This is a genomic window from Synechococcus sp. RS9907 (assembly GCF_014279615.1).
Classification (GTDB): domain Bacteria; phylum Cyanobacteriota; class Cyanobacteriia; order PCC-6307; family Cyanobiaceae; genus Parasynechococcus.
This window is the reverse complement of the sequence record NZ_CP047944.1, coordinates 277784-334251: the sequence shown is the minus strand read 5'-3', so window position 1 is coordinate 334251 and position 56468 is coordinate 277784. Positions and strand designations below refer to the sequence as shown.

Annotated in this window: 54 protein-coding genes and 2 tRNA genes (2 of these 56 running past the window's edge); 42 read left to right on the top strand and 14 right to left on the bottom strand. The window is 61.6% G+C overall.

All coding sequences use genetic code 11. The features are described 5' to 3' along the window. The 15 genes from rplR to prfA form a co-directional block, all read left to right on the top strand. On the top strand, positions 1 to 303 hold the 3' portion of the coding sequence (rplR, locus tag SynRS9907_RS01720; RefSeq protein WP_114987264.1) for a 50S ribosomal protein L18. The gene continues 66 nt to the left of window position 1, outside the view; the window shows 303 of its 369 coding nt (coding positions 67-369); its start codon lies beyond the left edge, outside the window; the stop codon is at positions 301 to 303. A gap of 14 nt (positions 304 to 317) precedes the next feature. Beyond that, positions 318 to 962 (top strand): 30S ribosomal protein S5, encoded by a 645-nt coding sequence (gene rpsE, locus SynRS9907_RS01715; RefSeq protein ID WP_011363379.1) that lies wholly within the window; start codon positions 318 to 320, stop codon positions 960 to 962. 6 nt (positions 963 to 968) lie between these two features. Next, a complete protein-coding gene (gene rplO, locus SynRS9907_RS01710; protein ID WP_115010467.1) occupies positions 969 to 1424 on the top strand; it encodes a 50S ribosomal protein L15 in 456 nt (151 codons plus the stop codon). A gap of 104 nt (positions 1425 to 1528) precedes the next feature. Continuing rightward, positions 1529 to 2848, top strand: a complete 1320-nt coding sequence (gene secY, locus SynRS9907_RS01705) for a preprotein translocase subunit SecY (protein WP_188021624.1) — start codon at positions 1529 to 1531, stop codon at positions 2846 to 2848. Between the two features lie 52 nt (positions 2849 to 2900). Next, positions 2901 to 3452: an adenylate kinase gene (locus SynRS9907_RS01700; protein WP_188021623.1), complete on the top strand. Its 552-nt coding sequence runs from the start codon at positions 2901 to 2903 to the stop codon at positions 3450 to 3452. 46 nt (positions 3453 to 3498) lie between these two features. Then, on the top strand, positions 3499 to 3612 hold the full coding sequence (gene rpmJ / locus SynRS9907_RS01695) for a 50S ribosomal protein L36 (RefSeq protein WP_006850859.1): 114 nt from the start codon (positions 3499 to 3501) through the stop codon (positions 3610 to 3612). A 71-nt stretch (positions 3613 to 3683) separates the two neighbouring features. Continuing rightward, positions 3684 to 4049: a 30S ribosomal protein S13 gene (rpsM, locus tag SynRS9907_RS01690; protein ID WP_006850466.1), complete on the top strand. Its 366-nt coding sequence runs from the start codon at positions 3684 to 3686 to the stop codon at positions 4047 to 4049. A gap of 35 nt (positions 4050 to 4084) precedes the next feature. Beyond that, complete coding sequence (rpsK, locus tag SynRS9907_RS01685) at positions 4085 to 4477, top strand: 30S ribosomal protein S11 (protein ID WP_006850182.1); 393 nt, start codon at positions 4085 to 4087, stop codon at positions 4475 to 4477. Positions 4478 to 4524: 47 nt separating this feature from the next. Next, positions 4525 to 5463, top strand: coding sequence for a DNA-directed RNA polymerase subunit alpha (locus SynRS9907_RS01680; RefSeq protein ID WP_188022310.1), 939 nt, complete (start codon positions 4525 to 4527; stop codon positions 5461 to 5463). 49 nt (positions 5464 to 5512) lie between these two features. Next, positions 5513 to 5863, top strand: a complete 351-nt coding sequence (gene rplQ / locus SynRS9907_RS01675; RefSeq protein ID WP_006851925.1) for a 50S ribosomal protein L17 — start codon at positions 5513 to 5515, stop codon at positions 5861 to 5863. A 25-nt stretch (positions 5864 to 5888) separates the two neighbouring features. Next, positions 5889 to 6770, top strand: a complete 882-nt coding sequence (gene truA, locus SynRS9907_RS01670) for a tRNA pseudouridine(38-40) synthase TruA (RefSeq protein ID WP_188021622.1) — start codon at positions 5889 to 5891, stop codon at positions 6768 to 6770. A gap of 155 nt (positions 6771 to 6925) precedes the next feature. Next, complete coding sequence (gene rplM, locus SynRS9907_RS01665) at positions 6926 to 7378, top strand: 50S ribosomal protein L13 (RefSeq protein WP_114987243.1); 453 nt, start codon at positions 6926 to 6928, stop codon at positions 7376 to 7378. Then, positions 7375 to 7776 carry a 30S ribosomal protein S9 gene (rpsI, locus tag SynRS9907_RS01660; protein WP_006849745.1) on the top strand — a complete coding sequence of 134 codons (402 nt, stop codon included), beginning with the start codon at positions 7375 to 7377 and terminating at the stop codon, positions 7774 to 7776. Before rplM ends, rpsI begins: the two co-directional genes overlap by 4 nt. 11 nt (positions 7777 to 7787) lie before the next feature. Continuing rightward, positions 7788 to 8039, top strand: a complete 252-nt coding sequence (rpmE, locus tag SynRS9907_RS01655; protein WP_006851595.1) for a 50S ribosomal protein L31 — start codon at positions 7788 to 7790, stop codon at positions 8037 to 8039. A gap of 15 nt (positions 8040 to 8054) precedes the next feature. Further along, positions 8055 to 9152 carry a peptide chain release factor 1 gene (prfA, locus tag SynRS9907_RS01650; protein ID WP_114987239.1) on the top strand — a complete coding sequence of 366 codons (1098 nt, stop codon included), beginning with the start codon at positions 8055 to 8057 and terminating at the stop codon, positions 9150 to 9152. A 3-nt stretch (positions 9153 to 9155) separates the two neighbouring features. On the opposite strand, the gene SynRS9907_RS01645 is transcribed toward prfA, so the two are convergent. Beyond that, on the bottom strand, positions 9156 to 9656 hold the full coding sequence (locus SynRS9907_RS01645) for an HNH endonuclease (protein ID WP_188021621.1): 501 nt from the start codon (positions 9654 to 9656) through the stop codon (positions 9156 to 9158). Positions 9657 to 9725: 69 nt separating this feature from the next. Between SynRS9907_RS01645 and alr the strand changes: the two genes are divergently transcribed. Continuing rightward, positions 9726 to 10856, top strand: coding sequence for an alanine racemase (gene alr / locus SynRS9907_RS01640; RefSeq protein WP_188021620.1), 1131 nt, complete (start codon positions 9726 to 9728; stop codon positions 10854 to 10856). A gap of 37 nt (positions 10857 to 10893) precedes the next feature. Then, positions 10894 to 10982: transfer RNA gene (locus SynRS9907_RS01635), tRNA-Ser, on the top strand. Between the two features lie 16 nt (positions 10983 to 10998). On the opposite strand, the gene SynRS9907_RS01630 is transcribed toward SynRS9907_RS01635, so the two are convergent. Next, positions 10999 to 11913: a serine hydrolase gene (locus SynRS9907_RS01630; protein ID WP_188021619.1), complete on the bottom strand. Its 915-nt coding sequence runs from the start codon at positions 11911 to 11913 to the stop codon at positions 10999 to 11001. Positions 11914 to 11930: 17 nt separating this feature from the next. Here SynRS9907_RS01630 and SynRS9907_RS01625 point away from each other — a divergent pair, with 17 nt between their 5' ends. Both SynRS9907_RS01625 and SynRS9907_RS01620 read left to right on the top strand, forming a co-directional pair. After that, a complete protein-coding gene (locus SynRS9907_RS01625; RefSeq protein WP_188021618.1) occupies positions 11931 to 12659 on the top strand; it encodes a C40 family peptidase in 729 nt (242 codons plus the stop codon). 60 nt (positions 12660 to 12719) lie between these two features. After that, positions 12720 to 13682 (top strand): glycosyltransferase family 2 protein, encoded by a 963-nt coding sequence (locus SynRS9907_RS01620; RefSeq protein ID WP_188021617.1) that lies wholly within the window; start codon positions 12720 to 12722, stop codon positions 13680 to 13682. On the opposite strand, the gene SynRS9907_RS01615 is transcribed toward SynRS9907_RS01620, so the two are convergent. Then, a complete protein-coding gene (locus SynRS9907_RS01615; protein WP_115080413.1) occupies positions 13640 to 14107 on the bottom strand; it encodes a HEAT repeat domain-containing protein in 468 nt (155 codons plus the stop codon). The two genes, SynRS9907_RS01620 and SynRS9907_RS01615, sit on opposite strands and share 43 nt — an antisense overlap. Positions 14108 to 14197: 90 nt before the next feature. Between SynRS9907_RS01615 and SynRS9907_RS01610 the strand changes: the two genes are divergently transcribed. The 4 genes from SynRS9907_RS01610 (at position 14198) to SynRS9907_RS01595 (ending at position 19072) form a co-directional block, all read left to right on the top strand. After that, positions 14198 to 14314 (top strand): photosystem I reaction center subunit VIII, encoded by a 117-nt coding sequence (locus tag SynRS9907_RS01610; RefSeq protein WP_006851672.1) that lies wholly within the window; start codon positions 14198 to 14200, stop codon positions 14312 to 14314. Between the two features lie 43 nt (positions 14315 to 14357). Then, complete coding sequence (locus SynRS9907_RS01605; protein WP_011363361.1) at positions 14358 to 14849, top strand: photosystem I reaction center protein subunit XI; 492 nt, start codon at positions 14358 to 14360, stop codon at positions 14847 to 14849. A gap of 108 nt (positions 14850 to 14957) precedes the next feature. Further along, entirely contained in the window at positions 14958 to 18074 is a 3117-nt protein-coding gene (locus tag SynRS9907_RS01600; protein ID WP_188021616.1) for an efflux RND transporter permease subunit, read from the top strand. A 41-nt stretch (positions 18075 to 18115) separates the two neighbouring features. Next, positions 18116 to 19072: a cupin gene (locus SynRS9907_RS01595; RefSeq protein WP_188021615.1), complete on the top strand. Its 957-nt coding sequence runs from the start codon at positions 18116 to 18118 to the stop codon at positions 19070 to 19072. Positions 19073 to 19083: 11 nt separating this feature from the next. On the opposite strand, the gene SynRS9907_RS01590 is transcribed toward SynRS9907_RS01595, so the two are convergent. The 3 genes from SynRS9907_RS01590 to psaA all read right to left on the bottom strand — a co-directional run bounded on the left by SynRS9907_RS01590 (position 19084) and on the right by psaA (position 24520). Next, on the bottom strand, positions 19084 to 19803 hold the full coding sequence (locus SynRS9907_RS01590; RefSeq protein WP_255445952.1) for a DUF3598 family protein: 720 nt from the start codon (positions 19801 to 19803) through the stop codon (positions 19084 to 19086). A 177-nt stretch (positions 19804 to 19980) separates the two neighbouring features. Then, positions 19981 to 22194, bottom strand: a complete 2214-nt coding sequence (gene psaB, locus SynRS9907_RS01585; protein WP_114987216.1) for a photosystem I core protein PsaB — start codon at positions 22192 to 22194, stop codon at positions 19981 to 19983. Positions 22195 to 22216: 22 nt separating this feature from the next. Continuing rightward, positions 22217 to 24520 carry a photosystem I core protein PsaA gene (gene psaA, locus SynRS9907_RS01580; protein ID WP_115010450.1) on the bottom strand — a complete coding sequence of 768 codons (2304 nt, stop codon included), beginning with the start codon at positions 24518 to 24520 and terminating at the stop codon, positions 22217 to 22219. Positions 24521 to 24924: 404 nt separating this feature from the next. On the opposite strand from psaA, the gene SynRS9907_RS01575 reads away from it, so the two are divergent. Both SynRS9907_RS01575 and cobJ read left to right on the top strand, forming a co-directional pair. After that, complete coding sequence (locus SynRS9907_RS01575; protein WP_188021613.1) at positions 24925 to 26268, top strand: hypothetical protein; 1344 nt, start codon at positions 24925 to 24927, stop codon at positions 26266 to 26268. Between the two features lie 69 nt (positions 26269 to 26337). Continuing rightward, entirely contained in the window at positions 26338 to 28077 is a 1740-nt protein-coding gene (gene cobJ / locus SynRS9907_RS01570) for a precorrin-3B C(17)-methyltransferase (RefSeq protein WP_188021612.1), read from the top strand. A gap of 67 nt (positions 28078 to 28144) precedes the next feature. On the opposite strand, the gene SynRS9907_RS01565 is transcribed toward cobJ, so the two are convergent. Continuing rightward, positions 28145 to 28218 (bottom strand) — tRNA-Pro (locus tag SynRS9907_RS01565). Between the two features lie 86 nt (positions 28219 to 28304). On the opposite strand from SynRS9907_RS01565, the gene lipA reads away from it, so the two are divergent. Continuing rightward, positions 28305 to 29174, top strand: a complete 870-nt coding sequence (gene lipA / locus SynRS9907_RS01560) for a lipoyl synthase (RefSeq protein WP_188021611.1) — start codon at positions 28305 to 28307, stop codon at positions 29172 to 29174. On the opposite strand, the gene SynRS9907_RS01555 is transcribed toward lipA, so the two are convergent. Continuing rightward, a complete protein-coding gene (locus SynRS9907_RS01555; protein WP_188021610.1) occupies positions 29152 to 29460 on the bottom strand; it encodes a YciI family protein in 309 nt (102 codons plus the stop codon). The genes lipA and SynRS9907_RS01555 overlap by 23 nt on opposite strands. Before the next feature lie 15 nt (positions 29461 to 29475). Then, positions 29476 to 34077, bottom strand: coding sequence for a glutamate synthase large subunit (gene gltB, locus SynRS9907_RS01550; protein WP_188021609.1), 4602 nt, complete (start codon positions 34075 to 34077; stop codon positions 29476 to 29478). Positions 34078 to 34179: 102 nt separating this feature from the next. Between gltB and SynRS9907_RS01545 the strand changes: the two genes are divergently transcribed. The 9 genes from SynRS9907_RS01545 to SynRS9907_RS01505 all read left to right on the top strand — a co-directional run bounded on the left by SynRS9907_RS01545 (position 34180) and on the right by SynRS9907_RS01505 (position 42661). Beyond that, entirely contained in the window at positions 34180 to 35865 is a 1686-nt protein-coding gene (locus SynRS9907_RS01545) for a phosphodiester glycosidase family protein (protein WP_188021608.1), read from the top strand. A 34-nt stretch (positions 35866 to 35899) separates the two neighbouring features. After that, on the top strand, positions 35900 to 36226 hold the full coding sequence (locus tag SynRS9907_RS01540; RefSeq protein WP_188021607.1) for an AIR synthase: 327 nt from the start codon (positions 35900 to 35902) through the stop codon (positions 36224 to 36226). 72 nt (positions 36227 to 36298) lie between these two features. After that, positions 36299 to 36673, top strand: coding sequence for a 30S ribosomal protein S12 (rpsL, locus tag SynRS9907_RS01535; protein WP_006850614.1), 375 nt, complete (start codon positions 36299 to 36301; stop codon positions 36671 to 36673). A gap of 42 nt (positions 36674 to 36715) precedes the next feature. Continuing rightward, positions 36716 to 37186: a 30S ribosomal protein S7 gene (gene rpsG / locus SynRS9907_RS01530; protein WP_006849937.1), complete on the top strand. Its 471-nt coding sequence runs from the start codon at positions 36716 to 36718 to the stop codon at positions 37184 to 37186. A gap of 89 nt (positions 37187 to 37275) precedes the next feature. After that, positions 37276 to 39351: an elongation factor G gene (gene fusA, locus SynRS9907_RS01525; RefSeq protein ID WP_188021606.1), complete on the top strand. Its 2076-nt coding sequence runs from the start codon at positions 37276 to 37278 to the stop codon at positions 39349 to 39351. Positions 39352 to 39395: 44 nt separating this feature from the next. Beyond that, on the top strand, positions 39396 to 40595 hold the full coding sequence (tuf, locus tag SynRS9907_RS01520; RefSeq protein ID WP_188021605.1) for an elongation factor Tu: 1200 nt from the start codon (positions 39396 to 39398) through the stop codon (positions 40593 to 40595). Between the two features lie 121 nt (positions 40596 to 40716). Beyond that, on the top strand, positions 40717 to 41037 hold the full coding sequence (gene rpsJ / locus SynRS9907_RS01515; RefSeq protein ID WP_011363346.1) for a 30S ribosomal protein S10: 321 nt from the start codon (positions 40717 to 40719) through the stop codon (positions 41035 to 41037). A 56-nt stretch (positions 41038 to 41093) separates the two neighbouring features. Next, complete coding sequence (locus tag SynRS9907_RS01510) at positions 41094 to 41729, top strand: LON peptidase substrate-binding domain-containing protein (RefSeq protein ID WP_115010442.1); 636 nt, start codon at positions 41094 to 41096, stop codon at positions 41727 to 41729. After that, on the top strand, positions 41729 to 42661 hold the full coding sequence (locus tag SynRS9907_RS01505) for a methyltransferase domain-containing protein (RefSeq protein WP_188021604.1): 933 nt from the start codon (positions 41729 to 41731) through the stop codon (positions 42659 to 42661). The genes SynRS9907_RS01510 and SynRS9907_RS01505 overlap by 1 nt, the downstream gene beginning before the upstream one ends. Positions 42662 to 42664: 3 nt before the next feature. Here SynRS9907_RS01505 and pheA read toward each other — a convergent pair whose 3' ends face one another. After that, positions 42665 to 43507: a prephenate dehydratase gene (pheA, locus tag SynRS9907_RS01500; protein ID WP_188021603.1), complete on the bottom strand. Its 843-nt coding sequence runs from the start codon at positions 43505 to 43507 to the stop codon at positions 42665 to 42667. A 31-nt stretch (positions 43508 to 43538) separates the two neighbouring features. Between pheA and SynRS9907_RS01495 the strand changes: the two genes are divergently transcribed. After that, positions 43539 to 44135, top strand: coding sequence for a DUF1997 domain-containing protein (locus SynRS9907_RS01495; protein ID WP_115080443.1), 597 nt, complete (start codon positions 43539 to 43541; stop codon positions 44133 to 44135). Here SynRS9907_RS01495 and SynRS9907_RS01490 read toward each other — a convergent pair. The 3 genes from SynRS9907_RS01490 to SynRS9907_RS01480 form a co-directional block, all read right to left on the bottom strand. Continuing rightward, positions 44082 to 44681 carry a ribonuclease HII gene (locus tag SynRS9907_RS01490; protein ID WP_188021602.1) on the bottom strand — a complete coding sequence of 200 codons (600 nt, stop codon included), beginning with the start codon at positions 44679 to 44681 and terminating at the stop codon, positions 44082 to 44084. The genes SynRS9907_RS01495 and SynRS9907_RS01490 overlap by 54 nt on opposite strands. Positions 44682 to 44686: 5 nt before the next feature. Next, positions 44687 to 46627: an Rne/Rng family ribonuclease gene (locus SynRS9907_RS01485; protein WP_188021601.1), complete on the bottom strand. Its 1941-nt coding sequence runs from the start codon at positions 46625 to 46627 to the stop codon at positions 44687 to 44689. Between the two features lie 256 nt (positions 46628 to 46883). Continuing rightward, positions 46884 to 49547, bottom strand: coding sequence for a TIGR03960 family B12-binding radical SAM protein (locus tag SynRS9907_RS01480; RefSeq protein WP_188021600.1), 2664 nt, complete (start codon positions 49545 to 49547; stop codon positions 46884 to 46886). Positions 49548 to 49600: 53 nt separating this feature from the next. Between SynRS9907_RS01480 and SynRS9907_RS01475 the strand changes: the two genes are divergently transcribed. From SynRS9907_RS01475 to SynRS9907_RS13970, 3 genes are all read left to right on the top strand, one after another. Then, positions 49601 to 50827, top strand: coding sequence for an LL-diaminopimelate aminotransferase (locus SynRS9907_RS01475; protein WP_188021599.1), 1227 nt, complete (start codon positions 49601 to 49603; stop codon positions 50825 to 50827). 47 nt (positions 50828 to 50874) lie between these two features. Next, positions 50875 to 51195 carry an ATP-dependent Clp protease adapter ClpS gene (gene clpS, locus SynRS9907_RS01470; RefSeq protein WP_188022309.1) on the top strand — a complete coding sequence of 107 codons (321 nt, stop codon included), beginning with the start codon at positions 50875 to 50877 and terminating at the stop codon, positions 51193 to 51195. Positions 51196 to 51476: 281 nt separating this feature from the next. Further along, the gene (locus tag SynRS9907_RS13970) at positions 51477 to 51983 is read left to right on the top strand and encodes a CPBP family intramembrane glutamic endopeptidase (protein WP_255445951.1); all 507 of its coding nucleotides are present in this window, start codon (positions 51477 to 51479) and stop codon (positions 51981 to 51983) included. A 1-nt stretch (position 51984) separates the two neighbouring features. On the opposite strand, the gene SynRS9907_RS01460 is transcribed toward SynRS9907_RS13970, so the two are convergent. Then, positions 51985 to 53574 (bottom strand): photosystem II high light acclimation radical SAM protein, encoded by a 1590-nt coding sequence (locus tag SynRS9907_RS01460; RefSeq protein ID WP_188021597.1) that lies wholly within the window; start codon positions 53572 to 53574, stop codon positions 51985 to 51987. A gap of 171 nt (positions 53575 to 53745) precedes the next feature. Between SynRS9907_RS01460 and psbA the strand changes: the two genes are divergently transcribed. The 3 genes from psbA to aroC all read left to right on the top strand — a co-directional run. Beyond that, complete coding sequence (psbA, locus tag SynRS9907_RS01455; RefSeq protein WP_006850357.1) at positions 53746 to 54825, top strand: photosystem II q(b) protein; 1080 nt, start codon at positions 53746 to 53748, stop codon at positions 54823 to 54825. Positions 54826 to 55117: 292 nt separating this feature from the next. Further along, complete coding sequence (locus tag SynRS9907_RS01450) at positions 55118 to 55576, top strand: cupin domain-containing protein (protein WP_188021596.1); 459 nt, start codon at positions 55118 to 55120, stop codon at positions 55574 to 55576. Positions 55577 to 55615: 39 nt separating this feature from the next. Next, a protein-coding gene (aroC, locus tag SynRS9907_RS01445; RefSeq protein ID WP_188021595.1) for a chorismate synthase crosses the window boundary here: on the top strand, positions 55616 to 56468 show its 5' portion. It continues 242 nt past the right edge of the window; 853 of the gene's 1095 nt are visible here — the first part of the coding sequence; the start codon lies at positions 55616 to 55618; the stop codon falls past the right edge of the window.

Genomic DNA, 56468 nt, shown 5'->3' with positions numbered 1-56468 from the left:
GGAACCTCAGACCGTCCGCGTCTGGCCGTGTTCCGCTCCAACAACCACATCTACGCCCAGGTCATCGACGACGCGGCCCAGAGCACACTCTGCTCCGCCTCCACCGTTGACAAGGAGCTGCGCGCCGGCCTCAAGGCTCCGGCTGGCAGCTGCGACGCCTCTGTCGCCGTCGGCGAACTCGTCGCCAAGCGCGCCATCGCCAAAGGCATCCAGCAGGTGGTGTTCGACCGCGGCGGAAATCTGTACCACGGCCGGATTAAAGCCCTCGCCGATGCCGCCCGGGAAGCGGGCCTTCAGTTCTGATTCCTGCTCAACCCATGACAGATTCCTCCCCCCAATCCAATCCCAACGCCGTGCCGGGTGCGGCCGACGTTCCAGCGGCAGCCGAAGGGCAGCAGCAACAGGAACAGCGCCGCGGCCGTGGCGACCGTGATGGTCGTCGTGGCGACCGGCGTGGTGGCCGTCGCGGCCAGGAACGCGATTCCGAATGGCAAGAGCGCGTGGTTCAGATCCGCCGCGTCTCCAAGACCGTGAAAGGCGGTAAGAAGATGAGCTTCCGGGCCATCGTGGTTGTCGGCAACGAGAAAGGCCAGGTCGGCGTTGGTGTCGGCAAGGCCGGTGATGTGATCGGTGCCGTCCGCAAGGGTGTTGCCGATGGCAAGAAACACCTCGTCAAAGTGCCGTTGACCCGCCACAACTCCATTCCGACCCTCTCCAATGGTCGTGATGGTGCTGCCAGCGTGCTCATCCGCCCTGCAGCCCCTGGTACCGGTGTGATCGCTGGCGGTTCCATCCGCACAGTGCTCGAACTCGCCGGCATCAAGAATGTCCTGGCCAAGCGCCTGGGCAGCAAGACCCCCCTGAACAATGCACGGGCTGCCATGGTGGCCCTGTCGCTTCTCCGCACCCACAAGGAGACGGCGAAGGAACGGGGAATCTCCCTCGAACAGATCTATTCCTGATTCGCGATGACTCTCCGACTCGATTCCCTCAAATCCAACAAGGGCGCTCGTCGCCGCAAATTGCGCAAGGGCCGCGGCATCGCCGCTGGTCAGGGTGCCAGCTGCGGCTTCGGTATGCGCGGCCAGAAATCCCGTTCGGGTCGCCCCACGCGCCCCGGCTTCGAGGGTGGCCAAATGCCTCTGTACCGCCGGGTGCCGAAGCTGAAGCACTTCCCTCTGGTGAATCCCAAGTTCTTCACCGTGCTCAACGTTTCTGCGTTGAACGACCTGAAGGACGGCAGCACTGTCAACTTGGATTCCCTGGTCAAGGACGGCATCGTGACCAGCCCCAAGCATCCTCTGAAGATGCTCGGCAACGGTGAACTGAAAGCCAAAAAGCTGACAGTGCAAGCCGCGGCGTTCACCGCCTCGGCCCGCACCAAGATCGAAGCCGCAGGCGGAACCTGCGAAATCCTCGACTAATTAAGGGCTCGTCCCCAAGTCAGCCCTAGGGTCTGAGCCGTCCGCTGGATTTCGATCCACGGGCGGCTTCTTGGCTTTTCGCCCAACTTCACTTTCTTCCGGACATGCTCGTCAGTCGGGGTCGCAACCCCAACGCCTCCGAAGTGATCGGCCAGCTGATCACCAACCCTGGCCTCCGCAGTCGCGTGCTCACCACACTCGGCCTGCTGTTGTTGGTGCGTCTTGGGATCTACATCCCAATGCCCGGAATCGATCGGGAAGCGTTCAAGCAATTCATCGATCAAGGCGGACAGCTGATCGGTTTTCTCGACATCTTCACCGGCGGCGGGATCTCCACCCTGGGCATCTTTGCCCTGGGGATCCTGCCTTTCATCAACGCCTCGATCATCCTCCAGTTGCTGACCGCAGCGCTGCCGCAGCTGGAAGACCTCCAGAAGAATGAAGGCGAGGCTGGCCGACGCAAGATCGCCCAGATCACCCGTTATGTGGCGCTCGGTTGGGGTCTAGTCCAGAGCGTCGTCTTCGCCATGATCCTGCGCCAATACGCCGTGGAAGGTCTGAGCGAAGTGACCTTTGTGGTGCAGACGGCACTGGCCCTGGTGACCGGCTCGATGGTGGTGATGTGGCTGAGTGAAGTGATCACGGAGCGGGGCATCGGCCAGGGGGCTTCCCTGGTGATTTTTCTGAACATCGTCGCCACCCTGCCGCGTACCCTCGGCGCCACGATCGAAGCCGCTCAAACCGGTGACCGTGACACCGTGCTGGGCATCATTGTTCTGGCGCTGGTGTTCCTGGCCACGATCGTTGGAATCATCTTCGTGCAGGAGGGAGCTCGCCGTATCCCCATCGTCAGCGCCAAGCGCCAGGTGGGTGGAGCAGGTGTGCTCCCCACGCGTCAGAGCTATCTGCCGCTCAAGCTGAATGCCGGAGGTGTGATGCCGATCATTTTCGCTTCAGCCCTGATTTTCCTGCCGGTCACCATCGCCAACCTCACCAAGAGTGAGTGGTTGATCCGTGCGGCCAGTGCCCTGAATCCTGGGGCAGCGAACCCCTGGCCATACGCACTCACATTTTTTGCATTGATCCTGGGCTTCTCTTATTTCTATGCCTCGCTCACGGTGAATCCCGCTGACATTGCCACCAACCTGAAACGGGGTGGTGTGGCAATTCCAGGCGTTCGCCCCGGCAGCGCCACGGCCACTTATCTCTCAGGAGTCCAGAACCGCCTCACCTTGCTGGGTGGTCTGTTCCTCGGCGCTGTCGCCATCATTCCCGCGGCCGTCGAACGCGCCACGAATGTGCAGACCTTCCAGGGGCTTGGCGCCACATCACTGCTGATCCTTGTCGGTGTGGCCATCGACACGGCCAAGCAGGTGCAGACCTATGTGATCTCACAACGCTACGAAGGCCTCGTTCGCCAGTGAGCGCTGCTGGGCAGCGCACCTTCCGTTTACGTCACCTCACGCTTACGCAACCATGAAAAATCGTTTGCTCTTTCTTGGCCCTCCCGGAGCAGGCAAAGGCACCCAGGCCGCTCGGCTGTGCGATGCCAACAGCATGAAGCATCTGTCCACAGGCGATCTGCTGCGCTCTGAAGTCGCAGCCGGCAGCGATCTGGGCAAAGAAGCTGAAGCGGTGATGAACCGCGGCGAACTGGTGAGCGACGCCCTTGTGCTGGCGATTGTGGAAAGCCAGATGAAGGCTCTCACCACCGATGGCTGGCTGCTTGATGGGTTCCCGCGCACGGTGCCCCAGGCTGAAGCCCTCGAACCCCTGCTGGCCGAATTGCAGCAACCCATCCAGGCCGTGGTTCTGCTGGAGCTGGATGACGCCGTTTTGATTGAACGGCTGTTGGCCCGCGGTCGCGCCGACGACAACGAAGCGGTGATCCGCAATCGCCTGGAGGTTTACCGCGAGAAAACCGCACCCCTGATTCGCTTCTACAGCGACAAGGGTCTCCTGGTTTCCGTCCCCGCCCAGGGCACAGTCGAGGAGATCACCAAGCGGATCGAGTCCGTTCTCGGTTGACCGGCATGGTAACGTTGCCGTTTGGAAATTTGGAGAGCCACGCCTCATGAAGGTGCGCAGCTCAGTGAAAAAAATGTGTGACAAGTGCCGGGTGATCCGTCGCCACGGCAAGGTCATGGTCATTTGCGCCAACCCCAAGCACAAACAGCGCCAGGGCTGATCCCCCGCTGTTCTGAAACATTCCTCGCCTCCAGGACTTCGGAGGCATCTGTCCTTTTCAACTAAACGAACGTGGCACGGATCGCCGGCGTTGACATTCCCCGCGACAAGCGGATCGAAGTGTCCCTCACCTACATCTACGGAGTTGGTCTCACCCGCTCACAGGCCATCCTGGCCAAAACCGGCGTGAACCCCGACATCCGGGTGAAAGATCTGGAGGACGGAGATCTTCAGAAGCTCCGCAACGCCATGGAGGAATACACCCTCGAAGGCGATCTGCGCCGTCAGGAGGGCATGGCCCTCAAGCGCCTGCAGGACATCGGCTGCGTCCGTGGCCGTCGCCACCGCATGAGCCTTCCCGTTCGTGGCCAACGCACCCGCACCAACGCCCGCACCCGCCGCGGTGCGCGGAAAACTGTGGCCGGCAAGAAGAAGTAAGTCCTCTACATCCTTATCCCTGACTGCATACGGCCATGGCTAAAACCGTCAAAAAATCCGGCCCCAAGAAGGCCAAGCGCAACGTCCCGAACGGCGTCGCTCACATCCAGAGCACCTTCAACAACACCATCGTGTCCATCACCGACACCGCCGGTGAGGTGATCTCCTGGTCGTCTGCAGGTGCCAGTGGCTTCAAAGGTGCTCGCAAAGGCACCCCCTTCGCGGCTCAAACCGCTGCAGAAGCAGCAGCACGTCGCGCCCTTGACCAAGGCATGCGTCAGATCGAAGTGCTGGTGAGGGGTCCTGGCTCAGGCCGTGAGACCGCCATCCGGGCTCTCCAGGTTGCTGGCCTCGAAATCACCCTGATTCGCGACGTCACCCCCCTGCCCCATAACGGTTGCCGCCGGCCCAAGCGCCGCCGCGTCTGAACCGAGCTGATTTCCGTCCGGTTTCTCCCCTTACCCCGATTCAGACCGTGTTGCAGTACCAGATTGATCGCATTGAGCATCAGGTGGCCGAGGATCGCGCCCAGTCCGGCGTTTTCCTGATCGGTCCCCTCGAGCGTGGCCAGGCCACGACCCTGGGCAACGCGCTGCGCCGCGTGCTGATGGGTGGGCTGGAAGGCAGTGCTGTCACCGCAATCCGGATTGCCGGTGTCAATCACGAATACGCCACGGTTCCTGGGGTCCGTGAAGACGTTCTCGACATCCTGCTGAACTGCAAGGAGCTCACCGTCAACAGCCGTTCAGCCGAACTCGAGATCGGTCGTCTCGTGGTGGCTGGTCCCGCTGAAGTGAAGGCCGGAGATCTTCAGTTCTCCTCTCAGGTGCAGGTGGTGGACGCCGATCGTCCGATCGCCACCGTTGCCGACGGCCACAGCCTCGAGCTGGAAGTGCACGTCGAGCGCGGCGTTGGCTATCGCCCGGTGGATCGTCACAACGAAGAAACCAGTGCCATCGATCTGCTCCAGATCGATGCCGTGTTCATGCCCGTGACCCGGGTCAACTTCAGCATCGACGAAACCGCCGTTGCCGAAGGCGGTTCGGCCCGCGAGCGCCTGCGGATGGAGATCGTCACCGACGGCTCCATGACCCCCGACGACGCCCTGGCTCAATCAGCCAATCAGTTGATTGAGCTGTTCCAGCCGCTGGCCACGGTCACTCTCGTGGAGGAAGTTCCTGCTGAACCCGAGCCCTCGGCGGAAGCACAGATTCCTCTTGAGGAACTGAACCTTTCGGTTCGCGCCTACAACTGCCTCAAGCGGGCCCAGGTCAACTCCGTGTCTGACCTGATGGGCTTCAGCTACGAGGATCTTCTGGAGATCAAGAACTTCGGTTCCAAATCCGCTGATGAAGTGATCGAAGCCCTCGAGCGCATCGGCATCTCCATCCCCCAGAGCCGCACTTCTGCATAACTGCAGAACGGCCTGAACGTCCTTTTTCGTCTTCGTCACCGACAGAACCATGCGTCATCAATGCCGAGTTCCTCAGCTGGGACGTCCAGCTGACCAGCGCAAGGCAATGCTGCGCGCCCTGACCACCCAGCTGATTCGCGAAGGTCGGGTCACCACCACCAAGGCCCGGGCCAAAGCGCTTCGCGACGAAGCCGAGCGCATGATCACCCTGGCCAAGGACGGCAGCCTCGCCTCCCGTCGCCGGGCCATGGGTTACATCTACGACAAGCAGCTGGTGCATGCCCTCTTCGACAAGGCTCCCAACCGCTATAGCGATCGCAAGGGTGGCTACACCCGCATCACCCGCACCGTTCCCCGTCGTGGCGACAACGCCGAGATGGCCATCATTGAACTGGTCTGATCAGACCTCACGTCAGTTCTGACGTTTGAACACCCAACCCTCGTCTGCAGGTCCTGAGCCAGCGTCCCTTCAGCGGATCGCACTCAGCCTTCAGTACGAGGGTTCTTCGTTTTGTGGGTGGCAGCGCCAACGCAACGGTCGCAGTGTTCAGGCCGTGCTGGAGGACGCCATCGCCCAGCTTGATCCGCACCGACCGGTGCAGACCTTTGCCGCCGGTCGCACCGATGCCGGCGTTCATGCCGCCGGTCAGGTGGTGCACTTCGACTGCAGTGGGCCGATCCCAGCTCGCAAATGGGCCCCGGCCTTGAACGGACGCCTGCCGAGCACCATTCGTGTGCGCGAATCCGTCGCCCGTCCCCTGGATTGGCATGCCTGTTACTCCGCCACCTACAGGCGGTACCGGTACACGATTCACAACGGGCGCCGCCCCAATTTGTTTTTAAGCCCCTGGAGCTGGCACCGTTACCAACACAGGCTGGATGAGTCCCGTATGCGGGACGCTTTGAGCAGCATGCTTGGTCTGCACGACTTCAGCGCCTTCATGAAGGCAGGCAGCCGTCGCGCCCATGCCCGAACCACCGTGCAGGAGGTGCTCGTGGAGCGCCAAGGCGATCTACTGCGGGTTGAGATTCAGGCCAGTGGTTTTCTGTACGGCATGGTTCGCCTGCTGATGGCCCAGTTGGTGGCCGTTGGCGAGCACCGTCTCAGTGTTGCCGCCTTTGAACAGCGCTGGAGGGAACGACGACGCCATGAGGTGAAAGAGGCGGCGCCGGCCACGGGCCTCTGCCTGCTTCGGGCTGGCTATGCCGAGCCCATCTTCACCAAAGCCGGCTGGTACGATTGTCAGCCGTGGTTTTTTCTGGCCGAGAGCGATCCGCCACCGGATCCACCCTCAACGCCGGGATAAACGGGCCTCTACTTCGAAAGCTGCCCAACTCACTGGAGCTGGAGGGCCGAAGAGTAAGCTCGATCTTTAGCCCCGTCAGGTCCAGTTCTGGACCGACCCCTTTGCCCAGTTCCGCTTCTTCAGGCGGGACATAACCGAACCGGCATGCCGGCGCGATGAACAAGACCTCTCTCCCCCCGATTGATTCGATCGACCGCCAGTGGTACGTGGTGGACGCTGAGAATCAAACCCTCGGCCGCCTGGCCACTGAAGTGGCCGCCGTGCTGCGTGGCAAGAACAACCCCAGCTTCACCCCCCATCTGGACACCGGTGATTTTGTCGTCGTCGTGAACGCCGAGAAGATCAAAGTCTCCGGCCGTAAGCCCCAGCAGAAGCTGTACCGCCGTCACTCCGGTCGTCCCGGCGGCATGAAGGTGGAAACCTTCGAAGCTCTGCAGGAACGGATCCCCGAGCGGATCGTGGAGAAGGCCATCAAAGGCATGCTCCCCCACAACGCCCTGGGCCGCCAGATGTTCCGCAAGCTCAAGGTCTACAAAGGCACCGAGCATCCCCACGCCGCTCAGAAGCCCCAGCCTCTTCAGCTCAACCCCTCCGCATCCGCCCAATGAGCAACAACTCCGTCGTCTACTGGGGCACCGGTCGTCGCAAGACCTCTGTCGCCCGTGTTCGTCTCGTCCCCGGCAATGGAACGATCACCATCAATGGTCGTCCCGGTGACAACTATCTGAACTACAACCCCTCGTACATCGCAGCGGTGAAGGCTCCCTTGGAGACCCTCGGCCTCAGCAGCGAGTACGACATCCTCGTCAATGTTCACGGTGGTGGACTCACCGGTCAGTCCGGCGCCATCAAGCAAGGTGCAGCCCGCGCCCTGTGCGAACTGTCTGCCGACAACCGCAAGCCGCTGAAGACGGAAGGTCACCTCAGCCGCGACCCCCGTGCCAAGGAACGCCGCAAGTACGGCCTCAAGAAAGCCCGTAAGGCTCCTCAGTTCTCCAAGCGCTGATTTTTTTACCGATGCCAAAGCCCGACATTCATCCCACCTGGTATCCCGACGCCAAGGTGATCTGCAACGGCGAAGTGGTCATGACCACAGGCGCCACCCAGCCGGAGATCCACGTCGACGTCTGGAGCGGCAACCACCCCTTCTTCACCGGCACCCAGAAGATCCTCGACACCGAGGGGCGTGTGGACCGCTTCATGAAGAAGTACGGCATGGGCACCAAGAAAAAAGGTGCCGACTCTGCCAAGGCCGAGTCCAAGGCCTGAGGGTGAGAACGGGGCATGGACGCCTCGACCTTGTTCACACGGCTGGAAACAGCCACAGCCAGCTTCCGCAACCTCGAGCGGCAGCTGGCTGACCCTGATGTGGCCGCTGATCCGAAGCGGCTTGAATCGATCGCACGGGAGCGATCAAGACTTGAGCCACTCGTGCTCGACTTCGAGGAACTCCAGAAGCTCGAATCCGAGCGTGATTCCGCACGTCAGCTGCTGAAAGACAGTCGCGGTGACGCTGCAATGGAGGAACTGGCGCAGGATGAGTTGGCCAGCCTCCAGGAACAGCACGCAACGCTGACGGAGAGGCTCACCCTGGCTCTGCTGCCGCGGGATCCCCGCGATGAGCGCAGTGTGATGCTGGAAATTCGTGCCGGCGCAGGCGGCGACGAGGCCTGTCTCTGGGCCGGTGACTTAGCACGGATGTATGAGCGGTACAGCCAAAAAGTGGGCTGGGCCGTGCAATCCATCAGCTGCACCGAGGCCGACCTTGGCGGGTTTCGCGAACTGATCCTGTCGGTGCGTGGCGACAGCGTCTACAGCCAACTGAAATTTGAAGCGGGAGTGCATCGGGTGCAACGGGTCCCGGCCACGGAATCCCAGGGTCGGGTCCACACCTCAACAGCCACGGTGGCCGTGATGCCCGAAGCCGATGCCGTGGAAGTTCAGCTCGACCCGAAGGATCTCGACATCAGCACCGCGCGTTCAGGCGGTGCTGGGGGGCAGAACGTCAACAAGGTGGAAACAGCCGTGGACCTTCTCCACAAACCCACGGGCATCCGCGTGTTCTGCACCCAGGAACGCTCCCAGCTGCAGAACCGGGAACGGGCCCTGGAGATCCTGCGCGCCAAATTGTTGGAACGGGAGCAGGCGGCTGCCGCAGAACGCGAAAGCAGCGACCGACGCGCCCAAGTGGGCAGTGGTGACCGCTCCGAAAAAATCCGCACCTACAACTACAAAGACAACCGAACCACCGATCACCGGCTGGGCCGAAACTTCACCCTGGAACCTGTGTTGGAGGGCCAGCTAGAAGACCTGATTGGTGCCTGCATCGCCGAAGAGCAACGTCAGAAACTGGAAGCGCTGAGCGATCAGGCCGAGGCCTGACGGTCAAGCACCGATCACGTACTTCGCCCATTCCTGGTGATGACCGGAATGGATCTGGCGCCGGGCCTCAAAACTGAGGCTGCTGGCCGGTCGCCGCGGCACATGCCGCAGAGGCATGGCGGCTTCCTTTGGAGTTCGATTGCCTTTGCGCACATTGCAGCTGAGGCAAGCCGTGGTCACGTTCTCCCAGGTGTCGCCACCTCCCCGACTACGGGGCATCACATGGTCGATGGACAACTGATTGTCACGACTGCCGCAGTACTGGCAGGTGTGGTTGTCCCTCTGGAAGAGGTTGCGACGCGTCAGGGGCAGCTGACGAAAGGGAACGCGAACGTACTGGCGCAGGCGGATCACCGTTGGCAGGTGGGTGCCCTGACGCAGTTGCCGACAGGGGTCGTGTTCCAGACTCTCGGCCTTGCCCTTCAGCATCATCACCACAGCCCGTCTCCAGGTGGTGATATTGAGCGGCTCGTAGGACGCATTGAGAACGAGAACCTGGCCCATGCCAGCTCACTCAATAATGGTCATGCTATCGGCGATGTGAAGCTGTCTCGGTAGCGCCGAGCACCGCCTGTGATTCCGGAGCTGAATCCACGTCAGCGCGCCTGGGTGGAGGTTTCACCTGCAGCGATTCGGGCCAACGCCAGGGCGCTCTGCCAACACCTCGGTGCTCGCACCCAACTGATGGCGGTGGTGAAGGCCGATGGCTACGGCCACGGCGCGGAGACGGTGGCACGGGCTGCCCTTCAGGGGGGAGCCACCAGCCTTGGCGTAGCCACGCTGCAGGAAGGCCTTGAGCTGCGGCAAGCCGGGCTGGAAGCACCAGTGCTGTTGCTCAGCAACCTCAATGAACCGGACGACCTGCGCACCTGCCTGCACTGGCGGTTGATGCCCACCCTGAGCAGCCTCAGGGATGCCCAGCTCTGCAACGCTCTGGCTGCCGACAGCGGTCGATGTTTCGACGTGCAATTGAAGATCGACACCGGCATGGCACGGCTGGGCTGCTCCCTCAGCGAGGGACATCAGACCGCGGCGGAGCTGAACAGCCTGGAACACCTCAATCTGGAGGGCATCTACAGCCACCTGGCCTGTGCCGATGAGCCGAACGATGCCTTGACCAGCCTCCAGCAGGAGCGCTTCGTGAGCATGCTCTCGGCCCTGCCCCAAGCGGGTGCCGGCATCACCCGCCATCTGGCCAACTCGGCAGGGACCCTGCTCAACCGGGAGCTGCACCACGACCTCGTGCGCGTTGGATTAGCCCTGTACGGCCATGCCCCCGCCAGTCATCTGAGCAACGTCATTCCCCTGCAACCCGCCCTGGCGGTTCGTGCCCGGGTCAGCCTGATCCGCGACGTGCCCGCCGGCACTGGAGTCAGCTACGGCCATCGCTTCATCACCCAGCGCCCCACGCGGCTTGCGGTGGTCGGGATCGGCTATGCCGATGGTGTGCTCCGGTCCCTCAGCGGGCACATTCACGCCCTGCATCGCAATCGCCAGCTGCCTCAGGTGGGAGCCATCACCATGGACCAGCTCCTGCTGGATGCCACCGATGCAGCTGAGCTGGAGCAAGGCGACATCGTGACTCTGCTGGGCCAGGACGGCGACCTGGAATTAAGCCCTCAAAGCTGGAGCAACCACTGCGGCTCGATTCCCTGGGAGATCCTCTGTGGTTTCAAACGACGTCTGCCCCGCGTTGAAGTCTGACCACCTGCCCAGCACTTGGTACTCTGGGTGCGCCGCTGGAGAGGTGGCTGAGTGGTTGAAAGCGGCTCCCTGCTAAGGAGTTACAGGAGGCAACTTCTGTCGAGGGTTCGAATCCCTCCCTCTCCGTTCCAAGTCCATCAACTCAATCCGCCGGCTCCTCTGAGCTGGTGAACACGTTGAGTTGCCGTGCCAGCTCCGGCAAAAGGGATGCGTCCCTGGCACGATCAGGCCCCGTGGTGAACACCACCAGCAAGCTGGGCGGCTGCTGTTCAGACGCCTGGAACCAAGCAGCGTCATGACGGGCCTGACTCATCCAGCCGGCCTTGCTCCACAGCAGAGCGTCCTCAGGTAGGCCTTCGCCGAGGAAGCCATCCACCTGGTTTTCAGGATCAGCGCGACGCTGCTTTTGGTCGAGCGAGCGCCGCAACAGACCCTGCAGCCGACGACAGGCCGGTGGCGACACCACCGCACCGGTCATCACCGCCTCCAGCATCCGGGCTGTCGCAACCGTGGACAAGCCATTGCGGTTGCCGTTGTCGGCCCCATAGAACATTTTCTCCCGGCCATAGGGACCATCACCCCAGGTCTTCTGGCAGCAATTCACCGCCTCAAGTTCCGGCCAGGCCAGGCTCTGCAACCAACCATTGATCAAGCGACGCTGCTGCATCCAAAGCTCCCAGCGTTCGCCATGGAGGGCAGGGCCGCTGGTGGTGCCTGTGAGCAGATCCACCACAAGCCCCGTGGCATCGTTGCTGGAATCGGCGATCATGTCACGCATCGCGCGCCGCAATTCGTCGCTCTCAGGGATCAGGTCCCGTTGCAGCCACTGCTCAACGGCGACGGCATAGAACAGCTTCACCACGCTGGCCGGGTAGAGGATCCGGTCTTGGTTCCAGGAAGCACCACGGCCCTGACCCGCCTCCGGTGCAGCGTCGTCATACCGCACCCAGGTGATCGCCAAGCTGTTGCGCAGCCCCGGGCGACCGTCGGCATCGAGCCCATCGAGGGCCGCCTCAAGCCGAGCCGCCATGGCGGGATCGGGACGGTAGAACGCCATAGCGATTCGATTGGGCCATGGCGACGTTAGGCACCCTGCTGGCCCCGGACCTGATTCAGACAGGCTCCAGTTGGCAGCTGTGCACTGACGTGAATGGTTATTCGCGATCTGACGGCGCGAGTCTGACCACCCAGGCCTGTCGTGGACGCCGTTTTCGCATTCTGGAGAGGCAGCCCAAGAGGATCGCTGTTCAGCTGCTGGAGGATGGCTACCGCTGCTGGCTCGAACTCGAGGCGGTTCTGGGGCGAGCTGAGCGATGCGCAGCCTGGCGACCGTCGCCGCTGAGCGCGACGGAGATTGAACGACGTCTGCCCAGCGTGCTCGCCTGGAGCGAAACCGCCCAGCAGCGCCCCAATGTCTACCTCTGGGGAGGCACCACAGAACCGGACATGGATTGTTCCGGTCTGATGCAGATGGCCTTCGCCAGCCAGGACATTTGGATTCCGCGAGATGCCTATCAACAGGAGCGGTTCTGCCAACCTGTTGCCGCTCTACCCGACGATCACAGCCTGCTGCGCCCTGGAGATCTGCTGTTTTTTGGCACACGGCGGCGTTGCACCCATGTGGGGATCCATCTCGGCGAGGGCCGCTACCGCCACAGCTCAGGCCAGGACCATGGGCGCAATGGGATCGGCATCGACAGCTTGCACAGCAGCGATCAACACCCGGTGGCTTGCCACTACAGGGCTGAATTCCGCGGCGCAGGCCGTGTGGTGCGTTGCCATGACGGATCGCATCTCTCCTGACGCTGGCTGCCGGATGAACCGGGCCCCTGCTTAAGTTGAGCGACTCGCAGCGCGACCGGCATGAGTGCACCCCTGAATCTCTCGGTGGTGGTGCCGCTGTACAACGAAGAGGAAAGCCTGCCTCATCTGGTTGAGCAGCTCCTTTCAGCACTGCGTCCAAGCGATGAGGCGTTTGAGCTGGTCCTGGTCGACGACGGATCCAGCGACCGCACCGCGAACGTGCTGGCCCAGCTCAGCGCCGAAGTGCCCGAAGTGGTGGCTGTGCTGCTGCGCAAGAACTATGGCCAAACCGCAGCCATGGCGGCTGGGTTTGATGTAGCTGGCGGAGAGGTGATCGTCAGCCTCGATGGAGATCTGCAGAACGATCCAGCCGACATCCCCATGCTGCTGGCCAAACTGCGAGAGGGGTACGACCTCGTCAGTGGCTGGCGCCATCAGCGCCAGGACGCCGCCCTCCAGCGCAAACTTCCCTCCCGGATCGCCAACCGCTTGATCGGCCGGGTAACCGGTGTGCCGCTGAATGACTACGGCTGCTCCCTCAAGGCCTACCGCCGCGAGGTGCTCTCAGACATGCGGCTCTATGGGGAGCTGCATCGCTTTCTTCCCGCCCTGGCCTTCATCGAGGGTGCACGGATCACCGAAGTGAAGGTGAACCACCGGGCGCGTCAGTTCGGCAGCAGCAAGTACGGGATCGATCGCACCTTCCGCGTGCTGATGGATCTGCTCACCGTCTGGTTCATGAAGCGTTTTCTGACCCGGCCGATGTACGTGTTCGGCTTCGGGGGGCTCCTGGCCATCGCCGCCAGCCTGATCACCAGCACCTATCTGCTGGTGATCAAGGTGATGGGAGGCGACATTGCCAATCGCCCACTGCTCACCCTGGCGGTGGTGCTTGGCTTGGCTGGCATTCAATTGTTCTGCTTCGGACTGCTGGGCGAACTGCTGATCCGCACCTACCACGAAAGCCAGGATCGCCCGATTTATCGCATCCGCGAAACATTGCGCGGCGGCCGAGCCGGCTGACGGATCGGGGCAGCGGCCGGCGCGCCGCGGAACGGTGCGATCGCAGCGGCAGCTGCTTCCACCACACGCGCATCGCTGTCCCGCAGCGCCTGGCGCAGCAGGGGCAGCGCCGAACGGTGTCCCCATCGGGCAGCCAAACGAACAGCGCGCAAACGCTCCTCGGGTCCAGCCTCCATATCAGCCTTGAGACGACGCTCCAGGGCAAGACGCTCCAAGGGACTGCTCGGCGCCGTCCAGGACTCCAGAGAAGCATCGGCGGATTCCCCATCAGCAGCGGGCTCAATCACCAGTTCCAACTGGGCACGATTGATCTGTGCGACACGGCTGGCATCCGTGCTGGAAAGCATCGGCTTCACCGGCTTCCTGCGCAACCAGAGCACCACCGTGAGCAGCACGACGGCACCGGGGAGGAGAACGTTCTGCATGCGGATTGAACTTTTATGTCGCCGTCGGGACCTGAAGCAGGCCGTCAGAACGGTCCTACTTACAGTAGCTGCGAAGCTTTTGGCCTCGACATGACTGGAGATTTCGCTGCTGCCTGGCTGCCTGCGATTTTCGTGCCCATCACCGGAATCGTGTTCCCCGCAGTGTTCATCGTCCTTGTTGGTCGAGTGATCACCGCTGCCGAGTGACCGCGACCTGCGGACCGTTTCAACCCCTCAGCACTCGTACCTCATGACCGTCACTCCTGCTGCTGATCCCTGCGTCGGCAACCTTGCGACACCCGTCAACAGCGGCTATTTCATCAAGGGTCTGATCAACAACCTGCCCCTGTACCGCCCTGGAATTTCTCCGAACTTCCGGGGTCTGGAAACCGGTGCAGCCTTCGGTTATCTGCTCTACGGCCCCTTCACCATCTGTGGTCCCCTGCGTGCCACGGAATACCAGCAAACAGCTGGGCTGCTGGCTGCCATCGGCGCCGTGCACATCCTCAGCCTGCTGTTCCTGCTCTACAACCAGCCCGGCAAGCAACCCAACATCCCCCCCGCAGATGTGACGGTTGAGAATCCCCCCGCCGACCTGTTCACACGCACCGGTTGGGCTGACTTCACCAGTGGGTTCTGGCTGGGTGGTTGCGGCGGTGCCGTTTTCGCCTGGTTCCTCTGCAACACCGTTCACGTGCAGGAACTGTTCAAGATCGCTGCTGGTGTCTGGAGCGTCGGCTGAAGCAGTTCACTGAACCCTCTGACCAAAACCTTTCATCCCCCGGTTGCCTGATTCCAGGTGATCGGGGGATTTTTCCTGGCAGGATTCATTCACATTTGAGACGCCCCGGTGCGGTCGATCTCCCAGCCGTTTCTTCGGCGGCCGGTTCTGACGGTCGTCTGCAGCCTGCTGATCCTTTTGGCGGGCTGCACGGCGTTGTTGGGCCTGGGACTGGAGGATCTACCGCCCCTCGCTCCCACCCGCGTGAGTGTGAGCGCCAGCTTCCCGGCGGCTTCACCGGAGGTGGTGGAGCAGAGCGTGACCCGGGTGTTGGAACAACAGCTGAATGGCCTGGAAGGGGTCGAAAGCATCAGCTCAACCAGCAGGCAGGGCGGCGCCAGCATTTCGTTGCGCTTCAACGCGGGTGATCCCGAGCTGAATGCGATCAAGGTTCAGAACGAGGTGAACCTGGCCAGCCGCCGGCTGCCTCAGTCCGTAACGCGCCAGGGGCTCCAGGTGCGGCGCTCCTCGGAAGACCTGTTGATGATCCTGGGTTTCAGCCACCCACCGGATCAATACGTCCCCACCTTTCTCACGGGTTGGCTGGACCAGACCCTGCGGGACGCGCTGCTCAGCACACCAGGCATCGGTGATGTGCGGATCTTCGGCAGCAGTGAACTCTCTTACCGCCTTTGGTTGGATCCGCAACGCCTCGAACAGACCAACCTCACCCTTGGCGATGTCAGCCGAGCCCTGGCTGAACAAAACGTTTTGGCTGCCGTTGGCAGCATCGGGGCTGCCCCAGTTCCAGCGGGCCAAGTGCTGAGCCTTCCAGTGGAAGCGGAAGGGCGTCTTCGCAGCCAATCGGATTTCGAGAATCTCGTCTTGCGCCGGCTCGACAACGGCGGGCTGCTGCGCCTGAAGGATGTGGGACGGGTTGCCCTCGGACAGCGCAACTACGGACGCGAGGCCATGAATCTGGCTGGCGAGCGCTCGGTGGCCGTGGGGATCTACCAGCGCGATGGTGCCAATGCCCTGGAGGTGAGCAGGGCGATCAAGCGCAAGCTGAAGCAGTTGGAAGCAAGCTTTCCCCCGGGCATCGAGGTCTCAATGATCGTGGATGTGGCCGACACGGTTCAGGCCAACCTCGATCGCACCTTCATCACCTTGCGCGATGCCGTGCTGCTGGTGCTGGTGGTGCTGGTGCTGTTTCTGGGCCGCTGGCGTCTCGCCCTGATCCCTGGCCTTGCCGTGCCGGTGGCGCTGGTGGGAAGCCTCAGCCTGGTGAAACTGAGCGGTTCCAATCTCAACAGCCTGATCCTGTTTGGCCTGGTGCTGGCCACCGGGATCGTTGTGGATGACGCCATCGTCGTGAGTGAAGACATCGCCGGACGCATCGAACGGGGCACACCCCCCGAACGAGCGGCCGAAGACGCCATGGCTGAGTTGGCGACGGCCGTTGTGGCCACCTCATTGGTGCTGGCAGCCGTGTTCCTGCCCGTGCTGCTCATTCCTGGATCGATCGGACGCCTCTATCAACCGATCGCCCTGGCCATCAGCGGAGCGATCCTGTTCTCCACCCTGAATGCGCTCAGCTTCACCCCAATGGCCTGCGCCCGGGTGTTGGACCCAGGGGGCGGCCGTCTTCCTGGGGCCATCGGCAAGCTCAGCCGTTGGCTTCGGCAGGGCATGCAAACCCTGCAATCCCAATACGCCAAACAACTCGAGCACTGGCTGCAGCACAAGCGACGCATTGCCCTTGTGCTGCTGAGCGGCCTTGTCATCACGGCCTCAGGCTTGGCGGTGATGCCAACGGCGTTCATCCCCGATGACGACCAAGGCCAGATCCGCGGCTACTTCACCCTCCCCGATGGCGCCAGCCTTGAGCGCAGCGTGGCCGTGATGGACGACATCCGACGGGTCGTCAGCGAAGAGCCCCTGGTGCGCACCGGCAACTTTTATGCCGGCAGCTCCTTCGGACAGAGCGGAGAAGACCGTGGCTCGTTTTACCTGCGCCTCCAGCCACGCAAGGATCGACCTGGCAAAGAGCAGAGCAGCAACGCCATCAAACGCCGTCTCAATCGCAAGATTCAGCAACGGGTTGGTGAGGCCAGGGTCGTGCTGATCACCCCACCAACCGTGCGGGGCTTCAGCAGTGAATCAGGACTTTCGCTGGAACTGCTGGACCGCAGCGGAGGGCAACTCAGCCTGGAGCAATTCGGCCAAGTCGCCGACGATTTCATCCAGACGGCCAAGGCGACGGACCGATTTGAACGGGTGAGCTCCCGCTTTGATGCCAGCTTCCCCCGCTGGCGGCTGGAGCTCGACCGCGACCAACTGGCTGCTCTCAACCTTGACTACGGCGCAACCCTGCGGGAGATCGGCACCGCCTTCGGCGGCCGCTACATCGATGACACCTACGACGACGGTCGAATCCGCTCGATTGTTCTGCAGCTCGAAGGCAGCGAGCGGCGTCGGCCGGAAGATCTCACCGGGCTGATGGTGCGCAACCGCAGCGGTGAGCTGGTGTCGGTGGCCAGCGTGGCAAGCCTGACCCGCGAGGAGGGCGTCAACAACATTCGCCACTACGGACTCAACCGGGCCATCCGGATCACGGCCATCCCGGCGCCAACGGTGAGCAGCGGTGAAGCCATCGATGCCCTCACCCAGGCCGGTGATCGCATTGGAGGCAGCAACATCGGCCTGGCCTTCACGGGCCTGGCGCTGGAGGAACAACGGGCTGGGCAGGTGACCTGGGTGCTGTTCGCCCTTGGCGTGACGGTGGTCTATCTGCTGCTGGCCGCTCTCTACGAGAGTTTTATTGACCCGTTGATCATCCTGCTCACGGTGCCGATGGCCCTGCTCGGAGCTCTGATCGGCTTGAAATTGCGAGGCCTTCCACTGGATGTTTACGGCCAGATGGGACTCCTGGTGCTGGTGAGCCTGGCGGCCAAGAACGGAATTCTGATCGTGGAATTCGCCAACCAGCGGATGGCAGCAGGCCTGGCCCTGCGCGAGGCCGTTGTGGATGCAGCCGTGAACCGGATGCGCCCAATCCTGCTGACAGCGGTCACATCCCTGGCGGGTTTCCTGCCGCTTCTTTTTGCCCAGGGCACGGGAGCCGCCAGCAGGGTCAGCATTGGCACCGTGGTGTTCAGCGGACTGCTGGTGGCCTCGTTGCTGTCCCTGTTTGCCGTCCCTGCCGTCTATCTGATGCTGAAACGCGAACGAAGGCCCACCGCGTAGGGTGCGATCTCGATCCAATGGTTCTGCTGCTGGAGGGAACGATGACCATCACCCCACGGGCGACAACGGCAACCAGTTCCCAGGCGCAGTTCTTCGATTACGCCTCAGCAGCCAATCCCCTGCAACAGGGGCTGATCAGCACGATCCCCTACCGCAGCTTTTCGGCCAGTTTTTTTGATCAAGCCGGAACGGCCCTGCAACCTCTTGATTTGAGTGCCGACTTGCACTGCGAAGGTCCGGCCACCGGTCCATCGCTCTGCGGCAACTTCATCCGACTGGATCATGGATCCCTGCGCACCCATGCGGATGCGACCAGTCAGCTGTTCTTCGTGGCCCGAGGCCATGGGCAAACTGAAGCCTGCGGTCAGGTTTTTCACTGGAGCGAGGGAGACACGTTCGTGCTTCCGGCGGGCGGTGAAGCCATTCACAGCAGCGACACCCATGCAGGCCTGTATTGGGTGCACGATGCCCCCTTGCTTCGTTATCTGGGGGTGAGCACTGTGAAACCGGTGTTCGAACCCTGCTTCTACAGCCACCAGGATGCTCGCGCGCAATTGGATGCCATCGCCAGCAATCCCCGCAGAGCCAACGCCAATCGCGTGAGTGTGCTGTTGGGAAACAACACCTTCCCTCAGACGCGCACCGTCACCCACACCCTCTGGGCCATGTTGGGCATCCTCCCCGCAGGCCAGGTGCAGCGGCCCCACCGACACCAGTCGATCGCCCTTGATTTTGCGGTGGCCTGCCAACCGGGTTGCTACACGATGATCGGCACCGAGCTGGATGAGAACGGAATGATCCGCAATGGGCACCGGGAAGACTGGGCAGCCGGCGCAGCCTTCGTGACCCCGCCCGGCTACTGGCACTCCCACCACAACGAATCCGGCGCCGACGCCTACGTGCTGCCCATTCAGGATGCCGGCCTGCACACCTATCTGCGCACTCTCGACATTGCCTTCAGCAACAGAGGCCGGGCTGACTTAAGCAACACCCCGTAGCCAACCCAACCTCAACGGGTGAGCAATTGATGGTTCACCGAGGTCAGGGCACCGTGTTCTGAATAGCGACGTGAAATGCGCTCGAGGCGCGTCGCACTCGAGAGCCAAAGCGCTTCGATGCTGAAGGGCTGGTGGGAATCAATCTGCGCTGGCGCCAGAAAGGCTCCTCCATCCGGCAAAAAGATCCAGCGATCAAGATCGTCTGCGGCAAAACAGATGTTGTCCCCTGGCGAAGGAAGGTCGCAACGCCAGTCGCCGATCAGCTGATCTGCCTCCAGGGGTGGACGTTCCAGGGCTGAACTTTCAGCGAGGAACTCACGGATCAGCACGATCCGATCCAATTGCCCCGCACCATCCCAAAGCAGCACCAGGCGGTGACGGCGTTGGTGATGCAGGAAGCCGAACTCGGCATAGAGCTTGGTCCAGGTGGACCGGTGCAGCGTCCCCCTTGAAAAACTGCCGGTACCGAAGACCCCCATGTCGGGATCCAGCCGCGTGAAGCTTTGAACGATCCGCTTTTCAGGCTCGCCGGCAGGCGGTTGATGGGGAGAACTCGATACCGCTTCCTCAGGCCAGAGCAGCAGGGTCAGATTGAGTGGAACACCGGAAGGGGCCGGTTCGAGCGTGAGCAGGGAGGGCTGACGCTTGGTGCGTTGAAGCGTGCGGTCCAGGCTGTCGAACCAGCCGCGCCACTCACCAACGTTGCGCTGCAGGTGCTCCCATTCGCCCACGTTCCGCCCGCTCCCCATCGAGGCCTGAGGCTAGTCAGGGCCCAGAGCAAGACGAGAACAACAACGCGGCTCAACAGAACCACTCCGAAGAACAGACAACAAAAATCCCCACCCGGCGAACCGAGTGGGGACGTTTGAAACGAGGAACGACTCGTCGCGGGTTAATTCAGGAAGGAATCAACCGAATTTCCCTGAAGTCGAGGCAATCAGGAAGGCGGCGTACGTCAAGACATAGCCAACGGTGAAGTGAGCCAAGCCGACGACACGGGCCTGAACGATGGACAGTGCCACAGGCTTGTCGCGGTAACCCATCATGTTGGCGATGGGGCTGCGCTGGTGAGCCCAGACGATGGTCTCGATCAGTTCCTGCCAGTAACCCCGCCAGGAGATCAGGAACATGAAGCCGGTGGCCCAAACCAGGTGTCCGAAGAGGAACATCCAAGCCCAGACGGCGAGGTTGTTGCTGCCGAACGGGTTGTAGCCGTTGATCAACTGGGAGGAGTTGAGCCACAGGTAGTCGCGGAACCAGCCCATCAGGTAGGTGCTGGATTCGTTGAACTGGGCCACGTTGCCGGACCAGATGGCCAGGTGCTTCCAGTGCCAGTAGAAGGTGAGCCAACCCACGGTGTTCAGAGCCCAGAAGACAGCCAGGTAGAAGGCGTCCCAGGCAGAGATGTCGCAGGTGCCGCCACGGCCGGGGCCGTCGCAGGGGAAGGAGTAGCCGAAGTCCTTCTTGTCGGGCATCAGCTTGGAGCCGCGGGCATCCAGGGCACCCTTCACAAGGATCAGGGTGGTGGTGTGCAGACCCAGAGCAATGGCGTGGTGAACCAGGAAGTCACCAGGACCGATAGGCAGGAACACATCGGTGTTGCCATTGATCGCGTCCAGCCAGTAGTGCTCACCAGGAATGTTCTGGGCAGCAAGGCTGGCGGAGCTGGAGGCGTTGGAGAGCAGCACGTCCATTCCGTACATGGCCTTACCAGAGGCGGCCTGAACGAACTGGGCGAACACGGGCTCAACCAGGATCTGCTTCTCGGGGGTACCGAAGGCAACGACCACATCGTTGTGGACGTAGAGGCCGAGGGTGTGGAAACCGAGGAACAGGGAGACCCAGCTCAGGTGGCTGATGATCGCTTCCTTGTGCTCGAGCATCCGGGCCAGGACGTTGTCCTTGTTGGCTTCGGGGTCGTAGTCACGGATGAAGAAGATCGCACCGTGGGCGAAGGCACCACACATCAGCGCGATGGCGATGTACTGGTGGTGGGTGTACAGGGCTGCCTGAGTCGTGTAGTCCTTCGCGATGAAGGCATACGACGGCATCGAGTACATGTGCTGCGCAACGAGGCTGGTGACCACGCCAAGGGAGGCGAGAGCCAGACCCAGCTGGAAGTGCAGGCTGTTGTTGATGGTGTCGTAGAGACCCTTGTGGCCAGCACCGAGGTCACCGGGGGTGCCCTTCGGGGGGTTGTGGGTTTCGAGGATCTCCTTGATGGAGTGACCGATACCGAAGTTGGTCCGGTACATGTGGCCGGCGATCACGAAGAGGCAACCGATGGCCAGGTGGTGGTGGGCGATGTCCGTCAGCCAGAGGGCTTCTGTCTGAGGGTGGAAGCCACCGAGGAAGGTGAGGATGGCGGTGCCGGCACCTTCGGAACTACCGAAGACCTGATTCAGAGAATCGGGGTTTTCGGCGTACACACCCCAGTTACCGGTGAAGAAGGGTCCAAGACCGGCGGGGTGAGGCAGAACGTTGAGGAAGTTGTCCCAACCAACGTGCTGACCGCGGGCTTCGGGGATCGCAACGTGAACCAGGTGACCGGTCCAGGCGATGGAGCTGAAGCCGAAGAGGACAGCCAGGTGGTGGTTCAGACGCGATTCAGCGTTTTTGAACCAGGCCAGGGAAGGACGGAACTTGGGCTGCAGGTGCAACCAGCCGGCGAAGAGGGCCCAAGCCGACAGGATCATCATGAAGATGGAACCCTGATACAGCTCGGCATTCGTCTTCATGCCGATTGTGTAGAACCAGTGATAAAGGCCTGAGTAGGCGATGTTCACCGGGGAGGAAGCACCCGCTTGGGTGAAGGCGTCAATGGCGCCTTGACCGAAGTGGGGATCCCAGATTGCGTGAGCGATGGGGCGCACGTGCAGGGGGTCGGCGACCCACTGCTCGAAGTTGCCCTGCCAGGCGATGTGGAACAGGTTTCCCGAAACCCACAGGCCGATGATCGCGAGGTGACCGAAATGGGTGGAGAAGAGCTTCTGGTAGAGGCGCTCCTCCGTCATTCCGTCATGGCTCTCGAAGTCGTGAGCCGTGGCGATCCCGTACCAAATACGGCGGGTTGTCGGGTCCTGGGCCAGACCCTGGCTGAACGAAGGGAATTTCGTTGCCATTAGAGGGAGAGGTCAGGTGAGGTCAGCCGACCACAAGAATGTGGGCGTGGAAGAAGGCCCACGTGGTCGCAATTCCGCCCAAGAGGTAATGGGCAACACCCACGGCACGGCCTTGGATGATGGAAAGAGCACGGGGCTGGATGGCGGGAGCCACCTTCAGCTTGTTGTGAGCCCAGACGATGGACTCAATCAGTTCCTGCCAGTAGCCGCGGCCGCTGAAGAGGAACATCAGGCTGAAGGCGAACACGAAGTGGGCGCCGAGGAACATGATTCCGTAGGCGGCCGTGTTCGAGCCATAGCTGTTGATCACCTGAACGGCCTGAGCCCACAGGAAGTCACGCAGCCAGCCATTGATGGTGATGGCGCTTTGGGCAAAGTTGCCGTTGGTGATGTGCGCGACGGAACCGTCGGCATTCACCGTTCCCCAGATGTCGCTCTGCATCTTCCAGGAGAAGTGGAAGATCACAACAGACAGGGAGTTGTACATCCAGAACAGGCCCAGGAACACGTGGTCCCAAGCGGAAACCTGGCAGGTGCCACCACGACCAGGACCATCGCAGGAGAAGCGGAAGCCCAGGTTGGCCTTATCAGGGATGAGGCGGGAGCTACGGGCGTACAGGACACCCTTCAGCAGGATCAGCACCGTCACGTGAATCGTGAAGGCGTGGATGTGGTGAACCATGAAGTCGGCGGTGCCGAGCGGCATGGGAGCAGCGGCAACCTTGCCGCCGACGGCGACAACGGAACCGTTGAAAACTTCACTCACACCCGCGAGGGCGTTGGGAGCTGTGCTGCCAGCAGCTGCGGCGTGCACGTTCTGAATCCACTGAGCAAAGATCGGCTGAATGGAGATCGCCGAATCGCTGAACATGTCCTGGGGACGACCCAGGGCACGCATGGTGTCGTTATGGATGTACAGGCCGAAGCTGTGGGCTCCGAGCCAGATGCAGACCCAGTTGAGGTGACTGATGATGGCGTCGCGAGCCTTGAGCACCCGATCCAGCACGTTGTCGATGTGCTTGGCGGGGTCGTAATCGCGAACCATGGCGATGGCGGCGTGAGCGCCGGCACCAACGATCAGGAAGCCGCCGATCCAGATGTGATGGGTGAAGAGCCCGATCTGGGTGGGGTAATCGATCGCTTGGTACGGATACGGAGGCATCGCGTACATGTGCTGAGCAACGATGATGCTCACTGAACCGCCGATGGCGAGGTTGACCGCCAGCTGGGCATGCCAGGAATTGGTCATGAAGTCGTAAAGACCGTCGTGACCGTTAGTGGCAGGGAACAGCAGGGGATCACCCTTCTGACCTTCGTGGATCTCCTTGATGGAGTGACCGATGCCCCAGTTGGTCCGGTACATGTGACCGGCAACAATGAACATCACGGCAATCGCCACATGGTGATGGGCGATGTCGGTCATCCAAAGGCTTCCCGTTACAGGATTCAAACCACCCTTGAAGGTGAGGAAATCGCTGTAGGCAGCCCAGTTGCCGGAGAAGAAGGCACCGACACCAGCACTGAAACCGGGATACAGCTGCGCCAGCAGGTCCTGATTGAAGAACTCGTGAGGCAGCGGAATGTCTGCAGCCGAAGCGATGGTCTTGCCATTCAGCACCAGCGGTTGGCCGGCGTCGATGGCATCCATCAACTTGGTAACAGGGGCAGACACGTGGATGACGTGACCAGCCCAGGACAGTGAACCGAGACCCAGCAGACCTGCCAGGTGGTGGTTCAGCATTGACTCAACGTTCTGGAACCACTCCAGCTTTGGCGCAGCCTTGTGGTAGTGGAAAACACCGGCGTTGAGCATGAGGCCGGCCATCACCAGGGCACCGATGGCCAGAGCCATGAGCTGGGTTTCGCTGGTGATGCCCCAGGCCCGCCACATCTGGAAGAGGCCTGAGGTGATTTGGATGCCTTGGAAACCGGCACCCATGTCGCCGTTGAGGACTTCTTGGCCGAAGACGGCCCAGACCTGCTGGGCGCTTGGCTTCACATGGGTGGGATCAGCAAGCCAACCGGAATAGTTGGAGAAGCGGGCGCCATGGAAGAAGGCACCGCTGAGCCAGATGAAGATGACGGCCAGGTGGCCGAAATGGGCGGAGAAGATCCGCCGAGAGACCTCTTGAAGGTCGCTCGTGTGAGCGTCGAAGTCGTGAGCGTTGGCGTGAAGGTTCCAAACCCAGGTGGTGGTTTTGGGACCTTTCGCGAGAGCTCGGTCGAAGTGTCCGGGCTTACCGAACAGCTCGAAGGTTGCTGGATTGTCAACCTTCTCGACCTGGCTTTTCGCGTCACTCCCACGCTCAGGTGGGCTGATGGTCATCGAGTCGTTCCTCGAGGGACGGGTTTCGAGGTGGTGGGCCACCCCTCCGAAGGGCCGAAGCCAATCGGGGCCCCGAACAAGGATTCGCAAGGAATCAGCGTTCGGGCGTCAGTACTGCAAAGGGGTCGAAACCCCTTGCCTGCACTGAAGCTGGGGCCCCAAAGAGGGGACCGCTGGCGGAAGCATAGGGGCGGAGAAGGGGGTTAAAGGGCCCTGAGTTACAAAGGTTCAATCCCGTGGCGAGCCAGTCAGCGACAGGCGTCTGCAGAAGGCTGAGAATCAGCGAAACAACAAAGATCCCAGGCAGTAAGCAATACAATTTCACGCATATTTCCTTCCTAAATAACTAAAACTCTGACAGTGAAGGGCGGATTGTTCAGAATGATCGGATCTGTTCATGCCCGATGCGTCGCCCTGGCCTGAAGTCGATATGGGCTGTTCTGCTGGCAGCAGTGCTGCTTCTTGGTGCCGGCTTACCTGTTCATGCGTGCCCTGGATTCTTCAATCGCGATGCAGGGTCCGCTGCCAAACCGCTGCCGAGTTCAGCCCCCAGCGGGAAACTCCAGGAAGTGGCTCCTCCAGGGGCAGTGCAACAGCTGCGCCAGAAGCTGCAACAGCACCGCCCCTCCCTGCGGCTGATCGATCCAAGCAACGACAGCATCGTTTCTTCTGACGCTCTTGAGCTGCGTTTCGAAATCGACGACTGGCCCCTCAGCAGCGACCCCGAATTGGGCCTGGGGCCCCATGTGGTGCTCCAAATCGACAACCGCGCTCCCCTACGACTGAGCAAAAGCGATGGAAACCGCCTGAAGGTCCGCATCGATGACCTGGAGGCGGGCAGTCACCGGTTCAGCGCCTGGGCTGCTTACCCCTGGGGAGAAGCCGTTCAAGCACCGGGGGCCTCAGTCCAGGGACGCGTGCACCTCTGGCAAAAACTGCAGGGCACACAACCCGAACGTGATGCCCCCTGGCTGGTCCCTGTCTCACCAGCCGGAGAGCAGGGCCTGCAACCCCTGTTGGTGGATTGGCTGATCTGGAATGCTCCGCTGCAAAACCTGCGAGAGGGCGATGGACGCTGGCGACTCCGCATCAGCATTGATGGGGACAGCTTTTTGGTTGATCACCAGGAAGCCCTTTGGCTCAAAGGATCGAACGGCTCAGGCAGCCATGACATTCAGATGGAACTGCTGAATGGGCTGGGCGAGCCAATTACACCAGTCTTCAACAATCAGCTGATTCATCTGAAAGCCGCATCCGGTGCCAAGCCGGGCTGGATGCGCCCACGCCTCACCGAAAGCCAGCTCGCGCGCCTGAGCGGCTCCCCTGAGCCTGATGTTCTGGAGGTGGTCGAATCCTCGCCAGAGCCTCCTCAAAAGACTGAGGAGAAACAACAGGAGAAGACAGAACAGCCCCGAGACCTTCCTCAGGCTGAGCTCAAAGCCGAGGCCGTCGTCAAGGACGAGGTTGAAACCAAGGCCGAGGCCACCCCCCAGCCCGCGGCACCAGAGGAAAACGAAGAGCAGGAGTCTGAGTCGACCCTTGTTGCCCAGCCGCTTGCTGAACAGCCACCTGCTGAACAGCCATCCAAATCAGAAGCTGATCGGCCCACTCCTGCCCCTCCTGCCCAGGAAAAGCAAGCGAAGCCTCAGCAGCCAGCCGACGAGGAACCCAAACTGAAGCCAAGCAGCAGCCTGGGAGGATCAGCCCGTGAGTTGCTCAACAGCGATGGGCGCTTGCGCAAGCCCTGATCCGGATTTCCTGCCCTGAACCCCACATCTGCCGCTCCCGCTCTGGGCCTAGGACTGAGCCCCAGCGCCATGCCGCTGTTGGAGCGTTTGCTGCTGCGCGGCCACATCGACCGGATCAAACCAGCCGATCAAGACATCAGCACCGCCCTTGATGGGCACTGGACGGTAGAGAACGTCGTGTTGTTCGTCGGCGCCGTGGGAGCAGTGACGCGCCTGATTGCAGCTCGGATCCGAGGCAAGGAGAAGGATCCGGCCGTTCTGGTGCTTGACCCGAAAGGAGAATTCATCATTCCGCTGTTGGGAGGCCATTCCGCAGGGGCCGAACAACGCGCTCGGGAAATTGCCATGGATCTCGGCGGGCAGGCGGTGATCACAGGCGCCTGTGCCAATGAAGGACGTCTCCCCCTGGATGCTTTTGGCGAGGGCTGGGGCTGGAAACGCAGCGGATCGGTGGCCCATTGGCGCGATCTGATGGTGCGGCAATCCCAGGGATCCAGCATCAGCGTTCACCAGAGCAGTGGATCCACCGCCTGGCGAGGCCCTGAAGGCCATCCCTTGCTGCACAACATCGATCCGGATGATGTGCCAGACGCCGCTGATCTCGTGATCGGAGCGCACCGTGAGGGTGATTGCCAGTGGCATCCAGCAACGCTCTGGATCGGCATCGGATGTGAGCGCAACACCAGTGTTTCGCTGGTGGAGAAGGCCATTGCCGAGGCCTTGGCAACAGCAGGACTGGCAGAAGAGGCGATCGCAGGCATCGCAAGCGCAGCGCGGAAAGCCGATGAACCGGCCCTGCAAGAGCTAAGCCGCACCAGGGCATGGCCGTTCCGAACCTTTGCGGAGCACGCGCTTGCATCCATCGACGTGCCCAATCCCTCCGAAGTGGTGCGCCAGGAAATGGGGACCGCGTCGGTGGCTGAAGCAGCGGCCTTGCTGGCTGCGGGCGAACAAGCTCATCTGATCCAGCCCAAGCGAATCAGCCGTCCGGCAACAGGGGAGCAGGGTGCCGTGACGGTGGCCATTGCCGAGGCAGCCCTCCCCTATGCGCCAGAGAGGGGCGAGCTGCATCTGGTGGGGAGCGGTCCAGGGGATCTGTCCCTGCTCAGCGGAGACGCCAAAGCGGCCCTCTCCCGTTGCTGCGCCTGGGTTGGCTACAGCCTCTACCTCGATCTTCTGGAGCCCCTGCGCCGGCCGGATCAGGTCCGATTCGATGGCCAGCTCACCCGGGAATGGGACCGCTGTGCCGAAGCGCTGCGCTTGGCCCAACAAGGGGCCAAGGTTGCTCTGATCTCCTCCGGCGACAGCGGGATCTACGGCATGGCGGGATTGGCCCTGGAGCTGCTGCTCCAGCAACCCGAGCAGGAGCGACCCAGCTTCGCGGTGCATCCCGGCATATCAGCCTTCCAGCTGGCCGCCGCCCGGGCCGGAGCGCCACTGATGCATGATTTCTGCTGCGTGAGCCTCAGCGATCGCCTCACGCCATGGGCCGTGATCGAAAAGCGACTGGAGGCCGCCGCCGCTGGAGATTTTGTGCTCGCTCTGTACAACCCACGCTCCAAGGGCCGGGACTGGCAGCTTGGACAGGCCAAGGAAATCCTGCTGAAACACCGCCCCCCCACAACCCCGGTGACGCTGGCGCGGCAGCTGGGCCGCGCAGAGGAATCCCGTGAGCTCACGAGCCTTGAGCGCTTGAATCCGGAATCCGTTGACATGCTCACGCTTGTTCTGATCGGGAACAGCAGCAGCCGTGCAGAGGATGGCTGGATGGTGACGCCACGGGGGTACCCCGGAGCAAGTCTCCAATGATCGCCAAGTCTTTTTCGGCTTAGCTCAGGCCTCCATCAAGACCAGGCAGTGCCATGCAAACCAAGAATCGGGATGACAGGATTCGAACCTGCGGCCCCTTCGTCCCGAACGAAGTGCGCTACCAAACTGCGCCACATCCCGGCACTGCAATCTTAAAAGATCGCAGTGAAGCGAAATCCAGGCGGATCTCAGCAACGACTAGGGTCATGGATTGAAGATGCTTCGCCGTGCTCAAGCCGGAGTGGTTGCGCGTTAAGGCTCCGCAGCGCGAGCGAATCGGCGCCGTGGCCGACCTGCTGCTGGACTTGAACCTGAACACGGTCTGCCAGGAGGCCAGCTGCCCCAACATCGGCGAATGCTTTGCAGGCGGCACCGCCACGTTTTTGATCATGGGGCCCGGCTGCACCCGCGCCTGCCCCTACTGCGACATCGACTTCGACAAGAGCGTGCGCGAGCTCGATCCCACCGAGCCGCAACGGCTTGGGGAGGCAGTGGCCCGTCTGGGCCTGAAGCACGTGGTGATCACCTCAGTGAACCGCGACGATCTCGCCGATGGTGGTGCGTCCCAGTTCGTGGCCTGCATCGAACAGGTGAAGCAACGCTCACCGCTCACCACGATTGAGCTGCTGATCCCCGACTTCTGCGGCAACTGGGATGCCCTGGCAACGGTGATGGCCGCCGCCCCCCACGTGCTGAACCACAACATTGAAACGGTGCCGCGGATGTACCGCCTGGCGCGGCCCCAGGGCATCTATGAACGCTCCCTCGAGCTGCTGCAACGGGTGCGGGACAAATGGCCCAAGGCCTACAGCAAGTCGGGCCTGATGGTGGGGCTCGGGGAAACCGATGAAGAGGTGATCGAGACGCTCCGGGATCTGCGCAAACACAAGGTCGACATCGTCACCATCGGTCAGTACCTCTCACCTGGCCCCAAGCACCTGGCCGTCGACCGCTTTGTCACCCCGGAGCAATTCGAGACCTACAGAACCGTGGGCGAAAAGGAGCTGGGCTTCCTCCAGGTGGTCAGCACACCACTCACCCGCAGCAGCTACCACGCCGGCGAAGTGCAACGGCTCATGGCCAGCCATCCCCGCTGACGGGGATCCATTCCTGCACCTGCCAGTCCACGAGGCCATCGCGGATCATCGGGTCGTTCTGCACCCACGCCAGGGCATCGGCATAGGACGACGCTTCAAAGATCAACAAACCCCCGCCGCCCGGACGCCGATCGCCATCCACCAGGTAGCCGCTGCGTAGACGGCGGCCTGCTGCAGCTTCCACTGAAACCCAATGGCGGTGAGCCTCCAGGGTGGGTCGCCGCTGCTCAACGGAGAGAGCGGCGGCGACGGCCGTGAAGGTTTCGGTCTTGACGAACCAGGCCACGGACTGGGGACGGCGCTAGGCCGCCACAGCCTGCTTGTCAGCCAATCCCATCGCCTCCCGCTCACTGGGGGGGACCAACACCTTGAAGCGACCCTTCGCCGCAGACCAATCGGCCAGGAGAGCAGCAGCCTTCTCACTTCCCGTGAGCGCCACATGCCGTTCCAGCAGACCCTTCAGCAGCGACTCCTGCTCATGAGTGGTGATGGTGCAGACCTCCACAATCTCCGGGTTCACCCGAGGAGCGACACGCCCCTCCTCATCCAGCAGGAAGGTCACTCCACCGGTCATGCCAGCGCCGACATTGCGGCCGGTGCTGCCGAGAACAACGACGACGCCACCGGTCATGTACTCACAGCAGTGGTCACCAGCTCCCTCCACAACCGTGCGGGCGCCGCTGTTGCGAACACCGAAGCGCTCACCAGCCCGGCCATGGGCAAACAACTCACCGCCGGTGGCCCCGTAGAGACAGGTGTTGCCGAGGATCACCTGGTCACCCGGAGAGGCACAACCGTCTGATGGCACCAGGGTGATGCAACCACTGTTCATGCCCTTGCCCACGTAGTCGTTGGCTTCACCTTCCAGACGAACCTGCATGCCCTGCACCAGGAAGGCCCCGAAGCTCTGGCCTGCTGCCCCCCGGAAGGTGAGATCGAGCTGTCCCTTGAAGCCGCGGTTGCCATGGCGCTGGGCGATTTCACCGGCCAGACGGGCACAAACACTGCGATCGGTGTTGATGATCTCGATGCTGCGGCTGATGGAACCGTGGTTCTCCAGGGCACCCATCAGTTCAGCGTCGGCGAGGAGCTGATCCTCAAGGATCGGTCCGTTGCCGTGGGCCTCGTCGCTGTGGCGAAGCCAAGAGCGATCTTCGGCGCCGCTGATCGGGGCCAGCAGGCTGGAGAGATCCACACCCTTGGTCTTGGCCAGATCAACCGAGCGGGCTTGGAGCAGATCCGTGCGACCGATCAGCTCCTCGAGACGGCTGACGCCGAGCAGGCTCATCAGCTGACGCACTTCCTCGGCGACATACCAGAAGAAATTGACGACATGCTCAGGAATGCCGGTGAAACGCTTGCGCAGGTTCTCCTTCTGCGTGGCCACTCCCACAGGGCAGTTGTTGGTGTGACAAACGCGAGCCATGACGCAGCCCTCGGCGATCATTGCGATCGAGCCGAAGCCGTATTCCTCCGCCCCCAGAAGGGCAGCGATCACCACATCCCAGCCTGTTTTCAAACCTCCGTCGGCGCGCAACAGAACCCGATCGCGCAAACCGTTTTCCACCAGGGAACGATGCACCTCGGTGAGGCCCAGTTCCCAGGGGCTGCCGGCGTGCTTGATCGAACTCAGGGGAGAGGCACCGGTGCCACCGTCGTGACCGGAGATCTGGATCACATCGGCGTTGGCCTTGGCCACACCCGCAGCGATGGTGCCAATGCCGATCTCGGCCACCAGCTTCACGCTCACGGGAGCAGCGGGATGCACCTGATGCAGGTCATGGATCAACTGCGCCAGGTCTTCAATCGAATAGATGTCGTGGTGTGGCGGCGGTGAAATCAAGGCCACACCTGGCTTGCTGTTGCGCAACCAGGCGATGTACTTGTCGACCTTGGGCCCTGGCAGCTGACCACCTTCACCGGGCTTGGCGCCCTGGGCCACCTTGATCTCCAGCTGCTTGCCGCTGCGCAGGTATTCCGCCGTCACACCGAAACGACCTGAAGCCACCTGCTTGATTGCCGAGCAGGCGGTGTCCCCATTGCGCAAACCACCAATGCTGGGGAATGAAGCGGAACGGCCCTCGCCATCCACATCCTTGAGGATCTGGAAGCGGGCAGGGTCTTCGCCGCCTTCACCGCTGTTGCTCTTGCCGCCGATGCGATTCATCGCCACGGCCAGCACTTCATGGGCTTCGCGGGACAAAGCGCCCAGGCTCATGCCGCCCGTGCAGAAGCGGGTGCAGATGCTCTCGACGCTCTCCACCTGATCCAGGGGCACTGGGATAGGAGCCAACTTGAACTCCAGCAGATCCCGCAGGGCCATCACCGGTCGGTTTTCCAGCAAGGCCTGGTAGGTGGAGAAATGGTCATAACCAGGGCCCTGAGCCACCGCCTTGTGCAGCGCCTTCGACAGCTCGGGATTGTTGCGGTGGTACTCAGCACCACTGCGGTACTGAACGAAGCCCATGAATTCGAGCTTGCTGCGGTTGAGCTCAGGGAAAGCCTTGGCGTGCATCGAGAGCGTTTCGTTCGCCAGCTCGGCCAACGTCATCCCGGCAACACGGCTGGTCGTTCCGGTGAAGGCGGTCTCCACCACATCCGCTCCCAAGCCGATCGCTTCAAAGATCTGAGCGCCGTGGTAGCTGGCCAGCAATGAAATTCCGATCTTGGAGAGAATCTTGCGCAGGCCGTTCTCCAGCGACTCACGAACGTTGGCCTGGGCTTGATTGGCATCCAGGGCGGGCAACTTGCCCTGTTCGATCCGCTTCTTGGTCTTGGGGTGATCCAGCCAGTGGCGGGTGGTCTCCCAGGTGAGCCAGGGGCAGACGGCACTGGCGCCGTAACCGATCAGGCAGGCCATGTGATGGGTGCTCCAGCACTGGGCCGTATCCACCACCAGAGAGCACTGCAGCCGCAGCTTCTGGCGCAGCAGATGGTGATGAACGGCACCCACGGCCAGCAAGGCAGGCATCGCCACCGTGGTGGGGGTCAGCGGGGCAGCCGCCCCCGTGCCATCGACCCGGTCGGACAGCACCAGAACTTGGGCTCCGTCACGCACCGCCTGTTCCGCAACGCTGCACAGCGCCGCGATGGCCTGTTGCAGGCCTCCCGCACACGACTCCACAGCCACCTGAGTGGAGACCGTCTTGACGGGCAAACCCTGCTCACTGATGGCCGCCAGTTCTGCCTCGTTCAAAACGGGCGTCTCCAGATGGATGACGGAGGCAGCTTCCGGCTGGGGCTTCAGGGCGGGCCGGCGCTCACCAAGGTGCATCTCCAGGCTCATCACCAGCTTTTCCCGCAGGGGATCGATCGGAGGGTTGGTGACCTGGGCGAAACGCTGCTTGAAGTAGTCGTAAAGCAGGTGGGGCTTGTCGGAGAGCACCGCCAGGGGGATGTCATCGCCCATGCAGTAGGTCGGCTCCTTGCCGAGGGCAGCCATGTCCTCGATGATCAGATCGAAGTCTTCGGCGGTGAACCCCATCGCGGTCTGCAACCGCAGCAGATCGAGTTCACCCACCTGCCGGTCCTGGGTCCAGGGCTGGGGGGCCACGCCGCGGCGATGCTTCTGCAGCCAATCGGCATAAGGGAAGCGCTGCGCCGCGTCTTCCTTCACCGACCAGTTGTCGAGCAACTCGCCGCGTTCAAGATCGACGGCCACCATCTGACCCGGGCCAAGACGACCTTTCTGAACAATCGTCTTGCCGCTGAGATCCACCACGCCGGTCTCCGATCCCATGATCACGAAGCCGTCAGCGGTGGTGCACCAACGCGCCGGACGCAGCCCATTGCGATCGAGCGTTGCACCCACTCGCTTGCCGTCGGCGAACACCAACAGGGCCGGGCCGTCCCAGGGTTCCTGAATGCCCGCGTTGAATTCGTACATCGCCGTCACATCGGGACGGCTGTCGAGATCGGGCTGATTGCGAAACGCTTCGGGCACCAGTGTGATCAGGCTGTCGGTGATCGACCGCCCACTGCGCACCATCAATTCCAGAATGGCGTCCAGGTTAGCGGAATCGCTGAAGGCAGGGTTCACCACCGGAATCAGGTCGTCAGCCGCCTCACCCCAGACGTTCTCGAGGCTGGCTTCTGAAGCCTTGGCCCAGTTGAGGTTGCCCAGCAGCGTGTTGATTTCGCCGTTGTGCCCCAGAAGCCGCATTGGCTGAGCCAGGGGCCAACGCGGCAGGGTGTTGGTGCTGAAACGGCGGTGATACACCGCAAAGCTCACCTCAAATCGTGGGTCCTGCAGGTCGGCGTAGAAAAGCGCCAGCACCTCGGATCGCACCATTCCCTTGTAAACAACCGTCCGGCTGCTCAGGGAGGCGACATAAACGTCCTGGGCCACCTCAGCACCCAGAGCGGCCCGCACACGGGCACCGATACGGCGCCGCAACCGCAGCAGCTGGCCATCAAAGCTTGCGTCGTCGGCATCACCATTCAGCACCCACTGCTCGATCACGGGGGCTGTGGCACGAGCCAAAGGCCCGAGAACCGCAGGGTCGACAGGCACCGTTCGCCACCCCAGAGGCTGCAAGCCAAGGGCTTTGGCCTCTTCATCACACAGACCCCGAACCTCAGCACGACGGCTGGCATCGGTCGGCATGAACATCATGCCGAGGCCCCGTGCTGCAGCCGCCTCGGGCCAGACGGCTTTCAGATACGGCCAGGGAATTTCACACAACACCCCCGCGCCGTCTCCGGAGTCGCCATCTCCCCCGCAACCGCCACGGTGCTCCATGCATCCCAGACCACGCAGGGCCTGCTCCAGCACCCAGTGACTGGCCTGCCCCTGGAGCTGAGCCAGGAAACCAACGCCACACGCATCCTTCTCGCCCGCAACAACCTCGGGTGCAGGGCTGTCGCAGTAAGGCCAGACAGCGGAACGGATGGCGTCAGACATAGGGAACTCAACCGGACGATCGCATGGGCCTGCAGCTTCGAGCTCTGCAGAATCCATCTCGAGGGACGATCCTAGGCAGGCGCCTCTCCGCCAAGGCATTTCATGCTGGCCTTTGCCCCACTTCCCGCGCCACCGCCTGAGCTTCGCCCTGTGCCGAACCAGAGCGGTGAGGAGGTGCTGATCGGGAGAGAGCGCAGCAAAGCGGTTTGGCTCTGGCGGGGCAGCGACGCAGAACCGGAGGAACTTTGGCTGCCCCTAGAGGTTCTGGAATCCCGTCTGGGGTTCCGGCGGGTGTCCCGTCTCGATGGAGAAGCACTGGAATGGTTTGGTCGAACGGTCGCATTGACCGCATTGGCGACCCGTTCACTCGGTGATGAAGTCGGCCTCGAAGTGAGCGACTGGCTGGCCGCGACTGGCGTCCGCGCCCAAGTGAGGGAAAACACCCTGGAGCTTCGGCTGCCCCTGCCAACGGTGAACAACCTGCGCCGCGGCAAGGGTTCAACAGCCGATCGGTTGGTGCTGGACCTGAACGGTCCCGCCCTGGTGCAGCGCTTGAACGGCGACCTTTTGCTGGAGCTCAAGCTGTCGCGGACCCAGGAACGTCAACTCAAGGCATGGGGGCTCTCGCCACAGCTACATCGCCACGGCGGCCTTGTGCTGAAGGGACAAGCCACCAAGCTGAGGAGCCTGAGCCTGGCGTCCCCTTGGCGGGTGGTGCTGGATGGTGTGCAGACCGGTGGTCACCGCCCGGTCCAGCGCGCACGTCTCCCCCTCCGCAACCCAGCCGTGGCCGAATGGCTGAGGCGGGGCTTCGTCCTGGAGCAACGCACCATCAAGGTGGGGGTGAAACCCATTCAGGTGTTCCGTGCCGGCGGACGGCTGAGCCGTCTCGGCATCACCCTTCAGCCTCTGGTCAAAGCCGAGCAGCAACAGGGTCTGCGTTTTCTGCCTCAGCTCTCCCAACCCGCCGGGGCACTGGTCGCAGTGAACGGAGGCTTTTTCAACCGGATCAACCAACTCCCCTTGGGGGCCGTGCGGCATCAGGGGGTCTGGCTGTCCGGTCCGATCCTGAACCGCGGTGTGATCGCTTGGGGATCCTCAGGGGATCTGCAGTTCGGCCGGCTGCGTCTGAATCAGACGCTGCAGGTGAACAACGGTCGCCGTTGGAGCCTCATGGCCCTCAACAGCGGCTACGTCCAGAAGGGGCTGAGCCTCTACACACCTGCGTGGGGGCCCCGCTACCGGGCCCTGAGCGGCGAGGAGGAAGCACTGTTGATTCGCGGCGGCCGTGTCGAAGCAACGGTCGACAAGAACAGCCTGCAACGCGGCATCGCCATCCCCAAAGACGCTGAATTGGTGGTGGCCAGGGGACGTACGCCGCTGCCAGCACGGCCTGGGGATCGGATCCGAGTGACATCCAGATCCCTCTCCTCCCTGGCGCAACAACCCAATGTTCTGGGCGGCGGTCCACTACTGATGCAGAACGGCAACGTGGTTCTGAATGGACGCCAGGAGGGATTCAGCCCTGGCTTCATGAGCTTGGCGGCACCAAGAACGGTGGTGGGCCAGGGGCCGAGCGGTCAGTGGCTGATGACCTTGCGTGGCGCCGCCGGCAGTGATCCCACCCTGGTGGAAACAGCCCTGGCAGCCCAGCAACTGGGGCTGCGCGATGCCTTGAACATGGATGGCGGCAGCTCCACCACCCTCGTGGTGGCCGGACGCACCGTGATGAATGGGCGAAGCAGCACCCCAAGAGTCCACAACGGCCTGGGGCTCATCCCCCTCTGAGACCTGCAACAGTGGGGGCCCCGAGGAACTGAGCATGGCTGCCAATCTGCGGCTGACCGCTGCCGCTGCTGCCGAGCTAGGGCGACAGGCGGCCGTTGCGGGAACGCCGGGGCAGATGCATCTCGATCTCACGCCTGGCGAATGCGCACACCATGTGCTGCGCATCCGGGCAGGACATCTGGCCGGCGTTGCGATCGCAAGGGCCGATGGCGTGACCCTGCACGCCCCTGCAGAACAGCTCAAATTGCTTGAAGGCCTTTGCCTGGACTACCGCGGCGACCTCAGTGGTGGTGGTTTTCTGATCCGCAACAGCGATGGGGTTGAACCCTGTGCCTGCGGCAGTGCCTTCAGCCGCCTTTGAGGGGGGACCGTCACCCGGTATCGTGGTCGATTGTCGAATCAGGTCGGGAGTCCGACCGCTCACCGACCATCGATGCCAACCATCCAACAGCTGATCCGCACTGAGCGCTCACGCCTCAAGGCCAAGACCAAGTCCCCGGCTTTGAAGTCCTGCCCCGAGCGTCGCGGTGTTTGCACCCGCGTTTACACCTCAACGCCCAAAAAGCCGAATTCGGCGCTGCGCAAGGTGGCTCGTGTACGCCTGACCTCCGGCTTTGAGGTCACGGCCTACATCGGCGGTGTCGGTCACAACCTGCAGGAGCACTCGGTGGTGTTGATCCGCGGCGGTCGTGTCAAAGACCTCCCTGGCGTCCGCTACCACATCATCCGCGGAACCCTGGATACCGCTGGCGTGAAAGACCGGCGTCAGTCCCGCTCCAAGTACGGCGCCAAGGCTCCGAAGGAGTGATCACCGGTTTCTTCCCCATCCCCATCAAGTTCTGATCCCTAAATGTCACGCCGCAACGCCGCTGAGAAGCGCCCGATTCTTCCCGACCCGCAGTTCAACAGCCGCCTCGCCACGATGATGGTGGTGCGCTTGATGCAGCACGGCAAGAAGTCGACAGCGCAACGGATCCTGTCCGACGCGTTCGGCCTGATCAACGAGCGCACCGGCGGAGATCCGCTCGAACTGTTCGAAACAGCTGTCAAGAACGCCACCCCCCTGGTGGAAGTGCGCGCCCGCCGTGTTGGTGGTGCCACCTATCAGGTGCCCATGGAAGTGCGCCAGGAGCGCGGCACCGCTATGGCTCTTCGCTGGCTGGTGAGCTTCTCCCGTGCCCGCAACGGCCGGAGCATGGCCCAGAAGTTGGCTGGCGAACTGATGGATGCCGCCAACGAGGCCGGCAACGCCGTTCGCAAGCGCGAAGAAACCCACAAGATGGCCGAAGCCAACAAAGCTTTCGCCCACTACCGCTACTGAGCCTCGCAGGCCAGCCATCAACACAGATGTTCATGGCTGGCCTGTAGAGTCTCTCCGCCTTTTCACGCCCCACCCCCGGAGAATTTCCTGTGGCCCGCGACTTCCCCCTGGAACGCGTCAGAAATATTGGTATCGCTGCTCACATCGATGCCGGCAAAACCACCACTACCGAACGCATCCTGTTTTATTCGGGTGTGGTCCACAAGATCGGCGAGGTGCATGACGGCGCCGCCGTGACCGACTGGATGGCCCAGGAACGGGAGCGTGGCATCACGATCACCGCAGCTGCCATTTCGACGTCCTGGCAGGACCATCGGATCAACATCATCGACACGCCTGGCCACGTGGACTTCACCATTGAGGTGGAGCGCTCCATGCGTGTGCTGGATGGTGTGATCGCCGTCTTCTGCGCCGTTGGTGGCGTTCAGCCCCAATCGGAAACCGTCTGGCGTCAGGCCGATCGCTATTCGGTTCCCCGGATGGTGTTCGTGAACAAGATGGACCGCACCGGTGCGGACTTCCTCAAGGTTCACGGCCAGATCAAGGATCGCCTCAAGGCCAACGCTGTACCGATCCAGCTTCCGATCGGTGCTGAAGGTGAGCTGAGCGGCATCATCGATCTCGTTGCCAACAAGGCCTACATTTATAAGAACGATCTCGGCACCGACATCCAAGAAGCCGACGTTCCGGCCGACATGGCCGACGAGGTGGCCGAATGGCGGAACACCTTGATGGAGACCGTCGCCGAAACCGATGAAGCTCTGATCGAGAAGTTCCTCGAAACCGGCGAACTCACCGTTGACGAGCTCAAGAAAGGCATCCGTGAGGGCGTGCTCAAGCACGGCCTGGTGCCCATGCTCTGCGGCTCCGCCTTCAAGAACAAAGGTGTGCAGCTGGTGCTCGACGCTGTGATCGACTACCTGCCCGCCCCCGTCGACGTTCCCCCCATCCAGGGTGTGCTCCCCGACGGCAGCGAAGCGGTTCGTCCGTCCGACGACAACGCCCCCTTCAGCGCCCTCGCCTTCAAGGTGATGGCAGATCCCTACGGCAAGCTCACCTTCGTTCGGATGTATTCCGGCATCCTCGAGAAGGGCAGCTACGTGCTCAACTCCACCAAAGGCGAGAAGGAGCGCATCTCCCGCCTCGTGGTGCTCAAGGCTGACGACCGTGAGGAAGTCGACGCACTGCGTGCCGGCGACCTCGGTGCGGTGCTCGGACTGAAGAACACCACCACGGGTGACACCCTCTGCACCCAGGACGATCCGATCGTTCTCGAGACCCTGTTCATCCCTGAACCGGTGATCTCCGTGGCTGTTGAGCCGAAGACCAAGGGCGACATGGAGAAGCTCTCCAAGGCCCTGGTTGCTCTGGCTGAAGAGGACCCCACCTTCCGCGTCAACACCGACTCCGAGACCGGCCAGACCGTGATCGCCGGCATGGGCGAACTCCACCTGGAAATCCTGGTGGACCGCATGCTGCGTGAGTTCAAGGTGGAAGCCAACATCGGCGCACCTCAGGTGTCCTACCGCGAAACCATCCGTGGTTCCGCAGGTGGCGAGGGCAAGTTCTCCCGTCAGACCGGTGGTAAGGGCCAGTACGGCCACGTTGTGATCGAGATGGAACCGGGCGAGCCCGGCTCCGGCTTCGAATTCGTCAACAAGATCGTGGGCGGTGTCGTTCCGAAGGAATACATCAAGCCCGCCGAGCAGGGCATGAAGGAGACCTGCGAATCCGGTGTGATCGCCGGATACCCCCTCATCGATGTGAAATGCACCTTGGTGCATGGCTCCTATCACGACGTCGACTCCTCGGAGATGGCGTTCAAGATCGCCGGATCCATGGCCTTCAAGGACGGAGTCAAGAAGTGCAACCCTGTGCTGCTTGAGCCGATGATGAAGGTCGAGGTCGAAGCTCCCGAGGATTTCCTCGGTTCGATCATCGGCGACCTGTCCTCCCGTCGAGGTCAGGTTGAGGGCCAGTCCGTCGAAGACGGCACGTCCAAAATCTCGGCCAAGGTGCCCCTTGCCGAGATGTTCGGTTACGCCACCGAGCTCCGCTCCATGACCCAGGGCCGGGGCATTTTCTCGATGGAATTCGACAATTACGCCGAAGTTCCTCGCAATGTGGCCGAGGCCATCATTTCCAAGAATCAGGGCAATTCCTGATCTCTAAACTCCTCCAAATCCAACCCTCGATTCTTTAAACACCCATGGCACGCGAGAAGTTCGAAAGGAACAAGCCCCACGTCAACATCGGCACCATCGGCCACGTTGACCACGGCAAGACCACCCTCACCGCTGCGATCACCAACGTGCTCGCCAAGAAGGGTCAGGCTGAAGTTCAGGACTACGCCGACATCGACGGTGCTCCTGAGGAGCGTGAGCGCGGCATCACCATCAACACCGCTCACGTTGAGTACGAGACCGAGACCCGTCACTACGCCCACGTGGACTGCCCTGGCCACGCGGACTATGTGAAGAACATGATCACCGGTGCCGCTCAGATGGACGGCGCCATCCTGGTGTGTGCCGCCACCGACGGCCCCATGGCCCAGACCAAGGAGCACATCCTTCTGGCCAAGCAGGTGGGCGTTCCCGCTCTGGTGGTTGCACTCAACAAGTGCGACATGGTCGATGACGAAGAGATCATCGAACTGGTGGAGATGGAGATCCGCGAACTGCTCTCCAGCTACGACTTCCCCGGCGACGACATCCCCGTGGTTCAGGTCTCCGGCCTGAAGGCCATCGAAGGCGAGGCTGAGTGGGAAGCCAAGATCGAGGAACTGATGGCGGCTGTTGACACCAGCATCCCTGAGCCTGAGCGGGAAGTGGACAAGCCCTTCCTGATGGCTGTGGAAGACGTCTTCTCCATCACCGGTCGCGGCACCGTGGCCACCGGCCGTATCGAGCGCGGCATCGTCAAGGTCGGCGAAGAGATCGAAATCGTCGGCATCAAGGACACCCGCAAGACCACCGTCACCGGCGTGGAAATGTTCCGCAAGCTGCTCGATGAGGGCATGGCTGGCGACAACGTTGGTCTGCTGCTGCGCGGCATCCAGAAGGAAGAGATCGAGCGCGGCATGGTGCTCGTGAAGCCCGGTTCCATCACCCCTCACACCAAGTTCGAGGGTCAGGTGTACGTGCTCAAGAAGGAAGAAGGCGGCCGCCACACTCCCTTCTTCGCTGGCTACCGCCCGCAGTTCTACATCCGTACAACGGACGTTACCGGCCAAATCACTGCCTTCACCGCGGAAGACGGTTCCAACGTGGAAATGGTGATGCCTGGTGACAACATCCAGATGACCGGTGAGCTGATCTGCCCCGTCGCCATCGAGCAAGGCATGCGCTTCGCTATTCGCGAAGGCGGCCGCACCATCGGTGCTGGCGTGGTCTCCAAGATCATCGAGTGATCAGCGCAAGCTGAACCGCACAGCAGGAGATGGAGGGGCTCAGCCCCCCATCTCCTACATTTCTCAGAACCTCGACAACTGAAGTCCTGCTTCGAGCTCGAAGCTTTTTCGCTCCCTTCCTATGTCCACTGCCATCGCTCAGCAGAAGATCCGCATCCGCCTGAAGGCGTTTGACCGCCGCATGCTCGATCTTTCTTGCGAGAAAATCATTGAAACGGCCGATAACACCGCTGCAACTGCAATCGGTCCGATCCCCCTGCCCACGAAACGCAAGATCTACTGCGTTCTGCGCTCTCCCCACGTGGACAAGGACTCCCGCGAGCACTTCGAGACCCGCACCCACCGTCGCATCATCGACATCTACAGCCCGTCGGCCAAAACCATCGACGCGCTGATGAAGCTTGATCTCCCCAGTGGTGTGGACATCGAAGTGAAGCTCTGATCCTTTCGATCAGAACTTCATTTTCCTAGGATTCAGTTGCCTACAACACGGCGTTCGTGTCCGATTTTTCTGTGAGGGAGCTTCCCCTGTTCCCCCTGCCGGACGTCGTGTTGTTCCCGCAGCAGCTCCTGCCGCTGCACATTTTTGAATCGCGTTATCGGATGCTTCTCCAGACGGTTCTGGAGACCGACAAACGATTTGGCATCGTTCGCATCAACCCCGAGAACGGCGAAATGGCCGAAATCGGTTGCTGCGCTGAGGTGCTTCAGCATCAAACAACGGAAGACGGTCGCAGCTACATCGTTTCGTTGGGCCAACAGCGGTTCCGGCTGCTCAACATCACGCGGGAAACGCCCTACCGAACAGGGATGGTGAGCTGGCTTGAGGATGAGCCCGTGGCCGACACCGACCAGCTCAACAGCCTGCGGGACAAGGTGAGCGAAGCCTTGAATGACGTCGTTCAGCTCACCAGCAAACTGCAAAACCGAGAGGTGGAACTGCCTGACGATCTGCCTGATCTACCGCGGGAGCTCTCCTTCTGGATCAGCGCCCATCTGGATCAGGCCGCCTCGGAGCAACAGAGTCTTCTGGAACTGACCGACACCCACGAACGGTTGAGTCAGCAATTTGAAATGTTGGATCACACCCGACGCCAACTGGCGGCCCGCACTGTGTTGATGGATCTGAAGTGATGTTGGGATCTCTGTTGGTGGTAGCCGGCGCCGTTGGCGCCACCGGAGTTGCACTTTGGCTTCGCCGTGACCGGCGCTACGAATCGTCGGAGAGTGTCGCCTCCGCCTACGACGCCTGGACGGAAGACCGTTTGTTGGAGCAGCTCTGGGGAGAGCATGTCCATCTCGGTCATTACGGGACCCCGCCCGGCTCCTGCGACTTCCGCGAAGCCAAGGAAGCCTTCGTCCACGAGCTGGTGCGATGGAGCGGTTTGGACCAACTCCCTGCCGGAAGCCGGGTGCTGGATGTGGGATGCGGCATCGGTGGCAGTGCCCGAATCCTGGCGCGGGATTACGGATTGAACGTTCTCGGCATCAGCATCAGCCCTGCCCAAGTGGAACGAGCCACACAACTCACCCCATCAGGCCTGAGCTGCCGCTTCCAGGTGATGGACGCCTTGGATCTTCAACTGCCCGATCAGAGCTTTGATGCGGTTTGGAGTGTGGAGGCCGGTCCCCACATGCCGGACAAGCAGCGTTATGCCGATGAGCTGCTGCGGGTGATGCGACCGGGGGGTCTGCTTGCAGTGGCCGACTGGAACCGCCGGGATCCATCTGACGGCGGCATGACGCGAACCGAACGCTGGGTGATGCGTCAGCTGCTCAACCAATGGGCCCACCCTGAATTCGCCAGCATCAAGGGGTTCCGCCAAAACCTCGACAACAGCGTGCACAACCGTGGCGAGATCGTCACCGGTGACTGGACCCAGGCCACGCTCCCCTCATGGATTGACTCGATCATCGAGGGCGTCCGCCGTCCCTGGGCGGTGCTCAGCCTGGGACCGAAAGCGGTCCTGCAAGGCCTGAGAGAAACGCCGACCTTGCTGCTGATGCACTGGGCCTTCGCTACTGGTCTGATGCAATTCGGCGTCTTCCGGATCAGAAAGGGCTGATCCTCAACAGCCGCTCAAATCGCTGCTGGGGTAAGCACCGAAATGGGCGAGATGCTCACACAGAGGCTGCAACTGGGCGATCAGATCCTGCAGAGCCGTTGACGGAGCCAGCGGAAGATCCACATCCACAAAGAACACGTATTCCCCCAGCTCCCGTTTGGACGGTCGCGATTCAATCCGACTCATGTTCAGGCCCCGCTCAGCCAGACAGGCCAAAGCCTCCAGGAGAGCCCCCGGCGCATTGCGATGCAGCGAGAACGCCAGACTGGCCACATCGCCATGCTCACTGCGCTGCCCACGGCGCAGCAGCAGAAAACGGGTGCGATTGCCCGCAACATCGTTCACCGGGAACGCCAGCTGATCCAACCCGTGTTCCCGGGCAGCGGTCTGGGAGGCGATCGCAGCACGGAAGGGACTGCCCGCCACCATGCGAGCTGCTTCAGCCGTGGATGAGGTGGGCAGTTGCAAGGCGTCGGGCAGATGCTGGGCCAACCAGCCACTGCACTGGGCCAGGGCCTGCGGGTGGGAGAGCACTTCGGTGACTCTGCTGAGCGGCCCACTCCCCAGCAGAGCGTGCTGAATCGGCAGCACCAAAGCCCTGCGGATACAAAGCTCCGGATGGGACCACAGCGCATCGAGGGTCGCTGTCACCCCCCCTTCAACCGAGTTCTCGATCGGGACAACGGCTGCATCACACTGCCCTCCGGCCAGCTGTTCCACCACCGATCGGAGCCCCACGCAGGGAACGAGCTGGACATCCTCGAGAGCGTCCTGTTCGATCAACACCCGGGCGGCCTGCTCGCCATAGGTCCCGACTGGGCCAAGGAATGCGAGACGTGTAGGCATCGAAGCCGCACTGGATGGACTCGATAAGATCATGCCGCGTCAGGTGAAGACCATGCCCCTGGCCTTCGAAGCCAGTCAAAAGCTTGATCTGCCTGTCCGAACCGGAGCAGAGCGGCTTCCCACTTACCTGCTGGAGGAGGAGCGCGTCCTCGGGGCCCTGCTGGATGCCAAACAGCTCACCCGCCTGCAGTCAGGGCGCTACCGCTATGTGGTGACCAGCCTTCAGGTCTTCCAGCTCCACGTGAAACCCGTGGTGTCCCTCCAGATCCACATGGAAGGCGACACCTTGGTGATGCAGGCCCTCGACTGCGAACTGGAGGGTCTGGGGATTGTTGATGACTTCGCCCTGAACCTGGAAGCACGGCTGACGTCCACACCCGACGGACTTCAGGGCCATGCCCATCTTTCGGTGAGCGTCAGCCAGCCATCGCTGCTCAAGCTGATCCCCAAACGGGTGCTGGAATCAACGGGCGAATCAATCTTGAGTGGCATCCTCATTGGCATCAAAGCCCGGGTTGGCCAGCAACTGATCGACGACTACCGCAGCTGGTGCCGGGAAACCGACGGGCAAGGCTCAACCGAGCAGACGCCTCAAGAACGTGTGCCGATGCAGGGGCGTGGGGCCTGAGGCCATCAAGCTCTGACGATGTTTCGCCGTGCCATAGCCCGCATGGCGCTCGAGGCCGTAACCAGGGAATCGAGCCGATAAGCGCCGGATGAGTGCATCCCTGGCCTCCTTGGCCAGAACACTCGCCGCAGCAATGGGCGCTGATCGGCTGTCCCCTGCGATCACCGTGCGCTGCTGGCCCTGCCACAGCCGAAGGGGAAGGTTGCCATCCACCAGCACGAGCCCAGGGCGCTGCGGCAATCGCTGCAGCGCCCGCAACATGGCGCGTTCCGTGGCAACACGGATGCCGCAGGCGTCAATTTCGCGCGCTGACGCCTGGCCCAGACCGGATGCCACACACAGCGACTGGATCACCGGAACCAGAGCAGCCCGACGCTTGGCTGACAGTTTTTTGCTATCGGTCAGCCCTGCCTTCAACAGCTCTTCAGCAGCTGAGCTTTCGAGCACAACAGCAGCAGCAAACACAGGACCGAACAAGCAACCGCGACCAACTTCATCCACACCAGCCACGTCCCGCCCGAGGGGGAGGGAGTCATGCGCGGTCATCCGGCTCAGACCGTGGCAACAGCCGAGGAGCGGCGACGGCGACGGCGAGGCTCATCAGGCTCAGCTGTTTCCGCCACGGCCACAGGCTCGGGCTCAGCTGCTTCGCTGATGGGGGCAGGTTCTGGTTCGGTGATCGTCAGGTTGGTCACCGCCTCGAGGGGGGTGATCTCCACCATCAGGGGAGCCGAGTCATCCGGGGCGGATGAGGTGACGACAACAGGCGTCTCAGCGGCAGGAGTCGCAGCGGGCTGACTCGCCCCATTGCGTGATCCTGAACGACCACCCCGTCCGCCACGACGACGGCGGCGTCCGGAACTGGCCGCCAATTGCTGACGCGCCGCCTCCAGCACCTCCTGCTCGTCCTCGCCAGGACGCACAACCCGGACCACGACGTTGTCGGATGCAGGGGGCTCCTCCAGCAACAGGGCAGGGTTCAATCCCAGCCAACCAAACAGCTGCTGTTGCTCGTCGGTCATCGGGACGGCAACCAATTCAGGGTCCTGACGACGGGCGGTTGCGGGCTCCTGAGCCTCTTGGGTCGACACCTCAGGGGAAGTGGTGTCGGACGTCTCGACAGGAAGGACGGCATCCTGACTGCCACGCCCTCGACCACCGCGCCGCCGCCGGCCATTGCCACCGCTCTCTCCAGGCGCAACAACTTCGGCGCGGGCAGAGGCCGCCGAGCGAACCAATCCTGTGGCCGTCGCCAGAGGTTGAAGCAGGTCTTTGCCGGGAAGAACGGCCACATGGCCCAGACCACCACAGCTGGGGCAAGCCCGACCGAACAGTTCATAGATGTTCTGCCCTTGACGCTTGCGGGTGAGTTCCACCAGGCCCAGTTCGCTGAGCTGTGCAATCTGCGGGCGGGCTGAGTCGTCACGGACGGCTGTCGTGAAATGCTCCAGCAGCTGGAGCTGATCACGACGGGAATCCATATCGATGAAGTCGATGATGATCACCCCACCGATGTTGCGAAGCTTGAGCTGGCGAGCGATTTCGATTGCCGCCTCACAGTTGGTCCACAGCACGGTTTCGCGCGCATTGGCCGATCGTGTGAACGAGCCGGAGTTCACATCGATCACCGTGAGCGCTTCGGTGGGCTCGATGATCACGTAGCCACCGGACGGCAGATCAACCCGCGGCTTCAACGCATCGCGGATGGCGGCATTGACCTTGTAGTGCTCCAGCAACTCACTGGGTTCACTGTGCGCTTCTACCAGCACATTGCCGGCTTCGGCACCGAGGAAACTGCTCACACGGCCCACAGCGGCAGCATCGTCCACCACAACCCGGGCCAGATCCGGACCCATGTGGTCCCGCAGAATCCGATGGATGAAGTCTTCGTCGCGGTTGAGCAGCACGGGCGGTGCAGCCGTTTCAGCGGCTTGCTGAATCGCCTCCCACTGGCGCAGCAAAGATTCCAGATCCTCAATCAACAGTTCTTCACTGATGCCGTCGGCTTCCGTACGGATCAGAAGGCCAGCTCCAGGCGGCTTGATCAGAACACCAAGGGCACGCAGTCGGTTCCGTTCTGCATCAGAACTGATGCGCCGGGAGATATTGACCCCCTGGCCATGGGGCTGAAGCACAAGGTAGCGACCTGGCAGAGCGAGATTTCCGGTCAACCGTGGGCCTTTGGTGCCGGTCGGTTCTTTCATCACCTGAACCAGAACCTTCTGGCGAGGCTCCAGAAGTTCAGTGATCCCTGCTGAACCTTTCTTCAGACGCAGCGGCCCAAGATCGGTGACATGGATGAACCCGTTTTTCTCACTCTCACCAATATTGACGAAGGCGGCATCGATGCCTGGCAGAACATTTTCTACCGTTCCTAAATAGACATCTCCGATCTGATAACGACCCTGCGCGACGATGAGTTCATCAACGCGTTCATCGGTCAGCACTGCTGCGATGCGCAGCTGCTCCGCGATGACAATTTGCTGGGGCATAAGAGGACTGGTTGAGCCCGATTGAGGGCCAAATCCGTTGAGGAACCTGCCGGTTCTCCCTTACGGGTTGATGGAAAGATCTGAGCTGGTCAGTAAGACCAAAAGGTTGCGGAGCAAAAACTCCTATGACTCAGGCTTGGGGGTTCCGAAAAGACCGCCGTGCAAGCCGTGATATGGACCTCGATATCCGTGTTGGATCAGACAAGACCGGAACAAGGTTGGTCCCGACGGACGAAAAACCTGTTCTGTAGCCAAATTAGCACTGCGCATTGAGGAGCAGGGCCTCTCGCGCCAAGCGTTGCACCTGCAAGGGCTGGCCAACGGTCTCGGCAAGCCAGTGCTGAATCTGAGCAGGGCGCAAGCTTCGGCCCATCTCATCCACCGCCGCTTCCAAGCGAAGCCGAATGGATCCGTTGGCGTTCTGATCCGTCACCTGCAGCGCCTTCAAAGCAGGGCGGCAATCCCGCTCCCGGGGGCGGCCCTTCTTATCGGTGTCGTGCCACACCAAGGTTGTTGCCTGCAGGAGCTGATCCACCGCCACCTTCCAATCCAATGGCATTGGAGCCTGCTCTTCAGGCACGAGATCGAAACACCAAATGGCCCCCGTCAGTTCTTGCGAGAGGCTTTTGCCACTGACGGGAACCTCGGCTGCCGCCAGCAGCTGAATGCCCTCCGGCAGCAACGGCTGCAGCGTCTTGCGGAAGTGGTTGGGATCCAGGGCCTCAGTGAATTCCAGATCCATCCACTCGCTCTGGGCCTCAGCGCCAAGGGGAAGTGCCAAAGCGATCTGAATCCGCGGCAGTGGGTGAAACCCACCGGTGAAGCTGATCGGAAGCGCACTGCGACGCAGGGCCCGCTCGAGCATGCGCATTAGATCAAGGTGGCTGAGCAGCGCCATCGATCCCGTTTTGGCGAATTGCACCCGGATCCGGCACACCCGTTCACTGGGCGGCGCCTGGGTTGGCACCTGGGTTGGCACCTCGGGAGCGGGAACCACCACGTTGTGTCCGAGATCCGGACCACAGACCCCACAACTGCTGCAGCCATCAAAGGAGCAGTCGGGCACAACCGCCGCTGCCAGAGCCCGTTGCAGATCGTCCGCCAGCCAGGCCTTGTCGATGCCAGTGTCGATGTGATCCCAGGGCAGCGGCTGCGCACAGAACGCTTCTAGATCCTCCCGATCCAAGGCAGCCACGGCACTCCAGCCCCCCACCTCCATCTCCCTGTAACGGCCCTCCAGGCCGGCATCCGCGATGGCTCCAGTCCAGGCGGCGTAGGTGCGATCCAGCGACTCGAACCAGGCATCCATGCCGGCACCGGCTCGCCAGGCCGCCTCGATCACCGGGGCAAGGCGCCGGTCGCTGCGGCCCACAAAATCCTCCATGGCCGATAGCCGCACATCGGTGAAATTCACCTTCACGCCGCGCAAACGCCTGAAGGCCTCTTTAAGCAGGGCCTGGCGGCGCTCAAACTCAGCCGTGGAAACGCTGTGCCACTGAAAAGGGGTGTGGGGCTTGGGCGTGAAATTGCTGATCGTGATGTTCAGGTTCAGCCGACCCAGGTCACGGCAGCGCTGCTGGAGCATCACGCAGGTCTCGGCAATGCCGAGAACGTCGGCATCCGTCTCACCAGGGAGGCCGATCATGAAGTACAGCTTCACCTTGCGGTAGCCGTTCTGCATGGCCGTGCGGATGCCATGCAGCAGGTCGTCATCAGTGAGGCCCTTATTGACGATGTCGCGGAGGCGCTGTGTTCCGGCCTCCGGGGCGAAAGTGAGACCCGCTTTCCGCGTACCACCAAGGATGTGGGCGATGTCTTCATCGAAGCGATCAACCCGCTGACTGGGCAGCTGAAGCGTGACATTCTGATCGGCAAGGCGGTTGCGCAACTCAACTCCCACCGCCGGCAACGCCAGATAGTCGCTGCAGCTCAAGGAGAGCAGCGAGAAATCGCTGTAGCCGGTTTGTTTCATGCCGGTCTCCACCGCCTCGATCACCGCTTCGGGTTCCACATCCCGAGCAGGACGCGTCAACATTCCCGGCTGGCAGAAGCGACAACCCCGGGTGCAACCGCGGCGAATCTCCACCGTGAGACGGTCATGCACCGTTTCCACATGGGGCACAAGACCCATGGCGTAGTGGGGCATTGGCGTCGCCACACGGCGAAGAACCCGCGCTGGAAGATCAGGATGAAGCGGCTCGAGGGTGACCCCATCAGCGCCCGTTCCATAGAGCGCAGGCACGTAAACGCCGGGAACCTGGGCCAGATCCCGCAGCAATTGCGATCGGGTCAATCCATCCGCTTTGGCTTGCGCCACCACCAGACCGATTTCAGGCAACAACTCCTCGCCGTCACCCAGCGCGATGAAGTCGAAGAACGCGGCATAGGGCTCTGGATTGCTGGTGGCGGTAGGCCCACCAGCGAAAATCAGAGGAGGTGCTGCAGGATCACTCAGGGGCAAGTCGCCCCGATCAGCAGCGCGGATGGGCACCTGCGCGAGGTCCAGCATCTCAAGGATGTTGGTGGCGCCCAGTTCGTAACTGAGGCTGAAACCCAGGATGTCGAAGGCCGGCAAGGGCCGACGGCTTTCCACGGCAAACAACGCCTGGGAGCGTTCCCGCAAGCGGCCTGCCAGATCAGCCGCTGGAAGATAGGCGCGATCACACAACTGCCCGGGAACGGCATTGAGGATCGAATAAAGAATGATGTGGCCCAGGTTGCTGGAGCCAACCTCATAGATCTCGGGGTAAGTGAGCGCCCAGCGAACCGAGGCTGTCTGCCAGTCCCGTGGTTCAACCCCTAACTCGTGCCCCATGTAGCGGGCCGGTTTGTTGATGCCGCTGTCCACCAGGGCATGAAAATCAACCGGGTGATCCAGGGATGAGACGACCACGTCGGATGTCCTGACTCCTGAGGTCATCGTATGGAGCTGCCGACACGGCAGGATGCCCCGCAGAAATAGCTCCCGATTCCGTGGTTCAGGTCAACGGCAACTACCTCAAGCTCAAAGCGGGATACCTGTTCCCTGAGATCGGTCGACGCGTCAAAGCATTCAGCAGCGCCAATCCCGAGGCAGCGCTGATCCGCCTGGGCATCGGTGATGTCACGGAACCCCTGCCGCTGGCCTGCCGTGAAGCCATGAAAACCGCCATCGATGCGATGGGCACCGCCGAAGGCTTCCATGGCTATGGCCCGGAACAGGGCTATGGCTGGCTGCGGGAGGCCATCGCCAAAAACGACTTCCAAGCCCGAGGGTGCGACATCAGTGCCGAGGAAATTTTTGTTTCCGACGGCTCCAAGTGCGACAGCAGCAACATCCTGGACATCCTCGGCGAGGGCAACAAGGTGGCCGTCACGGACCCCGTCTACCCGGTGTACGTGGACAGCAACGTGATGGCGGGTCGCACCGGGGAAGCCGGAGAGATCGGTCGCTACGCGGGACTGACCTACCTACCGATCAGCGCAGACAACGGCTTTGCAGCGCAGATTCCCAGTGAACCTGTCGACCTGATCTACCTCTGCTTCCCCAACAACCCCACCGGTGCCGTTGCCACCCGGGAACAACTCCAGGCCTGGGTGAACTACGCCCGCGCCAATGGCGCACTGATCCTCTTCGATGCTGCCTATGAGGCCTTCATCCAGGACCCTGAACTCCCCCACTCCATCTTCGAGATCGAAGGAGCCCGGGAATGTGCCATCGAATTCCGTTCCTTCTCCAAAAACGCCGGCTTCACCGGCACACGCTGTGCCTTCACCGTGGTGCCCAAAGGGCTGAAAGGCAAAGCGGCCAACGGCGAAGCGGTGGAACTCTGGGGGCTGTGGAACCGACGTCAGAGCACCAAGTTCAACGGTGTGAGCTACATCATTCAGCGCGGAGCTGAGGCTGTTTACTCCCAAGCCGGTCAGGCCGAAGTGAAGGCCTTGGTGAGCTTCTACATGGAGAACGCCGCGATCATTCGTCGCGAACTCAGTGCCGCAGGCCTCACCGTCTATGGCGGCGAACACGCTCCCTACGTCTGGATCAAGACCCCTGAGGGCATGGATTCCTGGGGCTTCTTCGACCATCTGCTCAACAAGGCCAACGTGGTGGGCACACCCGGCAGCGGTTTCGGCGCCGCTGGCGAGGGGTATTTCCGCTTGTCGGCCTTCAACAGCCGCGCCAACGTGGATGAGGCCATGGCCCGCATCAAAGCCCTGTGAGCCGCTCCCCGTTCGCATTGCCTTTAGATTTCAATCGTTTCGGATCAATGGCCATGGCGGTGGACTCTCCCAGCCAAAAACAAGGTGGTGCAGCTGTTCTGGACAAAGCGCCGGAACGGGTTCGCAAGCGCTCGCCTCGCTACAAGGTGCTGCTGCACAACGATCCGGTGAACTCCATGGAATACGTGGTGGCCACCCTGCAGCAGGTTGTGCCTCAACTCAGCGAGCAGGACTGCATGGCCGTGATGCTGGAAGCCCACAACACTGGAGTGGGCTTGGTGATCGTCTGCGACATCGAACCGGCTGAGTTCTATTGCGAGACGCTGAAATCAAAAGGCTTGACCAGCTCCATCGAGCCTGAGGCGTGAGGCCCTGCTGGCGAGGCACTCTTTTGTACCCGGCGTCCTTGGTGGCGCTGTTTCTGAGTTTACAAGGACTTCTTGGCGTAGCAGGGGTTCCCTCTGCTCAGCAGGCTTCCTTAGCGGCGGTCCCCAGCGTTGCAGCAATGCTGATTTCACTGCCTTGGCGGTTGCGACGGACCTGGGGCGTTGATCGCCCTTGGCAGCAACTTGGAGTGGTTAGACCAGTCGTCAAAGCCTTGCACGCATTCCTACGTGGTCTCACAAGCGCCGCAGCCCTTCTTTTCGGGGTGGTTGCTGTCCTCCTGCTCAGCGGATACGGCTTATGGCAGGGCCAAATCACCACAGGTGATCTTGCCAATGCCATTGCCCTGATGCTTCTGGTGGGTTTTGCAGAGGAGCTGCTCTTTCGTGGTTGGCTCTGGGGCGAATTGGAGCTATTGACAGGTCGACAGCGGGCGATCGGGATTCAGGCGGCTGTATTTGCCCTGGTGCATCCCTGGTACCAGCTGCCTCCCGCCGAAGCCATTCCACTGCTAATCGGCCTGGTCTTACTGGGTCTTGGCCTAGCCCTGCAACGCCGAGCCGACAACGGAGTGCTCTGGGGATCAATTGGCTTGCACGGCGGGCTTGTTGGTGGGTGGTTCGCCCTTCAAGCCGGGCTGATCACCCTGCCTGGAACGAGTCCAACTTGGCTTCTTGGAGGAGGTGGCGCGAATCCCAACCCGGTGAGTGGTCTTTTGGGTTGGGCCGGACTGGGGGGATTCATCCTGATCAGACGCCGATGGTGGCGATGAGTCAACGGGTCGCCGTTGCCAAAGCCTTGCGGCCCTCCACCGGAGCACGAAGAGCCTCCTGAAGCTGAGCCAGTCCGTAATCCCTTTCGAGAAGTGACATCACCGTGCGACCGAAATTCGCAGGATTGCGATCAAAGGCCTCAAGACACACCCGACCAAAGGTGCTCCCCATCGGCTCGGGGTTCCAGAGCAGTTTTCGCGCCGTCCAAGGCATCATGCTCATCGGGTTGTAACCCGGCTTGATCAAACCCTGATCAAAGCCGTATTGCTCCAAGTGGGTATGGGGCTGCAAACCAATGAAAAAGATCGCTGGCTCCACCAAATCAGCGCCAAAAATGGCCTCCAGCTCTCGGTGATACGCCACGGTCTGGCGGATGGTTTCCGGTCGCTCATCGATCACGTTGAAGGAGTAGTTCACCGACACGTGATCCCGGAAGCCCGCGTCCGCCAACATCCGGCAACTCTCCAGAACGGTGCGGAGGTTGTAGCCCATGCGCATCTTGCGCACGAGCTCCTGCGAGCCGGATGTAATGCCGATCTCGAAATAGCTCATGCCCGTTTCCACCATGAGCTGGGCCAATTCGGGATCCAGATTGTCAGCGCGGATATAGGCGGCCCAACGAATGCCGGTCAGCCCTTCAGCCTTGATCGCCCGCAGCAGTTCCTTGGCGTCTTCGATGTAGCGCCGCGCCGGTATGAACTGGGCATCGGTGAACCAGAAACCACGAACACCGCGGTCGTACAGCTGGCGCATCTCTTTCACCACCTCATCCACGGGGTTAAGGCGCACCTGCTTGCCTTCCACCACCGTGTAGACGCAATAACAACAGTTGTGGGGGCAACCGCGCTTGGTCTGAACTCCAACGTAAAAGTCACCGCCTTCGAGGTACCAATCGAGTTGAGGCCAGATCGAAGCGATGTAGTCGTAATTGCAGGCGGTTTTGGGCCGACTTTCCGGCTGCTCATGGATCAGGCCTGAACGGGGCTTTTCGCCAACCACGAAGCATCGTTCGCCCTCAAGGGAGTGACCCTGAATCAACTTCTCGAGCAGCGGCTCCCCCTCACCGATGGAGACCACCGTTCCTTTGGGGAGCGACTTGCCGAGTTGCTCGTAGAACACACTGACAGCTCCACCGCCAAGCACTGCTCTGGCCGTCGGCTGGTTGCGGCGTGCACGTTTCAAACCTTGACGCACCAGACGCTGGTTCCTACGGAGCTCGCCGTAATGACTGCTCATCAACTGAAGCCCACCCAAGGCTCCATGCAGACGCTTCAGAGGGTTGCGGGCGTAGAAGACCTCAAACGAATTCTGAAGAGGGTTGCCCCCCCGCCCATCGACCGGCGCATATATCTGGATGTCTCTCCACGAGAACACCAGAAGCGTCGGCTGGAACTGGTCAACTGTGGCGTCCAGCACACGATGGACATCCAGCACCGGCAAAGCCGCGAGATCCAGGATGCGCTGAGGCATCTCCGGGAAGCATTTGTGCAGATGGTCGGCGAGATAGATCGGTCCGATCGGAAAGATCGGATTGCAGGGCAGCCGCACCAGCAACACCCGTTCTTGTTGTGGTGCCACGTCAGCTGCCATGAGGCTTCCGGGACGCTAACAAGCGCTGCCGCCAAAGGGTCCGAGAGCCTCTTCACAACAACTTCATCAAGCCAGCTACACACAGCGCAAACTTCCTTTACACTCTTTATCAGGCAGGGCTCTCCTGCCCTTCCTTAAACCGTTCCCTCGGGAACATTTCTTTCCGTTCTCATGACCACCACCCTCCAGCAGCGCTCCGGCGCTTCCAGCTGGCAGGCCTTCTGTGAGTGGGTCACCTCCACCAACAACCGTCTGTATGTCGGTTGGTTCGGTGTGCTGATGATCCCCACACTGCTGGCTGCCACCATCTGCTTCGTCATCGCTTTCGTCGCCGCTCCTCCGGTCGACATCGATGGCATCCGTGAGCCCGTCGCTGGCTCCCTGATCTACGGCAACAACATCATTTCCGGTGCTGTTGTTCCTTCCAGCAACGCCATCGGCCTGCACTTCTACCCCATCTGGGAAGCTGCTTCCCTCGATGAGTGGCTGTACAACGGCGGCCCCTTCCAGCTGGTTGTTTTCCACTTCCTCATCGGCATCTACGCCTACATGGGTCGTGAGTGGGAACTCTCCTACCGCCTGGGCATGCGCCCTTGGATCTGCGTTGCCTACAGCGCACCTGTCGCTGCAGCCTCCGCTGTCTTCCTGGTTTACCCCTTCGGTCAGGGTTCTTTCTCTGACGCAATGCCCCTGGGCATTTCTGGCACCTTCAACTACATGCTGGTGTTCCAGGCCGAGCACAACATCCTGATGCACCCCTTCCACATGTTGGGCGTCGCAGGTGTTTTCGGCGGCAGCCTGTTCTCCGCCATGCACGGCTCCCTGGTGACCTCCTCCTTGGTGCGTGAAACCACCGAGAGCGAGTCCCAGAACTACGGCTACAAGTTTGGCCAAGAGGAAGAGACCTACAACATCGTGGCTGCCCACGGTTACTTCGGTCGCCTGATCTTCCAATACGCCTCCTTCAACAACAGCCGTAGCCTTCACTTCTTCCTGGCTGCCTGGCCTGTTGTCGGCATCTGGTTCACCGCCCTCGGCGTGTCAACCATGGCCTTCAACCTGAACGGCTTCAACTTCAACCAGTCCATCCTTGATGGTCAGGGCCGTGTCCTGAACACCTGGGCTGATGTGCTGAACCGTGCCGGCCTCGGCATGGAAGTGATGCACGAGCGCAACGCTCACAACTTCCCCCTCGACCTGGCTGCTGCTGAGTCCACTCCTGTGGCTCTGCAGGCTCCTGCCATCGGTTGATCTGGAATCAACCTGTTCCCTTTGGAACAGCAAAAACGATTCAGATCAACTGAATCGGAAAGCCCCCTCCTCGGAGGGGGCTTTTTGTTGTGCTTTCAGAATTGAGCTCCAATCAACCATCAACAGAGAGGAGCCATCTAAGGCCCTCTCCGCACAACTCTGTGCGATGCAGAGGATGCCACCCCTCAGCAACGCTTTACGTCGACTCAGCAGTGTGGAAGCAAGGCAACCTCGACATCGCATGAAGTAACTGCTTTTGCTGGTCGACATTGACTGAACAATCCAATGGATCATGAGAACAAAGCAAACCCTGATCCAGCACCTCGGCTTAAAGCCCCATCCAGAGGGGGGCTGGTACCGAGAGCTGCATCGCAGTCCGGACCAAGTTCAACGACAGGACGGTGCCGAGCGATCTGCCTTGACGACCATTCTCTTTTTGCTGCCCGCCGATGCCATCAGTTGCTGGCATCGGGTGATCGGTGGAGACGAAGTCTGGACGCACATTGATGGGGCCACGCTGGAGCTCTTTCAATGCCAGGGCGATGGCACTGGGCTGAAACGTGATGCTTTGCATGCATCCAACCCCGTCCAGGTGGTTCCCGCCAACGCCTGGCAGGCGGCGCGGAGTCTTGGTGATTACTCCCTGGTGAGCTGTTGCGTAGGGCCGGGATTTGAGTTCTGTGATTTCGAGATGGCCCGGGAACAACCCGCGACAGAACGTCCGAAATTGCCCCATCCGGAGTTGATCTGAACCGATGGCTTCGTAGCCTCACCACATCGATCAATGGCCATGGGCAGCAGCTTCGGCGACCTCTTCCGGATCAGCACCTTCGGTGAATCCCACGGGGGAGGGGTGGGTGTCATCGTTGAGGGCTGTCCACCACGGCTCAACCTCAGCGTCGAGTCGATTCAGGCCGAACTGGACCGACGCAAGCCAGGCCAAAGCCACATCACCACACCGCGCAAGGAAGCGGACCAGGTGGAAATTCTCAGTGGCTTGCTCGACGGCGAAACAACGCTTGGCACCCCGATTGCCATGGTCGTACGGAACAAGGACCAACGGCCCGGGGATTACAAGGACATGGTGGTCGCCTTTCGGCCCTCCCATGCCGATGCCACCTACCAGGCGAAGTATGGAATCCAGGCCCGCAGCGGTGGTGGACGTGCATCAGCGCGGGAAACCATCGGCCGTGTCGCTGCAGGTGCGATCGCCAAACAACTGCTGAAACAAGCAGCAGGAACTGAAATCCTGGCCTGGGTGAAGCGGATCCACACCATCGAAGCCTCCGGCATCGACCCACAGCAGGTTCAGCTGAGTGATGTGGAGGCCAACATCGTTCGGTGCCCCGAGCCAGCGATCGCCGAGCGGATGATTGAGCGCATCGAAGCCATTGGCCGCGAGGGTGATTCCTGCGGCGGGGTGATCGAATGCGTGGTGCGCCATCCCGCCATTGGTCTGGGCATGCCAGTGTTCGACAAACTCGAAGCCGACCTCGCCAAAGCTGTGATGTCGTTGCCGGCCACCAAAGGATTTGAAATTGGGTCTGGTTTCGATGGAACGCTGTTGAAAGGCAGCGAGCACAACGACGCCTTTGTGCCGACCGACGATGGACGGCTGAAGACCGCCACCAACAACTCCGGGG

What these genes read in the sequence shown, in the direction of transcription:
- rpsE (WP_011363379.1), top strand. Translation starts at nt 318, where the DNA reads ATGACAGATTCCTCCCCCCAATCCAATCCCAACGCCGTGCCGGGTGCG.
- rplO (WP_115010467.1), top strand. Translation starts at nt 969, where the DNA reads ATGACTCTCCGACTCGATTCCCTCAAATCCAACAAGGGCGCTCGTCGC.
- secY (WP_188021624.1), top strand. Translation starts at nt 1,529, where the DNA reads ATGCTCGTCAGTCGGGGTCGCAACCCCAACGCCTCCGAAGTGATCGGC.
- SynRS9907_RS01700 (WP_188021623.1), top strand. Translation starts at nt 2,901, where the DNA reads ATGAAAAATCGTTTGCTCTTTCTTGGCCCTCCCGGAGCAGGCAAAGGC.
- rpmJ (WP_006850859.1), top strand. Translation starts at nt 3,499, where the DNA reads ATGAAGGTGCGCAGCTCAGTGAAAAAAATGTGTGACAAGTGCCGGGTG.
- rpsK (WP_006850182.1), top strand. Translation starts at nt 4,085, where the DNA reads ATGGCTAAAACCGTCAAAAAATCCGGCCCCAAGAAGGCCAAGCGCAAC.
- rplQ (WP_006851925.1), top strand. Translation starts at nt 5,513, where the DNA reads ATGCGTCATCAATGCCGAGTTCCTCAGCTGGGACGTCCAGCTGACCAG.
- rplM (WP_114987243.1), top strand. Translation starts at nt 6,926, where the DNA reads ATGAACAAGACCTCTCTCCCCCCGATTGATTCGATCGACCGCCAGTGG.
- rpsI (WP_006849745.1), top strand. Translation starts at nt 7,375, where the DNA reads ATGAGCAACAACTCCGTCGTCTACTGGGGCACCGGTCGTCGCAAGACC.
- rpmE (WP_006851595.1), top strand. Translation starts at nt 7,788, where the DNA reads ATGCCAAAGCCCGACATTCATCCCACCTGGTATCCCGACGCCAAGGTG.
- prfA (WP_114987239.1), top strand. Translation starts at nt 8,055, where the DNA reads ATGGACGCCTCGACCTTGTTCACACGGCTGGAAACAGCCACAGCCAGC.
- SynRS9907_RS01645 (WP_188021621.1), bottom strand. Translation starts at nt 9,656, where the DNA reads ATGGGCCAGGTTCTCGTTCTCAATGCGTCCTACGAGCCGCTCAATATC.
- SynRS9907_RS01630 (WP_188021619.1), bottom strand. Translation starts at nt 11,913, where the DNA reads ATGGCGTTCTACCGTCCCGATCCCGCCATGGCGGCTCGGCTTGAGGCG.
- SynRS9907_RS01625 (WP_188021618.1), top strand. Translation starts at nt 11,931, where the DNA reads ATGGCGACGTTAGGCACCCTGCTGGCCCCGGACCTGATTCAGACAGGC.
- SynRS9907_RS01620 (WP_188021617.1), top strand. Translation starts at nt 12,720, where the DNA reads ATGAGTGCACCCCTGAATCTCTCGGTGGTGGTGCCGCTGTACAACGAA.
- SynRS9907_RS01615 (WP_115080413.1), bottom strand. Translation starts at nt 14,107, where the DNA reads ATGCAGAACGTTCTCCTCCCCGGTGCCGTCGTGCTGCTCACGGTGGTG.
- SynRS9907_RS01610 (WP_006851672.1), top strand. Translation starts at nt 14,198, where the DNA reads ATGACTGGAGATTTCGCTGCTGCCTGGCTGCCTGCGATTTTCGTGCCC.
- SynRS9907_RS01605 (WP_011363361.1), top strand. Translation starts at nt 14,358, where the DNA reads ATGACCGTCACTCCTGCTGCTGATCCCTGCGTCGGCAACCTTGCGACA.
- SynRS9907_RS01595 (WP_188021615.1), top strand. Translation starts at nt 18,116, where the DNA reads ATGACCATCACCCCACGGGCGACAACGGCAACCAGTTCCCAGGCGCAG.
- psaB (WP_114987216.1), bottom strand. Translation starts at nt 22,194, where the DNA reads ATGGCAACGAAATTCCCTTCGTTCAGCCAGGGTCTGGCCCAGGACCCG.
- psaA (WP_115010450.1), bottom strand. Translation starts at nt 24,520, where the DNA reads ATGACCATCAGCCCACCTGAGCGTGGGAGTGACGCGAAAAGCCAGGTC.
- SynRS9907_RS01575 (WP_188021613.1), top strand. Translation starts at nt 24,925, where the DNA reads ATGCGTCGCCCTGGCCTGAAGTCGATATGGGCTGTTCTGCTGGCAGCA.
- cobJ (WP_188021612.1), top strand. Translation starts at nt 26,338, where the DNA reads ATGCCGCTGTTGGAGCGTTTGCTGCTGCGCGGCCACATCGACCGGATC.
- gltB (WP_188021609.1), bottom strand. Translation starts at nt 34,077, where the DNA reads ATGTCTGACGCCATCCGTTCCGCTGTCTGGCCTTACTGCGACAGCCCT.
- SynRS9907_RS01545 (WP_188021608.1), top strand. Translation starts at nt 34,180, where the DNA reads ATGCTGGCCTTTGCCCCACTTCCCGCGCCACCGCCTGAGCTTCGCCCT.
- SynRS9907_RS01540 (WP_188021607.1), top strand. Translation starts at nt 35,900, where the DNA reads ATGGCTGCCAATCTGCGGCTGACCGCTGCCGCTGCTGCCGAGCTAGGG.
- rpsL (WP_006850614.1), top strand. Translation starts at nt 36,299, where the DNA reads ATGCCAACCATCCAACAGCTGATCCGCACTGAGCGCTCACGCCTCAAG.
- rpsG (WP_006849937.1), top strand. Translation starts at nt 36,716, where the DNA reads ATGTCACGCCGCAACGCCGCTGAGAAGCGCCCGATTCTTCCCGACCCG.
- tuf (WP_188021605.1), top strand. Translation starts at nt 39,396, where the DNA reads ATGGCACGCGAGAAGTTCGAAAGGAACAAGCCCCACGTCAACATCGGC.
- rpsJ (WP_011363346.1), top strand. Translation starts at nt 40,717, where the DNA reads ATGTCCACTGCCATCGCTCAGCAGAAGATCCGCATCCGCCTGAAGGCG.
- SynRS9907_RS01505 (WP_188021604.1), top strand. Translation starts at nt 41,729, where the DNA reads ATGTTGGGATCTCTGTTGGTGGTAGCCGGCGCCGTTGGCGCCACCGGA.
- pheA (WP_188021603.1), bottom strand. Translation starts at nt 43,507, where the DNA reads ATGCCTACACGTCTCGCATTCCTTGGCCCAGTCGGGACCTATGGCGAG.
- SynRS9907_RS01495 (WP_115080443.1), top strand. Translation starts at nt 43,539, where the DNA reads ATGCCGCGTCAGGTGAAGACCATGCCCCTGGCCTTCGAAGCCAGTCAA.
- SynRS9907_RS01490 (WP_188021602.1), bottom strand. Translation starts at nt 44,681, where the DNA reads ATGACCGCGCATGACTCCCTCCCCCTCGGGCGGGACGTGGCTGGTGTG.
- SynRS9907_RS01485 (WP_188021601.1), bottom strand. Translation starts at nt 46,627, where the DNA reads ATGCCCCAGCAAATTGTCATCGCGGAGCAGCTGCGCATCGCAGCAGTG.
- SynRS9907_RS01480 (WP_188021600.1), bottom strand. Translation starts at nt 49,547, where the DNA reads ATGACCTCAGGAGTCAGGACATCCGACGTGGTCGTCTCATCCCTGGAT.
- clpS (WP_188022309.1), top strand. Translation starts at nt 50,875, where the DNA reads ATGGCCATGGCGGTGGACTCTCCCAGCCAAAAACAAGGTGGTGCAGCT.
- SynRS9907_RS01460 (WP_188021597.1), bottom strand. Translation starts at nt 53,574, where the DNA reads ATGGCAGCTGACGTGGCACCACAACAAGAACGGGTGTTGCTGGTGCGG.
- psbA (WP_006850357.1), top strand. Translation starts at nt 53,746, where the DNA reads ATGACCACCACCCTCCAGCAGCGCTCCGGCGCTTCCAGCTGGCAGGCC.
- SynRS9907_RS01450 (WP_188021596.1), top strand. Translation starts at nt 55,118, where the DNA reads ATGAGAACAAAGCAAACCCTGATCCAGCACCTCGGCTTAAAGCCCCAT.